Source organism: Vreelandella neptunia (assembly GCF_022489065.1).
GTDB lineage: Bacteria > Pseudomonadota > Gammaproteobacteria > Pseudomonadales > Halomonadaceae > Vreelandella > Vreelandella neptunia_A.
The window spans coordinates 1-54093 of the sequence record NZ_JAKVTW010000020.1; the positions used below are offsets into that span (position 1 = coordinate 1).

Here is a 54093-nt window from a genome sequence, read left to right on the forward strand (position 1 = left end):
CGAATACTCAGGAGCACTAGAAACCGCAGGTGCTGCACTTATTAGTTGAATCCAGGAGTCGTGATACTGATGGCCTTTGTAATAGAGTACAGTGCACACTTTATAAGTAAGGCGCACACTTTTTATTAGTTACTATTGAGCTGACTTACCGAACTGCGGAAGCTCAAAAGCCAAGTGTTTATCGTGGATGGGTTTTAATGCCTAAATATTTCCAAGCATTGCAGACGTGTGCATTGCACATTAAACTATTTGCAGCACCTATTAAAATAGATGCCAAATGGTGAACCTCATGGCATCAACCGTGCAGATCGAGACGATCAAATAGGACCCTGAGATCCAGCGTCTGATTCGCGACAATGAGTTCGTTGCTGAGTTGGAGCCTTGGTCTGCCATAGATATTCACCAAGCAGTCGATTTGCTAGTGGAAATCGACCTTGACTTATGAGACTCCACGCTGTGTGGCGCACTACAACCAGGTTAGCTCCCCTGGTCTTGCAGAAGCGCATACACAGAAGAGTGCCGAGTGTCGCGCTAGGCGCTGCTGGGGCTTTGAGGCGTAGTCTTCACCTGAATGCGCTTTAAGGCGCCATACATGTACGTGAGTTGCTGGTAGGCACCAGTGGCGATATATAGAGAGATATTAATGAGCACTTCCGAGAAACCGACGAATGAATCTCTCCGACAGCTGATGGAGCGGCATGGCTTGAACCAGAGTCATGTGGCCACCTTGACTGGGTATAGCGTGGAGACGGTGAAGGGCTGGTTCGCCTCGCCTGATTCTACCCGCTACCGCGCAGTGCGCAAACCGGTATTGGAATCGGTGCGCCGCGCTATCGAGCTTGGTGAGCATTACAAGCTTGAGGGAGTGAAGACTCCTAAGGCAAAAAGCTAAGTCTGCCAGACATGGAGTTGAAGGAGATACCCTCGGAGTCATCTATAACTACAAGCAACATGTCAATTCAGGTTGACCTGGAGTACACGGCCGATCGCAAGAGTGTGATGCGCCTGGTAGCAATAGTGAACCAAAATGGTCGACTTCAGGCAGACGAGCTATATGGCTATGCAAAGGAGCGTAGCGACCTCAACGAGTTATTGACCCTCTACCTCTCCTGCTCACAGAGGTGAACAAGGGCTGCTGTTGCTACCGAACAGAGTGAGGTCACGGCGATACCTCTGAGACTTATATCGACTTTCTTGACCGGCCTTTAGCTGTTAGGCAGGAGATTGAACGAGTCGACACCTCCGAGGGTGCGCCGGAGCGCTCGTTTTATGTCATCACTTCGATTACGCCCTGGCTGGGGATAAGCTGATAATCGGGAGTGGTCATCACGCAATATTTGAGAAGGACGTTTTCATGCCCCCAAAGTCGATTTCAATGCAGCGCTGGCCACGGGTCTTAAGCCATTGACTCTTGGCCGCATCGATAAAATGGGTTACAGCTACCTCGACAAGGATCTCTATCTGGCTCAAATTGACCATAAGATCAGGCCGGATGCCCCCCAGTCTGAACTCCAGCTTCGTATAATCCACCGCCTGCCGATCGCGCCCGAGAAAATGAGCTTAGATACAGTGTCCTTGTAGCCTAAGCTATCTTTGCTTTCGGTTATTGCCTGAAGCAGAGGGACGAGGATTTCCTTTCGGTCAGCGATCAATTGCTTTGCGGCTAGGGTGTATTCCGGTTTTAGTGGCGCCAGCGCATGGTCGGATGCCTCTGGCGTGAGAAAAATAATGACGGACAATATCCCCCATTCTCGCCTCAAGCGGTGTTCAGCATTCAAAGCAGACACAGCCACAACTGCCGCCGCGGTCGGCCCTTGTTGCGCTAACCTTTTATCGGTATGCCGTTAGGGAGTTTAGCGCTGTTTTTCATGTTATTGCGTCACAAGTTGCCTTGCTACCGGAGAGCGCTCGGTAGTTCTCTCCTGGTAAAGAGATGAGGCTGTGGGAATTACAGTCAGAGGCACGTCGCCCTGCCCGATAGAGACGAGCAGCGGTGGTAGGTTACGTATCCAGGTCAAAGCTGATTGACTATAGCTAAATCTATAAAATTTTTCCTTTTGGATTGTGCTCTTAGCTTCTATAGCAATTCACCGGGGAGAAGTTTCTTGGCTATCTAACTACATAAACAGGCTACTACAATCCGACTTTAATTCGTGCTGATTTACAGGTAGCACCTAAGATAGCGAGCTGGTTAGCCTGTATGCGGTCTGACAGGCTTGATTATCCTCTATTGGCACTACCGAGGCGCTTTTTATGATCGCATGCTTGATATAATCTGCCCACCACGTCCACACTCTAACAGGGAAATATCAAAACTGAACTATCTTATGAAGGCTGAACTAAAAAAACCAGTAGATTGGTACTGTGTGTATGCTACGTGAATAGCCCTGTTTTCCAGAGATTACTACGCACATTTCTTTAACACTGTTTCTGAATATTATAGCTCAGAAAAGATCAGTTAAAAAAGGCTGTATGTTCTGCTAACACTCCCAGGCCAATACCAATTAAAACGATCCCACCGATCAGCTCAGCCCAGTGGCTAACGTATTTGCCAAATTGGTGGCCCAATAAGGTGCCAATTGATGCCATGACAGTAGTGGCTAAACCAATAGCTAAGCTGGTAGCGATGATATTGGCATCAATAAAGGCAAGGCTTGCACCAACGGCCATGGCATCAATACTCGTAGCAATAGCCGTTAATATCAATAACCATAGTGTTTGCTTTTCTTGGGCTATTTTGTCTTCTTTGCATAGGCCCGAATACACCATATGTAAACCAATAACCAATAAAATTGAGAACGCAGCCCAGTGATCCCAAGCCTGCACAAAGCGCTGCGATGCTACCCCGGCCAACCAGCCCAGCAGGGGTGTTATGGTCTCGATAGTACCAAATATCAGCCCAATGCTGATGGCGTGCCGAAACGAGGGTTTTTGTAGCTCAGCGCCTTTGCTGATGGAAGCAGCGAAGGCATCTGCCGACATGGAAAAAGCCAAAATCAATATGGTGGCAAATGTCATGGCATGGTGTCTCTGGTTGAAAACCCGACGCTCTAAACCAAGTCACCCAATATGCCTGCTATGCTTGAGTAAATTCGTCGGGTATTAAAAGGCTCCCAACATTATCATTTCCGGCTAGATAAACAAGTCAAAACGTTAAAAATATAGTTCGTCTTGTATAAGACACTTAGCATAGGCTAATCATGTTTCATTAATCTTTATTTTTTCCTACTTGCATTAATAAGTGAATTTTATTTTCAATATTGTACATTAAGTATGTTAACCCAATAGATATAAAATTATTAAGGTTCCAACTCCTGCAGCTCCTAATGCGCCGAGCGTATCTATCAAATCATTTTCAACCATTTTCAATACACTGACAGAATAATAGCGTCCAAGTAACTGAGATATACCACTTGACGTTACACTTAATGCGGCGATAGTGATCTCGATGATTTCTATTCCCGATAACCATAGCAGAGTCGTTAGTAAAGCAATCAAAACAATGCTGACCCTAAAGGAAAGCCATTTAGCAGAATGAATAGAGATATTGGCACCGCCTACCAAGCCCCCTACTGTTGCCTTTTTTTTGGGTAGCAGCCGTCTCCAAAAACCTTGGTTGGAGTCCAATAGATGCGATAAAACCATGTGCATACACCAGAATAGTTGAGCAGAATGGAGAGCAGCTTGCCATGGAATACTTAACGATCACTTAAGTAGTTATTAATTGGCGAGGCTCCGGCACGGCTGGTTAATATCTTTTGCCTGCTGGTAAACGTCCGTTGCTACGTTAAGCAACCCCAGCACACTGTGAAATAAGTTATCGTGCGAGGCGGCTTGATCAGAGACTTGGCGTAAGCAGTCCGTATCAAGCCCTTGCTGCTGTGAAAATGCGCTGGATAGCCACCACACCATAGGCACATGCGTCTGTTCGTTGGGGGCAATGGCGTAGGGAATGCCGTGCAAATAAAGCCCTTTTTCTCCCAGTGATTCACCATGATCAGAGAGATAGATCATCGCAGTGGCGTAGTCTTCCTGACGCTTTAACTTCTCAATCACCTGATCCAACACAGTATCGGTATATAGAATGGCATTGTCGTAGCTGTTGGTAATGTCGTCTCTTGAGCACTTGGCTAAATCAGCGGTGGTGCAAGCGGGAACAAAACGTTCGTAGTCTTCAGGGTAGCGTTGGTAATAGCTGGGGCCATGGTTGCCTAGCTGATGCAGCACAACCACCTGATCAGCTGAGGTACCGCTAATTTGCTTGGTCAAGGCTTGAACCAGTGCTTCATCCAAGCATCGCCCATCTTGACACAAAGACGCATACTCCTCTGGCGAGAGCGCTTTTGTCGTCACTCCGTCGCAGACACCTTTACAGCCTGACTGGTTATCAAGCCAGGTGACCTCTAACCCGGCGTGGGCTAATACGTCCAGCAAAGATTCATGTTGCCGAGCATACGATTTAGCGTAATCGGCACGCCCTGGTAATGAAAACATGCAGGGTAATGAGACCGCTGTGCTTGTACCGCATGAGGAAACATCTGAAAAATTGATAACGTCAGGCTGCTGGGCAAGTTTGGGTGTGGTTTGGCGTTCATAACCATTTAACCCCCAATTCGCTGCCCGTACCGTTTCGCCCACCACGATGACGAGCAGTGTGGGTTTGTCACCTGCTTGTGAACTGATACTGGCGTCCTCACCCACCGGGAAACGCACCGTATTCGCGGAAGCGTGTTGGCTCGAAAGCGCCTGCGTCATCGAAACAATATAGTTACCTGGGGTCACCAAGTAGCGCAGCTCTTTATTGTTGCGCATGAGTGACGACACTTCTTGGTAAGATAAAAAAATTGCTAACAGCAATATAGCAGTGCTGGCAAGGCAATAAGCTAAGCGACGCAACACTGCCTTCTTCCAAGTTGACTGTGTGATTTTAACGCGCCAAATCATGATGGTTGGCAAACAGAAAAAGATCATTAAATGAATCAGTAATCCGGGTGTAAGAAGCTCCTGTGCCTCGTTAGTATCCGTTTGAAGCACGTTGTCTAACATTGAAGTATCAAAATAGGTGCCGTAATAGCTAGTAAAGTAACTGACGAAAGCGGCAATCAGAAAAAGTAAGGTTAATAATGGCTTTACCAGTGTTCGAAAAGCAATGCTAATAAAGGCTAAATAGTTAAGACAGGTCATCACCAAAAACATAGTGGCAAAGGTTAGCCACGCCTGGACGGCAAGAGGGTCATAGCCAGCAAAGGCTTTTTGCCAAAAAGGGACATTGTAAAAAACACTGAATATGACAACGGCCCATAAGACAAGCTGCTCCGTGCTTAATGTGGGGCGATAATGCCAAGCGGTGCCAACAACATTTGATGGCAATGATAGCAAAGGACGCATCGAAAAGATCTCTGAATGAAAAGATTAATGAACGCTGGGGTGTAATAAGAATCTTGAAACGACAAAGCTTACGGTCCAACAAATCATGACGGTCCAGAGGTCGTGGGAGAGAAAGTGCGCCCCGCGGAACTGTTGAGTGATCCCAAACGTAAGGCCAAGCCCTAAACCCAGAGAAAGCCCTGCCCATCGCCAATGAGGCCGTATGGCGGCAAAAAAGAAGTAGAGGGCTATCCACGTATAGCCTGCGCTGGCATGCCCGGCGGGAAAGCAGGCGGATGCTGGCATGGAGGAAGGCCGTATATTGAGCAAGCCAATAAAGTCTCGTTCCCCGCCATAGCGAACTAAATCCCAAGGGCATTCCATGTTCACAAGGTGTTTAAGCGTTGCGACAAGCAGCGTTGAAAGAAGCGTTGCGGAAAAAAGATATAAAAGCGGCGTGCGATACGCTTTAAGACGAGTTACCACGGTGCTTAGTATCAAAAGGAGGAGTGTGACTAAACCCATCGCTAAGCTTAGCCGTTTACCGCCTTTGTGAAGAATGTCTTGGGTAATCAAGGTATCTTTCCACGCCCAGGAATTATCCTGAAAGCGATATATAAAGTCAGTTATCGTAAAATCTATTTTTAAAATACTGAAGACCGATATGGCGATTAGAAATAAAATCCACGCGGATGCTACGGGTTTTAGGATATTTAGTAGAGCAGCACGCATAGCCACACACCCATCATCATAAAAATGGTCACCATAACTGCGGCAGCCCCCATGTCTTTAGCACGCCCGCTAAGGTCGTTATGTTCTAGTCCGATACGGTCAATGGTGCTTTCGATGGCGGAGTTAATGAGTTCCACTATCACTACAAGGGTGAGTGAAGAAAACAGCAATGCTTTTTCTACGGAAGTGACATTAACAAGAAATACAAACGGGTAGAGGATGAGACAGAGCATAACCTCTTGTCTAAAGGCAGATTCATTTATCCAGCAAGCTTTTAAACCCGATACTGCATTGATAGAAGCGCGGAAGATGCGTTTAACACCCGTGCCATTGGATTTTGACGTCGTTGAAATAGGCAAGACAGTACTCTCGATAACGTAACAGTAGGGTCACTATAAAGCGCAAAACTTAACGAAAAGTTATTCGTTTTAATTCAGCAGCTAGAATGCAAATGAGTAGCGCTGGGTGGTGTTCTTACCCACTGTGTTGGTTGGTTTGTTGCCGAGGCCGATTGAACGGGAGCCGTTGCGTTTTGTCCGTCAAGATTAGCGCGTATGGCGTCTATTACCGCGCTGTTCTCTGGGCGCCACAGAATAGTGTCATAGGCTTCTCGTGGTACGAAGGCGAGTGATTTTTTCTGGCGTACTAGGGAAATGGTGGCGATATCGAGTGCTGCCGCTAAGTGCATAGGCCCGGAGTCTGGTGTCACGAGTAACCGCGCTCGCCCTAGAACAGCGGCAAAGTGACGGATAGGAAGCGGCGGGCATAAGCTACCATACCGTGATGACATCAAACGCTGCTCAATAGGGGCTAGAAGCCTAAACTCCTCCGGTCCAAGGAAAACGACATAACGTATTTTGCAGGCTTCCATGGCATCGATTAGCATTAGCCAAAATGCCAACGGCCAACGTTTGTTTTGATGCCCGCCTACGAAGATCGCAATAAAGTCTGTATCTGATGAGTGGTCGCTATGCAGACTGAATAGCTGTTGGATCTTCGTCATGGCTTGATAGCGTTCCTGCTCCGTTAGCTGGAGCAGTGGCCGATTACGGCAAGCAACGCCGAGCGGGCGTGTCAAATTGACGATGGCATCATAGGCATGTGATGACTTACCTTCCGCCTCAATGTTGTACCAGCGCTGGTGACCTTTGCCTGAACCCATGCTGTACCGTGCTCCTATTAACCGGGTCACGATAAAGCCGCTCATTGATCCTCCGCTCACTTGTACCGCTAGGTCATAGCGCTGAGACCTTAGGCGTCGTAATAGCGTCACGCACTGCCAGGGACGAAGAATGGCGGCTCTCGACAGTGAATAAAAATGGTCAATAGGCCGCTGTTGCAACAATGGCAATGTTTTATCAGTGGCTAAATAGTCTATTCGCGCGGAAGGAAAACGTTCACGAAAAGCATCGATGACAGGGGTACTGATTAGCGCGTTGCCCAGACGAAAATTGGGACGAATAATGAGAATTTTTTCTATGCCCACAAGGTTATTAATGGTTTCTGGTGCAGGCGCTTTGACGATATACCGTATACCTCCGAGTAAAAATCGCTTCATTCTTTTTTCTACAAAACGGGCCATTATTTTTAAATAATAGTTTGTTCTAATCAGTGTTAGTAAGTGCATACTCTGGCGCTCTATTCAGTTAATAGAAAATGACCTGCCCGCGGTAGCGACAGGGCAGATTCAAAATGACCGCCAGTGAAGGCGCTGCTTTGGCTTTGCCCATGGCGAAAGAGGCAGCTTGAGCCTAAGTAACTTAAAGAAGAGTTAAGCTGCGTAAAAGGTTTGCAAAAAAGGGTGGCTGACTTACAGGTTGAATTCAGATGCGTATGCTTTGTGGGGGATACGTTGCCGTATTTAAGAAAAGCTTAAGTTTTAGTGGCGAAGATAGCGGTTTATAGATTGGGGGAGCAGCATGCGTGCACTGCTAATAGAAGATGATCCCTTGCTTGGGGATGGCATTAAAACGGCGCTGGAACGCGAGGGGTACACGGTCGATTGGTTTATGCTTGGCCGCGAGGCAATCAGCGCTATCGAAAGCGAGACATTCAGTGTGATTATTTTGGATCTTGGCCTGCCTGATATGGACGGCATGCAGGTACTGCATTTACTCCGTCAGCAATCCACTCTACCTATTTTGATTTTGACGGCCCGCGACGCAATGGAAGACCGTGTTGGCGGTTTAGATGCGGGGGCGGATGACTATGTGCTCAAGCCTTTTAACTTGAAGGAGTTACTTGCCCGTTTGCGTGTGGTCATGCGACGCGCTGAGGGGCGCGCTTCGCAAGTATTGACACTGGGAGCGCTGAGTATTGATGAGGCGCGTCATGCGGTGAGTTGGCGGGGCAAAGACGTAAAGTTGGGTCGACGTGAGTATGCTCTATTGTTAGAGCTAGCCAGGCACCCCGACAGAGTGCTGTCTCGTCCCCGTTTGGAAAATCTGCTTTATGGTTGGGGCGAAGAGGTCGAGTCCAATGCGGTGGAGGTTCACATTCATCATCTGCGTAAAAAGCTTGAAAAGCATCTGATCATTAACGTGCGTGGGATTGGCTACCGGTTGGATAGTCAAGCGCAATGATATCGATACGGCGTTATCTACTCCGCACGCTCGCCATTGTCCTAGTTCTCGCCGGGGGCGTTGCGTTTACCGCAGCCTACTTAATTACCGATCACGAGCTAGAAGAAGTTCTCGATACTCAGCTCAGTCTGCATAGCCGGATTGTGGCTGGCCAACTTGATCCAGATGCGACCATTGACGACTATGCTCGCCTAGCTTTGCGCATGGGTCTTCCAGAACATCCGGCTCAGCTATATCACGACGGTAACTCAGTCCCCGTGAGTAGTTCTGAATCAGGCCCCAAGCTTTACCACGAGGAAGAGCTTAAATTAGTACTGGGTTTTTGGAATGCAGATGGCTCACCCAGGCTGTTAGGGGGTAAATGGAACGATGCCGGGCCTTTTCCCGTGCCTTTAGAGGAGGGATTTCGCTGGGAAAGCTACGATGGTCATCGTTGGCGGGTGTTCAGCATGTTCGATATTGCCAGCGATACCTGGATCAGCATGGGGCTGCGAGGTTCGTTTCATGATGAAGTAGTGGAGCGCATCACCTGGAATAATTCATTGCCGATGCTTTTTTTGCTGCCACTCCTCCTTTGGCTGATGAGCCGTATTATCCGGCGGGGGATTGCGCCTATCCAAGCGCTTTCTAGTCAGGTGCAAGGCCGCTCTGCCCGCGACCTGAGTAAAATCGATAATCCGGTTCCTCAAGAACTTAATGGATTACGTCAATCGCTAAACGACTTTATCGCCCGGTTGAAAGCCACGTTAGAGCGCGAGCGGCGCTTCACTGCAGATGCGGCCCATGAATTACGCACTCCCTTGGCTGCGTTGAGAATCCACCTAGATAATGCGCAGGCAGGGGAAGAGCAATCCTTGCAAAAGGCTTATGTCGGGGTTGAGCGGCTTCAACGGGTGGTAGAACAACTGCTTATTTTGGCTCGGTTGGATCAAGTGGCCACAACCTCACCTACTACTATCGATCTCTATCCTATTATTGCTGAATTAATGGCAGAACTATGGCCACTCGCTGAAGAGCGAGATCAGCACTTGAGGCTAACAGGCTTAAACCAGCTGGAGGTTCGCGCCGACGAAGTCGAGGTGGGCATTCTTTTTCGTAACCTCTTGGATAACGCCTTACGCTATACCCTGGAAGGTGGTCATGTAGAGGTAGAGTTGTCACTAGAGGAAGGAGCACCTCAACTTATTGTGAGAGACACTGGCCCCGGACTGCCCGAGGCACTACTGGATAAAGTTACTGAACGCTTTAGGCGCGCGTCTGGCCAGTGCACTACTGGCAGCGGGTTGGGTTTATCGATTGTTTCTGAGTTGGCTCAGCGCCAAAATGCACGCCTTAAGCTTAGTAATCGCACGCCCAATGGTTTAGCGGTCAGTGTGACGTGGGAACTAAACTAACATCAACATCGTTGATTAGCTTGCTGTGCTTATCCTCGAATCTAACTGCGTTTCAACTGTTATCTGCACCACAGTATCGCAAGTTTGCTGAATGCGTAGACGGTTAATTTCAGGTGACGCTGGTGTGACCGAGGCCAGCATGACAATCGCTTTCAATACTGGAGCCAATCGACCCTTGAGAGATAGCCAGTAGTGAGGGCGATCATGCTTTCAGTTTGTTTGATCTTGGCGGTAGTTAATGGGTAAACCATGAATTCTCTCAATGCTTAGAAAAATGGCTCTATTACAGACCTGCATATCGGACTATACCCGTAGGAAAAGACAACCTAAGTCGACACAACACATAGAAATACCCGCGTTACTACAAATAGGGAAGTGCAGTCAAACGAAATCGTGCAGCACACCATAAAGGTTGCTGCCCGATCGCGTACTTGCAGTCTTGCATGGGTTTAACTCGGTTTCGTGTCGTGGTCATCGAGCGTTTCAGAGGCCGCGGAGAGCGATGCTTCGGCAAAGGCTGCCGCGCTCTCGCCGACTTCCTCGGGGCTTAATTTACCCCCTCCCTCACCAAGCAGAATGGCGTGCATGGCGGCCATCGTAAAGGCTTCCAGTCTCGTCATGTCCAAAGCAGACTTATCGAACCGCGATGTATTGAGATTATCGTCAGCCATTTTGCCCTCCAAAAGCTGAGCGGCCACTAATAGAGTGGCCGCTGATCGAATCAGATTCGTTCCCAGTCGCCACCAGCATTCTGGCAAGTCGTGACATTCTGATCATTGTCCTCGGGGCCACCAGTGACAGTGATGTGGTAATCAATGCAAGTACGGCCTTCACCATCGACATAAGTATCGCTCTTGACGATGTTCTGTTTCATGTTGGCAACGTCCTCGAACCCGACTTCGGATTCGCCCTGCAATGCGGTGAAAGCGCTTCGCATCCCCTTGTCAGCCAGACCTAGCGCGCCAGCGCCAACAGCACCGTAGGCGGCACCGCTCATACCTGCTTTTCCGCCATTAACCAAACCCTGAACGCCCTGCATGTGACTGGCCGAGTCTGCTCCTGCTGCGCTGACGCTATTGTTGTTGCGACTTCCTAGCACATCAGTGATCGCGCTGACGGCTGAGTTCTGCAACATGCCAGACCCTTGCGGGGCAGCACAACCAGCAGCCAACAGCAGCATTGATGTGGCAGCCAGACCCATGAGAGTACGCTTGATAGTCATTTTGATCCCCTTTTAATCCGTTGTTTTGATGGTTTCAGGCAAAGCTACTTATAGATAAATAATTTATACCATACGACGTTTTATATTTAAAACTCTGCGAAGCATTTCCAGACAAAGTATTCTCTGAACAATCCCGAACCATCGCAAAAACAGCGCCGTAAATCAGTAATAACGGCAATTAGTAATGGCGAGGCATCAGTATAAATTGTCATATATATTCATAGATAAAAACTGTCGTCTAGTATAATTAAGGTTGGTATTATGGATTCAGATGCTCTTATTGCGAACGCGCACGACGAGCTTTCCCTACTCTCACGACTTGTCGTAGATAGGGCGGCCCTGCGCGAAACCAACGAAACACTGACGCTGATCATTGATGAGGAGGGGGCGCGGTTACTGACGATGGACCGGGTGCGCCAAGAAATTGAGTGTGCTGTAAAGAAAGTGTGTGGGCTGGAGGTTGCCTATGAGCGGGCCGCGTAATTCCCGCCAGGCGAGACAGCTTGTTAGGCGTCTTGAACGCGACTGTGACCTGGATTGGCCAGGTGGCGCTGACAACGCGGCTCTTTTTCATGACCGCTCAGCCAGTCGGTGGGAACTCCACACACTCGAAGGCCCTTCGTTACCTGTCATCTCTGGCCCTACCCCTCTAACCCACCTGCTTCGAGATGGGTTCGTCCTGATCCGCTGGCCGGATGGCAGCATCGAGCTTTTCCACGTTGAAACGGCAGAATCACAATTGAGCCACCGACTGCAAGAAGCGGAGGTGGCAGCAGCCGGGAGATGAAACCCATGATAAGCAAGACCACCTTCCGAGTCAGTCACCGCGCCCTGCTGGGACACTGGTTGCTCGTACCCTTGGGGGCAGCATTGCACTTTGCTCCTCATGCCCCCTTTACCCTCGCTGGGGCAAACGCTCCAGAGACTCTGACGAACATCCTTTCCTGGGCAGGGATGGGGTTGGCCGCCTGGGGGCTGCTGAACGTCGCCTATCAGCGCCTTGCTCACGAGTACGTCATAGGCCCCGATCGCGTGATAGAGCGGCACGGCATTATTGCCAGGCGTGTTACACCCCTATTTATTCATCACATTCGTTCGACCGAAGTGAACCAGACGATCTTGGGTCGATTGCTAGGATATGGGACGGTGGAAATGTCGGCGGCAGGCACTGGCACAAGCGAAGCTCGATTTGAGCGCGTGGCCAACCCGTTGAAGGTCATGGCTTCAATCAACAGTCACTTTCAAAGCCTTGCGGCTGGCACTGGGCAGGAGTAGTTAGATCATGGACTCACAAATTTCCGCACTTGCTGATGTGCTTATCCCGGGCCAGAGCATTGTGTCGACCGATTGCCATCAGTCGCAGAAGCTGCTGCCCCACCGCCAGTTACTCACGCAAGTATTTTTGAAAGCGATTGATGACCTAAAGAGCAACAACCTCAAGCACCAGTTCTCTGCGGCTGAGTTTCTGGCTGGCCCTGTCGCTGAGGAGTATGTCGGCCATCTCGGGCTTCCTGAGTGGACACCCAAGCTGGCACTACTGATCCATGCTCAATGCGAGCTTCGTACTTGCCTTGAGATACCCGAGCAGTTGGAGGCTACCCTTAGCCAGTATGCACCGCCCGAAGCAGGCGAGCGCCGCCCCTCTTTGTGATTTGCTGGGCCTAAATAGACCCTTCATCCAGGATGTGATGCAGCGGGTTGGCTCGCCAGCCCGCTTCTTCTGTCAATATTCCCCGCCTTAACCTGCTACGGCTCTCCTTTCTCAACGTCGCTGCTGGTTAGTCTTGCCCCTCCTTGACTCGCTAGCCATTCATCCAGCGCCAGCAGCTTGTCCTTGGGCAATCTCACCTCGACTGCCACGAACACCCGATCTACTTCCGCCTGTATTCGCTTTGCTGCCTGAGAAACAGCAGCTCTGGACACGCCATGCTTATTGGCTGCTTTAGCGTATGTATCGCACACCTTCATAATCACATCTGAAGCTGCATCACATGCACGCCCCTTCATTCTAAGCCTTGCCAGCGCCGCGTATAGCTGTTGAGTGCTGATGTAATCTGTGGACATGGTATCCCCTGAAAAGTGTGCATTGAACACATTTTTACTTGCCGTAAACAGTAATGCTGCATTAAAGTGTTTACATCATAACGAAGGCAGCCGGTCGGCGTCACCTACGCAGGAAGCCAGGCACCTCGGAAGCTCGCTTGTAATAGATCACTAAATAGGGAACGGGACCATGATTCACGGAGCCATTGATAGCTATGACAGCACAGAATATCTTGGAGATATGGGGGAGTTCTTCGCCCCGGCCTCGACAGATATGGTCGATGGGCTGGTGGGGCGCTACAACGCAATGCGTAGGCGTGTGGAAGAAGTGGCGGCACTGTTTGATGGTGATCGTAAAGGTGTCGTCAACTACTTCATCCAGGGCAATCGCAAGCACGACAACACACGTTACTCATCACTGTCCACAGAGAATATTTTTATTGAAGAAGGCGCGATCGCAGCGCTGAACGCTGAATATTGGGACCGGGCCTTGAAGATGACCGATGTTCTCGACTTCATGCCTCAGACTCGCCGTAGCGAGTGGTGGGAGCAGATTAACGAGATGAAAACCCCTGACTTCACTGAGGAAACCGTAAGGGCAACCCTGACCGAGCTGCTAATGATGCGCGGCACCTTCCTAGCTGAGCGTGTCGACGGTATATTCCGTGCCCTAAGCCGTGAGCATGTTACCAATCGGCCTGAAGGTTTCTACAAACGGATGATCCTCAATTATGTCGTCACTTCCTATGAGACGGTGAATCATGATCAGGCAGGCCATATCAATGACCTTCGCTCAGTCATTGCTAAATTTATGGGCCGGGATGAACCAAACTGGCAGGCCACTAGCCGATTGATTGATATTGCACGGCGCACCCCAGGCAAGCGGTTTATGGTTGATGGTGGCGCTCTGTACCTGAAGGTCTTTAAAAAAGGCACGGCGCATTTTGAGGTACACCCCGAAATCGCTTTTCGCCTAAACCAAGTGCTGGCGCATTTACACCCGACAGCAATTCCTTCCCAGTTCCGCACCCCGCCTAAGCGCAAGCCTAAAGACTTTGTGCTAATGGATCGCCCACTTCAATTTGCGGTCATCAATTTACTCGGTTCCATGCGCAGCGTCCCTACCCGCTGCCCTAGCCACCTTCGACATCTCGAAACACGGTCGCCGAAGACAGAAAACCCTTGGGCGATTGAGTTCGATTATGGAGTGAAGGATAAGGTAGCGTTGGCTGAGGCTGAGCAGGTGCTCAAGGCCATCGGTGGGGTTAAGGTATTCAGTGATAACGGCGCAGTGTCGTGGTTCGAGTTCGACTACCACACCAAGCCGATTTTGGATGAGATTGTTGCCAGTGGTTGCATCCCTGACCATAAGAGCCACCAGTATTACCCTACCCCGGAGCGCTTGGCGTATGAGGTCGTAGAATTGGCCGAGATCAACGACCAGGATACGGTGCTGGAGCCAAGTGCTGGCCAGGGCCATATTGCTGATATGCTTCCCAAAGATCGGACTACCTGTGTCGAGCTGGCACCGCTGCATTGCAAGGTGCTAGCGGCGAAGGGGTTTCGCTGCCATCAAGCCGACTTTCTGGAGTGGGCAAATACGGCCAGAAGCTACACCAAAATAGTCATGAACCCTCCGTACAGCAAAGGTCGAGCCCTGCATCATCTTGAAGCCGCAGCGAGTTGTCTAGCTCCTGGCGGGCGCCTTGTGGCTATCCTCCCCGGCAGCATGCTCGACAAGGATCTACTGCCGGGCTGGGAGGTGGAATGGACTGCTAGCTATCAGGGTGAGTTCGCTGGGACTGGCGTAAACGTGACTATCCTGGTGGCTGATAAGCCCGCCCAGTAAGAAGTAAGCTAGCGCGGTCGATGCGATCGCGCCAGCTTTAGCATTTGGGTTAGCATTCCGAAAACACATCCTAACGGAAAGGTAATGGATCAAGGGTGCTACGAGGCTTACCTCCTGTCTCATGAAATACACAAAACGCTGGGCAACTATCAGCCCTCTCCTTATCGTCCTTGGTCGCCTGAGGATATGGCGTGGCTCGCTGGTGTTGATGATGCCTCTGGAGAGTATTTGAAAGCCGATAATGAGCAAAGCAGCGCCTCCCCCTCTCCTCAATCTCAAGAAACCCAGCTCTCCCTGTTCTAAGCCTCCCTCGATAGTCGTTTTCTTCTCCCTCTAAGCCTTGGCATGCGCCAGCAAAGCGACTCGCGCAAAAAAATCTCTACTTCCCCCGGTTAAGTGTCAGTGGCTGCCCTATCTACCTGCGAGGCCCAATAAGGGCACCTATGAGAGAGCACCGCTGGGAGGCGGAATTGAGATGATGGCGATGCGAGGCAGCACGCTTATTGGCGTGGCCATATTAGTTTGGGTCGCATGGATTGTCCTGGCGACCGATTCAGAAGCTCGAATTGAGCGAACCTGTCAGCCCGTTCTTTGGTTTGGCAATGTGGCAACTTCACTGACGCAGCTAACCTTTCCTAAGCAACAGGAATCGGTGCATGAGGCGTTTGAATCAGCTGACTATGCTTGTCGCTTTACCGTGTGGCGCTTGCTGCACGAAGACGCCTGGATCGAAAGCCACCAAGGTAACGAATCTAGTGATCAGTCGGGGGAGAGCGACCAATGATTTCCCCTACCCGCCTGCTACACCCCATCCGTAGAATTCTCGGTGTCACCGTGGCCACCTTGGGGCTCGCTGCTGGCGCTCATGCCGGAAATGATCAGCCTCTGGCGCTGGTTGAGTTTGCCAGCTTCGATTGCCCGCACTGCCAGGCCATGGACAAACACCACTCTTCTATTCAGGCAGCCGTCGAAGCGGCGGGCCTGGAGTACCGCTATGCTCCCCTGCCTTCCCATACCGGCCTTGAACGAGCATGGCGCGAACGCGCTTATTACGCATCTCGTTCTATTCCAGGGGTCGCCAATGACGTTCGCAAAGCCTTTCTCACGGCTGGCGAAACCGGGGTTCCCCTCAAGGACTATGACGATGTGCTGGCGCACCTCCAATTGCATGTTCCCCAAGTTCGGTGGAACGAGTTTGCGGACGACCATATCAGCGATCCCAGCTCTGTCGAGGCGATTGAGCGAGCAGCGAGGCTTGCTGGTCGGGCAGGTCTTCGTGAGTACCCTGCCTTTGTCGCTGTGTCTCGTTCTGAAGTGAAGCTATTGAGCCTGTCGGGAGACGTTGCCGAGAGGGCCGAGGCGGTAATCAAGTACCTGGAGAACCTTTGATGACACTGCGAAACCCTGTGCTTGCTGTCGCGCTGACAGCTGTTCTCGCTGGCTGTGCAGCACATCCTCCGGCTCTGGAGCACGCACGCACGTCAACGCTACCTGAATCGTATAACACGATGACCAGTCGGCATGTGGTGATCCCTGCCTATACGCTTCAAGGGGTCAACGCGACCCGTACCACCAACTGGTACTACGGGGCTGGCCAGGGGCTTGATCGCTACGCTTACGGCGGCACCGTTTACGACGAGGCCTATTGGCAGCAGCGCCATGCCTCAATGCTGGATGACTACAAGGACGCCATGGAGTCTGTGCCTCTGGCGCGCTTCCATTTCGAGTTCGACTCAACAACGCTGACGCCTACCTCTCAGCGTGAAATGGCTTCCTTCCTGGAAGGAGAAGACCTGGCTGGCCGTGTGCTCATTGTTGGGTACACCGACCATATCGGCCCTGAGTCCTACAACATTTCACTCTCACAGCGCCGCGCTGATGCGATCGCGGGACAGCTCCATTTGGCTTGGCCAAAGGCCCGGTTCCTGACGGAAGGGCATGGCATCTATCCCAAGTTGGTTGACGGCACGACTGATGAAGCGCGGGCGGCAAACCGTCGCGCCGAGATTTTTTACCTGGAGGCAGACCAATGAACGTCTTTATCGCCCACGCCCAGATTCTACGAAAAGAGACGCCAAAGGAGCGCGGTCGTTCTGGTCTGATGGTGCTCAAGGTTGGTAAGAACAAGCGAAGCACAGAAGCCCTAATCCAATCTGTAAATCAGATCATTGTCCGAATTCCGAATCATCTATCTGATCGCGCAGCCAAGCTGGATGTTGATTCTTACATTGAAATTTTCGGCCATGTTGGCGGCATTGTGCGCCGTGCACACCACACGGGTGAGCAGCACCTGAGTGCCGAGTTGGTGGCCAACAACATCCAGCCGGCTGCCCCGATGATCGAGGGCAACATCGAAAAACATCTTTTCAATCGTTTCATTGCTATTGGCTTGCTGAGGGGGGTGAAAACTCCCGAGAAGGAGGGACCACCCTCCACAGCGTACCTGCAGATCGGCCCTGACCGACCGGACCTGGGGCGCTCCTTTCAGCATACCGGCGTGGTGTCCATGGCTGCTTTTGGGCGCGTTGTCGATCGACTTGTCGAGTACGAGGCCGGCACCGCCCTTCATGTTGAGGGACGAGTTACCGGCCTATTGCGAAAGATCCCCAAACCAGGAGCAGAAGGCGGCTTCGAGGAAAGTCTGGAGGTCGGGCTGGTGATGGATCGTGTCAGCCCCACTGCCATGGTCGCTGAGCGGATGATGACGCCGTTTGATGTGGCCAAGCCTGAAGCGCAGAACACCCCAGAAGAAACCAACGACGAAGCTGGCGCTGGGGAATCCGCGGCAGTGGCTGAAGAACAGCGCTAGGAGGTGGTCAATGATTGCCCTACCTGATTGTGTCCCTGAAATCGCTGATTACTACCAAGTACCCATCGAGATTGTCGCGGCAGTGCGTCTTCAAGAGAGCGGCAGCCGAGGGCAATTAGTGGGTCGCATAGGTCCGAACAAGAATGGCACTTACGACCTAGGCGCTATGCAAGTCAATACATGGTGGCTCGACCAGGAAACCAACCGGAATTACCTCCAGCAATGGGGAATTACCGAGCGTGAGTTGTTGGAAAATGAGTGTACGAATTTCGCTGTAGGGACGTGGATTCTCTACGACAACATCACGCGCTACGGCGAGTGGGAGGCGGCATTGGCCGCTTACAACGCTGGGTCGCCGAATAGTCCGGCAGGCCAGCAATACGCAAACGAAGTCCTCGCGACATTAGGAGATCAGTACCAATGACTACTTCCGTAGATACCCAGGCCACAACCAAGCAGGGCAAGCTCGCTCATCTAGTCGAATGCCTCCGCATGAACAAGAAGCGAGCAGCAGAGCGCTCACTGTTGGTTGCTACTACCGCTTTCCTGGCGATGCCAGCATGGGCACAGGAAGACTTTGAAGACTTCGCTGACAAGGTTGAAGAGCTGGCGCATGGGCCCTTCGGTATCGGCATTTCCATTCTGGCGCTGATCATCGGTTGCCTGGTGGGCCTTGGACGTCAATCTGCTGCCCCTGCGTTCCTGGGTCTAGGGATCGCCGGTGCCTTTGCGGTCGGCCCCTTCATGATCAAGGAAATCTTCAGCTGGTTCTCAGGCACCTGAGTTAGGAGTCGCGGGTCATGTCTAACGAGTCCTATCGGATACCGCAGGATGTTGATGCCCCTATCCCCATCTTCGCCTGGGAGATGACCGAGGTGGTTGTCGCCATCATGGTGATCGGCGTGGGCATCATCATGCGGTTTTTTATCCCAGGCCTATTTGCGGGGATCTTTCTCATGATGATGGCTAAGAAGATGCGTGCCGGCCAGAAGCGGGGACAAGTGCAGCATGTCTTGTGGCGGATGGGGCTCAAGTTAGACCCGCTGCTTGGCAAATACGCACCTAGGCCAATGCGATTGGAGTACATTCGCTGATGAAATACCTCAATGCATTGCGAAATCAGTGGGTCGCTGCCAGGGGCTGGATGTTCTGCACCCTGCTCCTGACTGGGTTGCTGATCTATGTCTTGCAGAGCTATGTCCAGCTCAGCGCCAATATGCCAACCCGGCTGGTTCCCTACAACCTGCACGTCGTGGATGGGCCGGTCGAGGTGGGCGCCAGCGCTGGTTATACCGATGCGAGCTACCTCACTGAGATAGCCATGGCGGATGCCCAGCTGCACAGCTCTTGGACCCCAAGGAACGTGAGAAGCCAATACGCTCGGTTCCAGAACCGGATGACGCCGGCCCTCTATGCCAAGGTCGGCAATGATCTACAAGCACGGATTCCAGACCTGGAGAAATCTGAGCGTACCCAGGCCTTGTTCATTGAAGGGACCCAAGTCCTAGACGGCACAGTGCGAGTTTATGGGCGCTTGCGGGCTTGGCATGGCACCGAACAGATCGAAGACGAACCGATTGCTTACCGTGTCCGCTATTCCTTCAGCGGTGGCGTTCCGTATGTCGCTGGTTTCTCTTTGGAGGACGAATGAAAAAGCCTAAGATGCAGGGGCTGGTCATGGTGGCGGCGCTTGCCGTCGCCACCTTTGTCAGCGCCAGCGATGATGTCCAGAAGGTGGTTGTATCCACCGATGCTTATAACCGGCTGGTATTCCCAGAGCCGTACTCTACGATTGTTATCCCCCCCGAGGCCGAGTTGCGTGACAACCCTGTGCCGACTGATGGCAAACGTGGTCTCCTCATCCGTCCTGCAGACGAAGCCGACCCGTTCTCTATCTTCATCCAGCTGCGAAGCGGCGAGGCCTTCACGGTGAAGCTAGAGCCGGAAAGCGGCATCGATGCCCAGGTGTTCCGGTATCGAAACGCCCCTGACCTATCCGCAGAGCCCGAAAGGGAAAGCCGGCCCAAGGATCGTTGGATTGCTGACACTATCCTGTCCGCTTTCCAGGGGGCTCGCCCTAGCGGGTTTGAGCCGGCTGGCGCCCCGCCTAGTGCCCGACTTGAAATGCCTAATGGCGGCACGCTCAAGCTCACAGCGGAAACCCAGTACCGTGGTTCCGGCCATGTCGTGAATATTTACCGGCTGTCTTCTGATACCTCCCTTGAAGTCGAGCCTCGTGACTTCTACCGCGATGGCGTCGTTGCTGTTTCCTTGGAAGGGGACACGGTAAGTGAGCGCGATCAGCCCCGAATGATCGTCGTGGAGGTTGACCGTGGCTGAAGATCAGAACAACCAGCAGCCGAATGAATCGGGCCAGGACAAGCCTTCTAGGGTGGCCAAGGCCCGAGCTAAGTCCAAGGTAGTCTCTCAGAGCCTGTTGGAGCGAGCGCAGGGAAGAAAGTGGCTTCTATATGGTGGTGGGGCCTGCCTAGTCATCTGGCTTGTGGCAAGTAACGCTATTAGCGCACGAGACAACAGTAGCAATAAAGCGCCCCCTCCCCCGGAATTTATGGACACCACGCCGGATACACGGCATGGGGAGGAAGTCACTATTTCCCGACTTCAACAACAGTTAAGGGAGGCTCATGAAGAATTGGCAGACCAGCGCGAGAGTCAAGAGCAGAGGGATGCACGACTTCAGGCGCAGCTCGAAGAAATGCAGGCTGGCATGGAATCCGAACGCGAGCAAACGCGGGAAACCATGGAGTCGCTGCGCACACGACTAGCCGATATTTCTAGCGGAGATGATGGCACCAGTGAGGTTCGCATTGGCACATCTTCAAACAGAAGCACCGACGCCAACCGTGCCCCGTCTGACTATCTTCGCCCCCCCCGAGGCGACGACGCTGGCGCGGTACCTCCGCCCCCGGTAGCGCGTCGAGATGGTGACTCTGGCCGTGCCGGTTTACCCCCGAGGCAACAATCGTCGACACAGGGCGGCGTCATTCCTTCACAGTTTCCACAGCTCCAGAAGGAAGAAGGACCGGCTGACCCGATCGTACTCAATGGCTCAAGTGGTGAGTCCAGCGCTCGCATCTTACGTAATGAAGCGGCTCAGCAGGATGACGAAGAAGAGGATCTGGGGCCACCTAAAGCTGGGTTCCTCCCTATGGGGTCGTTCTCTGAGGTGGCAATGTTGACTGGCGCTGACTTTGGCGCTGCCGAGCGTACCCGCAACAACCCTCAGCCGGTGCTATTCCGCATTCAAAACGATGCATTCCTACCTGGCAGTGCGCGGTATCGCCTCGCTGACTGCTTTGGTATGGGCGGTGGCTACGGTGATTTGTCGAGCGAGCGAGCGCATATCAACGTCTCTCGTATTTCCTGTGTCGATACACGGACTGGAATGATGCTTGAGTCTCCAATCAATGGCTACATCGTGGACTCGGATGGCCGTCTGGGGCTTCGCGGCAAAGTTGAGCGACGTGCTGGCGCCCTGCTGGGTAAGGCCATGCTTGCTGGCTTCGCAGAAGGCGCCAGCAGCATTGCTGCAACAGCAGCTCAAGGTGCTGAATCGGCTGTCACAGGCAGCGGCGTTGTCACCACCATCGACCCGAACAGTGTCGCCGAGGTTGGCATGTACGGCGGTGCTGGCCGCGCGATGGAGATACTGGCAGAGCGTTACATCGAAGAGGCTGAATCCATGTTCCCGGTGATCGAGGTTCCATCAGGGCGCCGCGGCACTGTTGTAATCCAGGAAGGCCAGAAGCTCGAGTGGGAAGCCTACGAGCTGTCCGACAAGATGCCGAGCGAGGGCTAATACGATGAGCTTGAAGTTGATGATCCCCTTGACCGCCCTGCTGTTCCTCGGTGGCTGTGCCACTGTCCAGCATGATTGTGAGCTGGGAAGCGAGTGTGTCGGTACCGGCGATGTTTATGAAGCTGCGGTGGCAAATAGTGGTTCCTCTGAAACAGTGATGGAGGGCCGTAAGGATGGCTCAGAAGCTGAAGAAGAAAAGATCGAGCAATGGCGACCCTATAGCGGGGGAGGCCTAACCGATATGCCTGTCTACCAGCCAGGTAAACCGGTGCGTATCTGGGTGGCGCCATGGCGCGGTGATGACGGCATTCTACGATCGGGCGAGTACCTGTATGTGACTCTGCCCGATGAGTGGAGTTATGGCCAGCTGCGTGACGATGGCATTGGGGCAGGCATGATCGGACCTTCTCCGGGTGTTCAACACATCGCGCCGAGAGGGCAAGACGCCAGCGTGAATCCTTATCGCATTCAGCCGCTAATGCAGATCGTCCCGGAGAATTGATATGAAGATAACCGCGATGACTCGTATGCGGCACCAAGTGCGCCGCATGATCCAGCAGGGCGCTCCCGATTATGGCGATCGCGCCCTCCCCCTCCAGGCAGCCGAGGCGCTGACTGAGCGGGATGATCCCGCGAGCCTGCTCCCCTACATCGACTATGAAGATAACTACTGTGTCCGGGATGATGGTAAACATCCTCAGCTTGGCTTCGGCGTCCAGTTTGCGCCATTGATGGTGGCTGGCAAGGACATCGAGGAGCAAATCGAGTCGCTGATTACGCGAGCGCCAGCGGACACGGTTATCCAGTTCGTCGCCCATAGTTCGCCGGCCATTGAGGACCGGATAAATACCTGGCAGGCACGGCGGTTACGTTACTGCAAAGACCCTATGCTCCAAGAGCTGGTAGAGCGCCGTAGCAAGCACATGCTTGACGCCGCGGCCGGGAACAAAAGCCTCCTACCGAATGAGCGTCTATATCCCCGGGAGGTGCATTACTTCGCCTTTTTCACCATGACCTTTGGCGGTGATCCAGAGCATGCTGAAGAGATTCGTTCATGGCGGCACATGTGCGACGAATTCCGGCAGTCGGTGATGGGGACATTCAGCTCTATGGGCCTGTCCCCTGCCCTGATGAACGAATTGGGTACGCGACGTGTGCTGCGCCGCATAGCCAACCCACAAATGGTGCCAGGGGAGCTTCAACGCCTGGAGGAGGAAGGTGGTCACTTCATTGATTCCATTTTCGATAAGCGCACACGCATTCGAGTGAAGTCCTCGGGTGCAGTCCAGTTTAGCGACAATGAAAGGGAGGTGGATGTTGTCCCTTTGACCATCGACACCTACCCGGACTACCTGCGTCTCTACATGACAGGTGACATGCTTGGGGAGTTGAAGTCGGCGACCGATCGGATCGCGCCGGCCTACTGGATGTATACCACCATCTACAAGCCGAACACCGAAAAGGCTCGTGATGACATCACCATGCGAATGGGCATGATCTCAAAGCAATGCATGAGTGATTCCGAGTGGTACAAGGGGATGATGCCTCACCTCTTCACGCGGCGTAGAGATACCCAGCAGCTGCTCAACGATACTCGCTCAAACTACTGCCCGGTACGCATGTGGTCGGGGATCAATATCATCACCGAACCCGAGCGCGCAGCCTCCGACGCTGACTATCTTTCCTCGTTGTGGCGGAAAGCAGGCTTCAGAGCCTCGCGTGAACGCTATATCTCGCTGCCTATCTGGTTGTCGTCTTTGCCATGGGGCTACAACCCACGCATGGACAAGCCTACATCAGGCCTTCAGCGGGCACAGATGGTGTCCAGCCTAAACGGCGCTTGCGCCTCAATCTGCCAGGGCGATTGGGGCGGTAACGGGCCAGTAGTACGCAAAGACCCACAGGGGAACCCTTACCTCTACGCAAACGGACTGTTGCTGGTTTCTCGCCGCGGTCAAATGTCGTGTATCGACATTTTCGATTCGGCCACCTCATACAATTTTTCGGTGATCGCGACCTCGGGTGCGGGTAAGTCATTCCTTGCCAACGAATTCGTTACCGACATGCGCTGTCGTGATGGCGTGGTCCGTATCATTGACGTGGGCGGCTCTTATAAGGAGCTGTGTGAACTGCTGGGCGGTCAGGAACTGAGGTTTGATCCTAACCATCCGGTCTCACTTAACCCATTCTGGGGTATCAAAGGCAAGCAGCGTTACGACGATGATGAAGGTGGCAGCGAGATCGCAGAAATGATCCCGGTGCTGAAGGATGCCATATCTCAGATGGCGTTCCCCCTAGGTGAGCCCGACAACTACGAATACCAGTTGATCGAAAAAGGCATCCTTGAGGCGCACGATAAACATGGCGAGGTCATGGAAACCAAGCATGTCTATCAGTGGCTTGAGTCCCGGGCAGACAGTGATCCGGTGGCCAAGAGTATTGCGTTGCAGTTGGAGCCGTATGCCGTAGGTCGGCATGCCGCATGGTTCAACGGTGAGCCCCAGCTGGATCTTTCCAATGAGTTCACCATACTCGAGCTGGAAGAGCTAAACGTCGATCGTGAGCTTCGGAATGTGGTCATGACACTCCTGATGGCTCGGACGACGCGGGACATGTATCTGCGCCCACGCAACATCCCGAAAATGATGCTGATCGATGAGGCATGGGATCTACTCGCGGACCCGAAAAGCGGGAAGTTTATCGAAACCGCCTTCCGGCGCATCCGTAAGTATTACGGCAGTGCCGGTTTCATTACACAGGGCTTCAAGGATACCGACCTGTCGCCGGCCGCTCAGGCTGCCTTCGACAATGCACCTTGGACGTTTGTGCTCAAGCAGTCGGGTCCCTCGCTCGACTACGCACAGAAAAACGGAAAGCTGGGCGGCGAAGACGAATTCCTATTCGATATGCTGCGCGGTGTGAAGCCCGGTGCCGGCTATTCGGAGGTCTTCGTCAAGCACGAGAGCGGGGGTGGCCTTTTCCGCTTTGTGGTCGATCCTTACTCCTACTTCCTATATTCGACCAATCCCAAGGACCAGGCACGCCTGATGAAGCTCACTTCAGCGGGCTACAACACGCAGGAGGCCATCCGCATGCTGGCCGAGGGGCAAGGGTAGGCTTGGCTTATGCTGGCGCTCCTGTCTGCCTTGTCGGCCTGTTTCGCTGGGGCGCTTGGTTATACTGTGATGGTGGTATTGCCGGTGGTGGTCTTCGTTGGCTTACCCCTGGAGTTCATACGTCCCCCTGGTGAGCTTATGACAGTCACTTGGCTGGCCAAGGCCACCTACCTCGCAGGTGGGTGGCTAACTGCCCTCGCCTGGCTAGGGCTTAGGCTGGCGCCAGCCAGTTACCGTATCGGCCGGCTATTCCCAAGGGCTCGTGAGATTGCAGATCGTGTCTGGGTTTACGAGACGCCTGCCCTTCAGGCCTATGCTATGCCGAGCCCTACGGGTGGCGTTGTAATCGTTTCCCGGGGCGCCCTCAATCTGCCTCCTGATGAGCTTGAGTGGCTGCTGGCGCACGAGAGGTCACACCTTCGCCGCGGCGATGCGTCTGCGAGCCTATACTGGTGGACGCAGCACAGCATTTTGCGGGTGGCGCTTTGGCTGGCGCGGTTGATCTATACAATTCTTCGTCCCATTCCCCTGATTGGCCTGTTGAGCGGCTTGTACTTTTCTGTGGCGAGCTTGGGGATTCGCTTGGCATTAGGGCTTTTCTCGACACATCCGCCGACATATCGGCGTATCAAGCGCCTGGAGCGTATGACATGAGTTTGATGGGGTATCGCTCGACACTGCTAAGATCCGTTATTGCTCTAACTATCTTCTACAGTCTCGCCGCGGCTACTGCTTTTTACTTCATGGGGCCGGAAACGCTGCAGGAGTGGCTAGCTGGCGCTGGCTTTTGGGTAGAGGGTGACGAAGAGATAAACCCCGCGAACGCGGCATCAGCGGCCACTGAGGTCGTCCTGGCAAGGTTGCGTGTTGTCTGGCCATGGTTAGCCGGGGGAATGGCTGCTGGCTCTGTGATCGTTCTGCTCATAGTGGGAATGGGATTAATAACACGTCGACAGCGCGCTAAATCTCGCGGTGAGTTCCGGGGCATGGATCTCTCAATTACGTACATGCCTTATCCTGATCCGATTAACTTCAAGCCAGTGAAAGCGCAGCTGTCGGGTAACGTTCCGGCACATCACATGCCGCTAATTAACCAGTTGCTCGGTTACCTCCAGGCTCACCCTGATGCTTTTTGCGGTGACGGCCACAGTACGACACTGCTTGAGCACCATCTAGGCGTGATCGATGAGGCCTTCGAGTACGAAGGTGCCGATCCCCTCCTCCCTCTTGCCGCGGCAGCACATGATATTGGCAAGACTGTTTCGCATGCGAAACAGGACGGGCAGTGGGTCCGCCTGTCCTACCACGATAAACAGAGCGGGCGTCTGTTGGCAAAGTTCCCCGCGTGGTGGGAGCTGCCTGAGGATGAGCGAGCCATACTGTTGCTGGCAGTAAAATACGAGCATTCTCCCAACCTGATGCCAGTGGCTTTCCCTGGCCTCAGTAGCAAGGGGGTGCGCCGCGCAGTCACTCTCCTCCAGCAGCTGCGAGAGATAGACGGCCTCGCTACACGAGGCGAGAAACGCAAGGTGCTTGAGAATCTGAATGTCCAGGAGCTGGCGATCGAAACGTTCTTGCGAGTGGTTCCCCAAGTACCCTATCAGGTGAAAGGTTTAGCGAAGCGTGTCAAAGCGGCAGGCTTCCGCGTTGGTGAGCGGCTTTACCTCTCCGAACATCATGTTCGGGAGACAGCCCTTTCCAAGCTGGATGATGACGTTGCCGCGGCCTTTGGCGGTGACTTTCGAGCCCGAGGTAAATCAGGGGAGTTTACACAGGCACTTTTGGCAGCATTGGCCGATCGCGGCTGGCTCATCACTGAAATGGAGGGAGTGCCAGAGGGGAGCGAAGCGGCGAAGACCTGGACGTTGCCATCTGACCAAGCGTTGTGGCGGGTACGTTCCGGCATAATCGAGTTCAGGGGAATGATCGCGGTGGAGCTGCCAGTAGAACACCAAGGCCTATACCCGCGAGAAACCGCTTATGAGGTAACCGTCCTCGGCCCCCAGGGCAAGCACAGTAGCAACGCTGGCGTTGCGCCAACAAAAGACAGTGGTAAGCGGGAAGAGCGCATGACTAAGCCTAAAGGTATTCCAGCGTCAGACGTATGTGATGTCAGCCTGTTTGCTTCAGTGCCTACGGGTACGGGTGATGCAACGAAAACCAGTGGGAATGCTGCACAGAAGAGTTTAGGGGCAGCGAGCAAAACCTCTACATTCAGCCATGAATCACTCACGAATACCGACGTGGCTTCCTCCTGGCTGCTAGATGATTCCCAGGCGGCAGGTGGGAATACTGCACAGGAAGAGACGCGACAGCCCACCCCTTGCGGTGGGGATGCTGCACAGAAAGGCAATGGCACCCAGAACCAGCAGGCCTCCGCAATGGTTGAAACAGGCGAAGGAAAAGATATAGCCGGTGCCAAGCCGATGGATGATCTCCATGCGGCAGGTGGGGATACTGCACAGGAAGAGACGCGCCAGCCCATCCCTTGCGGTGGGGATGCTGCACAGAAAGGCAATGACACCCAGAACCAGCAGGCCTCCGCAATGGTTGAAACAGGCGAAGAAAAAGATATAGCCGGTGCCAAGCTGATGGATGATCTCCATGCGGCAGGTGGGAATACTGCACAGGAAGAGATGCGCCAGCCCACCCCTTGCGGTGGGGATGCTGCACAGAAAGGCAATGGCACCCAGAACCAGCAGGCTTCCGCAATGGCTGAAACAGGCGGAGAAAAAGTTATAGATGGTGCCTGGCTGCTGGACGATTCTCATACGGCAGGTGAGAACACTACACAGGAAGGCACGGGCCAGCCAATACCTTGCGGTGGGGATGCTGCACAGAAAGGCAATGATGCCCAGAATCAGCAGGCCTCAGCCAAAGCTGAAACAGGCGACGAAAAGGCTATAGTTGGCGCTTGGCTGCTAGAGGATGTCCCCGGTGTCGGTGGGGATATTGCACATTATGAGCAGGATGGGATGAGTAATTCCATTCATACTAAGACTCCAGCAGGATTTAAAAGAGAATCAGAGGGAGCTTGGTTACTAAATGAGATTGTTGAGGCGGCCGGTGGGAACGTTGCACAGATAGCGACCAATGACCAAATTTCGCCCACAACAAGCGGGGGGGATGTTGAACTGATCGCTGAGCAAGCCGAACCCACGAATGACTTTTCAGAGATTAGTCAGCTGACGCTAGGGGCTGACGCAGATAACCATAGTGATGTTTCGGCTGAGCTGGGTGACTGGAGCCCAGAGGCCGATAACGCACCGAATGATACCCATATTCAACTTGGCCTGGGGGAGGCAATGCTGGCCACAGCTGAGCATGAGTCCCCAGTGACACAGCCGAGCCATCAGCCAGTCCCTACTGTCATGGTTGATAAAACGACGCAAGGTGCTACAGAACAGCAGAAATCGGCTGTGTCTGGGCAGAAAGATGTACGGACATCCTCACCTATCCAGCGACGCCTGAAGAAGCGAGGTGGGACCTCGGCTGGTCGCCAAAAGGCTTTAAACAACGAAGCGCCAGCGGATAAAAGCGAACAGACAGGCCAAGTGAAAGCGAGCAGAGGGTCATCCAAGCCTGCCGGTGCCAAGGCGGAAGTAAAAGGAGTGCCTAAGCTGTTCAGTTGACCAAACATCACCTTGCGGAGATGGACTTCGAAGCGCTGAAGTTATATGATGCATTTATGTAGCAACATCGCTGCATTTTTGCAGGGAAAATAGGCTATGAGCGTTGAAGCAATCATCGAGCCGTCCGATTACGTTGCTCCCGACACTTTCAATCAATTCCTCGCTGACTTGAAAGCTCGGGCACGGCAAACCAAGAGCCCAATCATCAGCCCGAGGATGTTCTGCCTTGCCCTGGGCATGGATGTACAGACGCTGGCCTCGCGGGCGCATGTCCACCGCGTTACTGTAAACCGCGCCCAGGGGGCTGAGAAGCTGCAGACTTACTTACGGGATGCGGTGCGAGTCATGGGAGCAGCGGCTGACATAAATGGTAATTTTCAGGATGCCGCGTTCTGGTTTCGTAATGAACCGATCAGCGCATTCAATTTCAGGACACCAGAGCAGTTGGTCAGCGAGGGACGAGCTGAGGATCTATTGAACTATGTTCAATCACTTCACGCAGGCGCGGCTGGATGATCCTTACCAGCCTGGCAGATCAACCAGCCTATCGTGTCCATGTCCCCCGCTGGGCCATCGCCCCCCACAAGTGGCGCAGGCGCCGCCCAGCATGGCGGTCGCCTCAATCGTATCGGGGTTCCCGCACTCTACCTTGCTCTGGAAGAGCTGACCGCGCTTGAGGAGTGCCGGCAGCTCTCGACCCTGATGCCACCCGGTCTTATTGTGAGCTACACGGTAGCGTTGGCCACAGTAGTGGACTTCAGCCATGGGTACACGGCTGACTGGGACTCTCTCTGGCAGGAAATGGGTTGTGACTGGCGTAGAATTTTGTTTAATGATCGCGTTGAACCGCCCAGCTGGTTGCTCGCTGACCTAGCCTTGGAGGCTGGTGCTAGCGGCATACTGTTCCCGTCGTTGGCCAATCCACGGGGTGTAAACCTCGTAGTCTACACCGACGCCTTCATTTCACGTCACACCGCCCCTACCTCTCTTCGAGACCTGTCATACGGGAATGAGAAGAGAAGGATGCAAAATCATGATGATGTGCTGATTGTCCGAGGCGATGCTGATCTACGTTGCTACTGGCTAGCGATGGAGGGGCAGCCCTTTGCAGATGTCGAGCCAGCGGAGTTCGGGATCGAGCGGCAGAAAGCGCAGGTAAGGTTCCGTACTTGGGACTGATCCTACTCTGCCACAGTAAGGCTATCAATTGATGGCAAACGGAGAACCTGCCCGTTAAGCATGGGTTATACGGGCTTGTAGTTCGCCCAGACTGTTGATTTCACGCTTCCCCAGGCTGTCTGCTGAGGGAGGCATTTTCAAAACCGCTTAATCCATCCGGTCAGTCATGCTTTTTGAAAGCTCGAATAATGAGAAAAGCTATGAACAGCGCTAAGTGGAATAAGTTGCTAGCTCGGTGGTGCCTTCTTAAAAATCAGTATCAATTGGGTTCAGGGGACTGCAGCCAGTCCAAGTTCTTACTGGCCTATCCTTAAATGCTCCAAGTTTAATACTATTATGCTTACACATATCGGCTGATTTTCTGCCATCTTTGATCATAAAGTCGATATAAAGCATCACTATTAGGCTAGAAGTGTCCGGAGAACACAGAGCAGTCCAGTTTTCTTTACACATGAAGCTTGCCCCTCCAGGTGTTATTTTCAGAAGACGATCGCACTGCGTGTCTGAAGTCGGTTGCACTGTGGTCTGGGGCTTCGGACTGGCTGGCCTCCAAAGCGGCGTAAAGGGCCGTCTTGCTGACCTTGATGCGTGCGGCGGCCTCGCGGATGCTCAGCCCATTGGCGAGGTGCTCCCTTGCCCGCTTCAGCTTGTCGTCGGTGACAACGGGCTTGCATTCTCCTTTGCGCCCACGGGCGGCGGCAGCGGCCAGCCCCGCCTTGGTGCGATCACGGATCAGATCACGCTCGAACTGCCCCAAGGCGCCGAACACGTGGAAGATCAGCCGCCCACCCGGCGTGGTGGTATCGATGCTTTCGGTCAGCGACCGGAATCCGACGCCACGCGCGTCCAGAGTGCTGACCACTTCGATCAGATGCGGCAGTGAGCGTCCCAGTCGATCCAGTCGCCACACAACCAGCACATCCCCGTCGTGCAGGAACCCCAGCGCGGCTGTTAGGCCGGGTCGTTCTTCCTTGGCCCCGGAGACGGTGTCATCAAAGATTCGCTCGCACTCCGCCTTGCGAAGCGCATCGGTCTACAAGGCGGTGTTCTGCTCCGCCGTCGGGACCCGCGCATAGCCAATCAGCGCCATTGACTGCCCCTTTTGTCCGCTAATCCGTCCGTTTATCTTATTGTCCCAAAATACATCAAACAAGCTGTTGTCGGACAATGTCCGGATTGGCCGCCTAATGATCGTTTCTCGGACAGGCTGCATTGTGCGCCGCCATGCTGAACCAATTCGAGGATCGTTTGACACGGCTCGTTCACAAGTCCGCTGCACACCGGGCGAACCGCCCAATGTATGGGTACAACCACCTTCTGACAACGACAGGCAATCAATGGGCTCAACACACGCGTTCGACGCGCTGATGAATATGGCGGGTTCATCGTTCCGTCACCATCGCTCGCTGCCCTGACTGCCGGCAGCCGCGGTGCCTCCAGCAGTGCTTCTCTATCCAGCGTTAAAGGGAGTGGTGGCCGATTACGGGTGAATAAAATTACTCTTGAGACGCTTTCAGTGTAACTTCCTTACAGATAAGTTATGAGCTATATCACAGTCTGTTCGCACAAGCGCGACAAGCGACGGGCGACGAAGGCTCTTTGGCGAAAGAGCACGCGGATACTCTTCTTAAGGCTTCGACATGGACAACGTGTAAGTGCACGCCGGACAAGAACGCGGGGATAGCGCCCCTCAGGACGAATTGGCCTCCATCGAGTCCAGTGAACGGCTTATGAGAGCCCTGGGGCGCGGTCTCTTAATCAGCCTGGTCACGATCTTGATCGCCGTGGCCGGGGTCTTCGGGGTGGTGATCCTGTCGTCGCAGTCGCTCGATCGCTATGCCGAAGCGAAGTCGCGGGAGCAGGTGCAGCGACTGCTCGATCTCGAGCTCGAGGAACTGGCCAACCGCAGCCGAGATTATAGCTGGTGGAACGAGGCCGTCGAGCTGGTAATCTACCAGCGAGACACCGACTGGGCCATGGAAAACGTCAGCGGTTATCTGCAGAACCAGTACGGTACCGACTGGGTAGTGAGTCTGGATCGCGAGGCGACACTGATCCACGGCGTACACAAGGGTACGGAACTGGAGGCGCTGCCCGAGGGCCTGCTGACCGCCGAGTTCAAGCAGCTCATGGCCGAGGCCATCGACACCGATTTCGCCGACCCCGAGCCCGCATCTGACATCCTGGATATCCAGGGAGCGCCTGCCCTGGTCGCCGTGTCGCCGTATGTGGCCTACGACCCGACCCCGTATGCCACCGATCAGGCGCATGGCTATCTGATCCTGGTCAACTACATCGACGAGGCCATTCTGGGCGCTTGGCGTCGTGATTTTCAGATCGAGGCCCTGCGTCTGCTGCCTGCAGCGGCAGCTCCCCCTCGGGAGACAGGCCAACTGGCGTCCCTCCCCCTGGCAACACCGAGCGGCGAGCCGCTGGGCACCCTTCAATGGCGTCCGGAGCATCCTGGCCAGAGCCTCCTCACACAGCTCCTACCCTGGGTGATTGGAGGCGTGCTACTGATCCTCGCGGGCAGCCTCTTCTTCTATCGACGGCTGCGAGCCTATGGCAGGCTGGCCCATGGTCACCTCATGGAATTGAGCACCAGTCGGGAACTGCTTTTTCGTCAGGCGAACTACGATTTTCTCACCGGATTGGCGAACCGGTCGCTGTTTATAGAGCACCTGAACCACGAGTTGGCGCGCTGCATCCGCCATAAGCTGAAGGCCGGAGTCCTCTACGTTGACCTGGACGGTTTCAAGGCCGTCAACGACACCCTGGGCCATACCGCCGGCGATGAGCTGCTGTGCTGGGTGGCCAAATCCATGGCGAAGCTCGTGCGCACCGAGGACGATGTGGCACGCTTCGGTGGTGATGAATTCTGTCTGTTGCTGACCGACGTCGCCTCTGAGGAAGATGTGTCACGGGTCGTCGACAAGATTCATGCCCTGCTGGCGGGCCCCGTTGAGGTGGGCGGCAAGCACATGCTGGTCGGGGCGAGTATCGGGATCGCGATGATTCCCGACGACACTCAGGATCTCTCCGATGTGTTCCGCTATGCCGATATCGCCATGTACCAAGCCAAGTCGAGGGGCACAAACCTGTTCTGCTTCTATGATGCAACGATGGAGGAGCGCTCGCAGTAACATGCAAGGCTGAAGGGTCTGTTGGCTCATTGCCTGACCCATGAAGAGCTGTACCTGCGCTATCAGCCTATCTATTCTCTGGTGAGCCGTGAGATCACCGGCATGGAAGCACTGCTCCGGTGGCGCCACAAGGAACTGGGGGAGGTGTTGCCGGCCGAATTCATTCCCGTGGCGGAAGAAACGGGCCGGAATATCACGGTCTCGATCAATATCTCGGCCAAGCAGCTGCGCGACCTGACGTTTCCGTTCAAACTGAAACAGCTGCTGGAAAAACACGGCGTGGAGTCTTCCAGCATCAAGCTCGAGATCACCGAGAGCCTGTTGATCTTGGAAAGTGACAACTAGCACCGTGTACTGCTCGACCTGGCGAAGCGAGGATACCGCCTGGTGCTGGATGACTTCGGCACGGGGTATTACGGCCTTGGCGACCTGGGCCGCTATCCCCTGGAAACGGTCAAGATCGACAAGTCGTTCGTGTCCGGCCCGAAAGCCTCCTCGCTGAACGCCTCGCTGGTCAAGACCATCGTCTTCATGGCCAACCACTGTGGCATGAAGACCATCGCCGAGGGGATCGACACCCCCGAGCAGGAAGCGTTCGTGCGCGATACCGGCTGCACCCACGGCCAGGGCTTCCTCTTCAGCCGTCCGACCTCGGTGGCCGACATCATTGCCCTGATGGCCCCGCCCTCGCCTTCCCCAACGGCGTCCTGGAACGAGAGCGTCTCGGTCTCGGGGCATGCCCCATCAGGCGCCAGGGAGTCATCCCTGTGTCCGGCCATGCACTATCGTGGTGCATGGTCGAGCATTGTAGTTGCCCGTTGCCCGTTGCCCCGCCCAAGGCCCACTGGCGTGTCGGGCTGGCTGGCCTTCAAAACGGCGTAGAGGGCCGTCTTGCTGACCTTGATGCGTGCGGCGGCCTCATGCCCCAATTCAAGTGTCACCAAGGCTCCGATGATGGACGTTCGGAACTGGGCCTGTGCTCAGGTCGGACAGGATGGTCACGCCTTGCTCGGCAATTGGTGATGTATCTGATGCCATGCCTCGACCCGCCCATGGTGCTTAGGAGGACTGAGCATAGTCGAGGTTGGTGAAGGCGATTGCTGAAACAATTCTTTCAGAAGACCACTGCACACCGGGCGGTCCGCTCGATGCGCTGGTGCAGCCGTCTTCTGAAAATGACACCAGGACTTCCTGGAGGGGCAATTTTGCGTAAATAAATTACGTTAAATTTTCTACGTAAAGAAAACGTACCTATTATTCGGATTTATAGAGCCATGGTCACTACTACGCGTCCGCGAATGCGACCGGCGAGCAGATCATCGGCCGCCTCGATGGCGTCGTCGAGGGCGATGGAGCTGGTGATAGCATCGAGCTGCTCGGGAACCAGCAGCTCCCCCAGACGCCGCCAGGACTCGACGCTATCCGCGTAGGGGCGCATCACGCTGTCGATCCCCGCCAGGGTCACGCCGCGCAGGATAAAGGGCGCGACGCTGGCGGACAGGTCCATGCCCTGGGCCAGACCGCAGGCGGCCACCGTGCCACCGTAGCGGGTTGAGGCCAGGACGTTGGCCAGGGTGTGGCTGCCCACGGCGTCGATAGCTCCCGCCCAGCGCTCCTTGCCCAGCGGGCGTCCCGGCTCGGAGAGGGTAGCCCGGTCGATCACCTCCGCGGCGCCGAGCCCTTGGAGGTAGTCGGTCTCCTCTGGGCGGCCGGTGTAGGCCACCACCCGGTAGCCCAGCCGCGTGAGCAGCGCGATGGCGTAGCTGCCGACCCCTCCGTTGGCGCCGGTGACCAGCACATCACCCTGCTCCGGGGTGACGCCTTGCCTCTCTAACGCCATCACTGAGAGCATGGCGGTGTAGCCGGCGGTGCCGATGCCCTGGCTTGGCGTGGCGTGAAGGCCGCCGGCAGGGGAATCAGCCAGCGGCTCTCTAGACGGGCCTTCTCGGCCAGTCCGCCCCAGTGGCCCTCGCCCACTCCCCATCCGTTGAGCAGCACTGCATCGCCCGGCGCATAGGCCTCGCTCGCGGAGGCCTCCACCGTACTGGCTAGGTCGATGCCCGGCACCATGGGGAAGGCACGCACCACTGGCCCCTTGCCGGTGATGGCCAGGGCGTCCTTGTAGTTGAGGGTGCTGCAGTCGACCCGGACGGTGACGTCGCCCTCGGGCAGCTGCGACTCGTCAAGGGTCTCGAGCGTCGCCTGCTGCCGGTTGTCTTGCTTGTCGAACAGGATGGCTTTGAACATGTTGCACCTCGTGTCGTGGTGGGGTCTTTTATTGTAGTGGCATAGTGAATTTGGCCACCTAATTAGAGGTGCTAATATGCACCAAGACATCACTAGGTGGCAGCATGACAACATGACCAAAACGTAACTTTAGCCCTGAATTCCGTCTCGAAGCAGCACAGCTGGTCGTCGATCAACACTACACTGTTCGTGAAGCGGCTGAAGCCATAAATGTGGGGCATTCGAGCATGGATAAATGGGTTCGTCAGTTACGCCAAGAGCGTGATGGCCAAAGCCCTAAAGCAACGCCCATGACGCCCGATCAGCTCAGGATTCGCGAGCTTGAAAAGCGCATCCGTGACATTGAGATGGAAAAAGACATCTTAAAAAAGGCTACCGCTCTCTTGATGTCGGACTCCCTGAACACTTCTCGCTGATCGAGAAGCTCAAGACGAGCTACCCGGTAAAAAAACTGTGTGACGTGTTTGGCGTGCATCGCAGCAGCTTTAAATACTGGAGACAACGTTCAAAAAGACCTGTGTGTGCCACGAAGACTAAGGAAATAGCCAAGGTCAGAGAGCTATTTCGCGAGAGCGAAGGCTCTGCAGGGGCGCGCAGCATTGCAGAGATGGCGACAAGGCAGAATGTACCGTTAAGTCGCTATCGCGCTGGCCGCCTGATGGAAAAGCTTGGCCTGATTAGTTGCCAAATACCCGGTCATAGCTACAAGAAAACGGGCGAAGAACATGCTGAGGTACCGAACCACTTAGCGCGTCAGTTTAACGTTGAGGCGCCCAACCGCGTTTGGTGTGGCGATGTCACCTATATCTGGACTGGCAATCGCTGGGCTTATCTAGCCGTTGTTATGGACTTATTTGCTAGGAAAACGATTGGCTGGACGATGCCAAGAACACGCTCATGGGGTTAGTGGGTCTTGAAATCCGGCGTGGCAGCCTGAAACACGGCTGTACGGTAATAAAGCCAGCGGTAGTGGCTAAAAAGTGGTCGCGCAGAGAATACTCGGGCCATGTTGACTGCTTCACTTGCCCAGAGATGAATTGTTTAGTGCTTTACTAGAATTACACTTCTAATAAACCTATTCTTCAATCGTAGAAAATATGGTTGAAGCTCAAGCGCCGATCAGCGACTGCCTGAGAACCGCTTTGCCAGCCACCATCCTCCTATCATCGACAGTAGCATTGCCATGAGTGGCGTGGTCAGCCCAGCGAAAGAGGCGAATGCTGGTCCGGGGCAATAACCGGACAATCCCCAGCCAATTCCGAACAGGACCGCCCCACCCATCAGTCTTCCATCCAGATCACGCCGAGTGGGTAGTTGGAAGGCCTGAGCAAACAAGGGCTGTGAGCGGCGCAGCACGAGTCGATAACCGATGAACGTCGTGGTGACGGCACCGCCTAGTACAAACATCAAGGTCGGGTCCCAATCTCCAAACACATCAAGGAAATTCAGCACCCGGGTCGGGTCGGTCATGCCGCCGATCGCCAACCCTAACCCGAACAGCAACCCGGCGAGATAACCCATCAACGTTTTCATATGCCACCTCCGATGAGATGACGCATGACGAAGACGGTCAGCATGGCGCTTCCAAGAAAGGTTAAGGTGGCCGCCAACGATCGTGGTGAGAGTCGCGCCAGGCCGCTGACGCCGTGACCACTAGTACAGCCGCTGCCGACTTTTGTCCCGACGCCGACCAATAGACCTGCCAGCAGCATCAGCCCGATATCTCCCGCCGGCTGACCGATGACCTCATCCGGTGCACCGGAGACATTACCTAGCCCACCTCCCAGTAAAATAAGGATGAGTGGGCCGCTGAACAGACCCAGCAGGAAGGCCAGGCGCCAAGCCGAATCTCCTGCGGGTTGCTCCAGCAATAGTCCGGAGAGGATTCCGCTGACGCCGGAAATACGACCCAGCGTTGCCATCAGCCATACAGCTGCCAGGCCGATCAGCACACCGCCGATCAAACCGGAAAGACTTGCCCCTATGTCCACGTTGTGTCTCCTCTATGTCAGGTATTTGAAATATGTCGGACAAGCCGTGTCGAAGCATCGTCATTGTCGGGATCGCTCAGCTCTGCAGAAGAATGAACGTGCAAGGCATGTCAAGCATCGAACGTGTTCAGGAAGACATTACCGCTGAAATTGCGTAGGAATGCTGTCTTCAGCAGGCGGTTCATCTCTGGCCCCTTGACCTCGCAGAGGTGCAGTTGTAACCCCGCATCACTCAAACGCGGGTTGATCGACTCCAAACTATCCAGTGCCGAGGCATCGATCAAGTTGACGGCCTGGCAGCCACTGAGCGATGGGGAAATAGCGGCGCAAACTGGCCATGCCGGTCAGCGCTATTAGTTGTCATTGGCCTGGTTTTCGAGGCTCTCGCGAAGCGGCTCTAGGTCATAGCCGGCCGACTTGGCAGCACCGACGAGTTCCGAAATCGGACGATGCGAGACCTGTGAATAGGCCCAGAGATGAGCGACCCGTGTGCCGGTCCGGCAGAAACCGATCACGGGAGTCGGCGATAACTCCAGGGCATCGGCAAAGGCGGCAATGTCCTGCTGGGAATACTTGCCGGGCTTGACGGGAACTTCATGCCAGACCATACCCAGTGATTCTGCCTTAGCCTTGAGAGCATCGGGATCCGGCTGGTCATCACTTTCCCCACGCGGGCGATTGGAGATAATGGTGCGGAACCCTTGCTCGGCGAGTTGTTCAAGTTCGTCGAGGCGAGGTTGTGCTGTCACAAAAAGGCGATCATCTAGCGGTTTGATATCCATAGGTTACCTCCTTGGTCGCTTTAGGAGCGCGCCTCATCCCAGGCGGCTCCCGGTAGAGCATCGAGGGGAATCTTCAGGTAACGACGACCATTATCCTCTGGCTCTGGCAGGTCGCCGCCCCGGATATTGACTTGCAAAGCGTGCAAGATCAGTTTCGGCATGGGCAGCTTTGCGTCACGTTCGTTACGCAAAGCGATGAAGCTTTCCGCTGTCGGGCTGTCTTGGAGATGAATATTGGTTTCGCGCTGGGCACTCACTGTGCTTTCCCACTCTGGCTCACGATCGCCGGGCATGTAGTCGTGACCGGTAAAGAGCCGAGTGTCGTCCGGCAGTGTCAGGATGGCCTGAATGGAATCCCACAGCTTGTGAGCATTGCCACCGGGGAAATCGGCACGGGCCGTACCACCATCCGGCTGAAACAGCGTGTCGTGCACGAACGCCGCATCGCCGATGACGTAGGTGATCGACGCCTTGGTATGGCCGGGCGAAAACATAATCCGGCCTTCTATCTCGCCCACGTGGAAAGTATCGCCCTCTACAAAAAGGTGGTCCCACTGGCGGCCGTCATCCGGACAGTCGGGCCAGTTGTATATATCCTTCCATAGCGCTTGCACTTGTGTAACGTAAGCTCCTATGGCCTTTGGTGCCCCTGTCTTTTCCTTTAGATACTGTGCTGCCGAAAAATGGTCCGCGTGCGGATGGGTATCCAGAATCCATTCGACCTTCAGCCCTTGGCTGGCAACGTAGTCCAGCAATTCATTCGCATGGTGCGTTGCGATAGCGCCGGACTTTTCATCGAAATCTAGGACTGGGTCGATGATTGCGCAGCGCCGAGTCACAGGATCGCTAACAACGTACTGCACGCTAGAGGTCCGCATGTCGTAGAAGCCGACAACATCTGGCTTGCCTGGCGAGTGTCGAAACGTTTGCATGGCATCCTCGGTTGTTGGTAAAAACGTTACTAGGTTAGAACAAAAAAACATAATGTCTAGCATCAGCAACCAAACCGCACAAATCATTTATCGCGGCAGCCTTCAAGGAGAAACACCTACTCTGTTTCGCTGGATTGACCCATTTCAGGGCTTCGTGGACTATAATGATGCGATAGAAATCCTGATGAGGATGAAGTTTGCCGACCTGTGCTAGATCATGCAGGGCCAAGCTGACGATACTTGCAATGGCAAAAATCCCCATTGGTAAGGAGGCTTGTTATAGCTGATCATGGCCGTGTACGGCGGGCTTTGGGTGCGTGCGTAGCTACAAGGGAATGCTCGACAAATACTTTGCCATCCATGGCTTCACGGATCGCAGCCAACACGGCTGACACAATCAACCGCCAGTCTGGGTATGCGGCTCGACCAAACATGGCTGATTTCCTAAGCATTCCTACGCAGGTTTCCGTCGGCCCAACGAACTGGACCGGGAGGAGATATCGAGCATGCATTGAAGTAAACGTCGCAAAACTTAGATTGGCTGGGGTCTTCCTAGGAGAAACAGTGCTGACTTCTGCCAACTGTGACCATTAGATATCTAGGGTGATTTTTGTCCATTTACCCTTCTGCAGCGTGGAATTCGGGCTCAACGAGCTCGAGGAGTATGCGCTATAGGTGCTGTACAGGGACTGAAGTACTGACTTTGTAACAATCAGCCCACGAGGAAAGGGTAAGAAGATAGCTCGTGCAAATCGACAAAAAGCGAATCCAAGTCAGGATGAAATTCAAGGCGTGGCGTTATCGGCAGGAAAAGCTAAGCGAGGTGTGCTTAACGTAACCATTACTGTAAATGAGATAGAAAGGGAGAGAAACAATGATGGATGGAATGATGAACGGTGATGCAATGATGTGGGGGATGGGGCTGATAGGGCTTCTTGTCCTAATACTGCTTGTGCTCGGGATTGGGGCTCTCGTTAAGTATCTATTAAAAAAATAAGCGAGACCTTAAAAGCGGTGAGGATACTGAGGGCTCTCAGTGAGTACAACCATTTGCTTCCCAAGTTCACACAAGGGCAGATAGCCGGCATATACGAGTGCCATGTTATTCCAACTGAGGCGCGGGACATCCGCAGCCACTCATTGCCTGTTGCTAAAGAACAAGTACTATACGAGTGCGGCAACCCCAAGCACGAGGAGCAGGATTACAAGCAGACAGAGCAGGTCCATCCCACCACATCATCAATCCGCCGCAAGCCACCATTTCGCTCATCGTCTGCCAGCAGTGGTCATTGTGGTGTTTGCTGTCTCCGTAGGATTTTCGGGATTTGCGACGGGCGCGTTCCTATTGGGATAGGTAAAGCGATGGTTTATCCTACCCTGTTCGTCGTCATCGGTGATGTCGTGCATCCAGCGTGGTGATCCTCGGTTGGCATCTATCGCCTCTGGCGTGATCTTGGCTATTTCTTAGGCGCTATTATCGCAGGGGTGGTAGCGGATACACTGGGACTGGCTGCGGCGTTGTGAGTGGTGGTGGCTTTGACGTTCGCCTCGGGCCTATTCTCGACGCTGCGCATGAAGGAGGTACTCCAGATCACCGCACGGTCTCAGCGCAGCTGGATCCCTAACCAAGCTGGGAAGTGATTTACCGACCATCTCCTTGCCCATAGGCCCGGTCACGCCCGCGCCAAAAAGGAGAAAGACATGACGAGCATCACTCCTTCTTCTTGCCCGATGGGTCTTGGGCGCAATAGTCGTAGCAGTAGACATTGCCGGAAAGTTCAACACCTAGGACGGGAACGAGCGCGTTGTAGTGCCCCAGAGATGGAGGGCAACAAAGGGCACAAGCTGGCTTAGCGGGGGTGCTATAGGCTTACAACACAATGATATGAGTTTTATCCCTATCGAATGTGGAGGAAGTGCCATGGGTTTTTATAGTCGCCACATACTGCCGCATCTGATCAACCTGACGATGGGAGCGGGGATGCTTAAGAAATATCGTCAACGTACCGTGGCCAAAGCTCGGGGGAGTGTCTTAGAACTTGGATTTGGATCTGGAGTTAACCTACCTTATTACAACCCTGAGCTTATAGAGAAGTACTATGCAGTGGAGCCGGATGGTGGCCTTTTAAAGCTTGCGCAAAAGCGTATTAACAAAGCCCCTTTCAAGGTGGAAGTGCTGCAAATGGGCGCAGAGCAGATAATACTACCTGACGACAGCATAGACACGGTCCTGAGTACTTGGACACTCTGCACGATTCCAGACATAGAAGCGGCTCTAGCCCAGGCGCGAAGGGTGCTCAAGCCCGGGGGACAATTGATTTTTGTCGAGCATGGACTCGCGCCAGAAACCCGTGTTGCCAGCTGGCAGCAACGGCTGACTCCGTATTGGAAGCGTTGCGCCGGTGGCTGCCATCTGGATCGGCAGACAGAGGTGTTGCTTCTCAATGCCGGCTTTGTACTCCAGGATCTGGCTACAGGCTATCTCGGTCGTCCCAAGACCATGACGTTCATGTATGAAGGCGCGGCCAAGCCTCCCGCTGTCGGGTGAGTGAACTGGGTTCGCTGGCGGTAGATGGCGAACTCCGGGGCGCGAGATGTGAAAAAATCAATTACATGCTACACAGCTGCTGGTGTAGCCCAGCATGCATGGCGGAGCCAGCGGCCCAGTAACGTGATCGCCAGCATGTTATGTTTCTCCACCCCTGTCTCGGTACGGTCACCCTCGGCTCTATCTCGGAGTGACATTCTGGTTTTTATCTTGAGCCCAGGTAATGAGGTCTCGGGTTCAACAGTGGTTTACGAGGCTCAACAGGCCCAGTACCCGGCAAACTATCGGCATTATGGTGCTTTTCTTAATTGGCATTGCCCTAATCGCCAGTGTGGTCTTTCGCTAGGCCACTGCTTTTGCATCTGCCGTTCTGCATGTTAAGGACGGTAGGTCTATGCTATCGCTGGATCGGCGATGTGCGCGGCCTCGGCCTGCTGTGGGGGGGGTGAAACTGGTCATGGGCCCCGTAGTGCGAACGCCTTTCCCCGCCGCCTCTAATCTCTTCGCCAAGGTAACGGTGGTGGCCAAGGAGAAGGGTCTGTTGATCTACCTTCGGCGCACTCTGAACGGCCTGCTCGATGAACTGCTGACGCAGACCAGTCTCACCTGACGCTGGTCAAGAACGACGCAACGAGCCGGACATTGGCATCGGCAGGCGGATCCGCGCTAGTCGAGTCGCCCGCGTGATAGCTATCGTTCACGGAAAATTCGCTGTGCACCCTATTTACGAACCTGAGTGTCACCCTGCCCCCTATCTCCTCTTGAGACCTGCAATCCAGCAGGAATGAGAGGAGTAGGAACATGAGCGTAAAGTTTCAACAATGGGTCGCCACGGTGCGACGAAGGATGCAGGATGGCCAGCCTCTGCTGGGGCCGGACAGCCTGCAGGCACTGACAGACGATGTACGAAAACTCGGTCTTGGCGCTATGGGTGCCGGAGTTCTGGGTTTCTTCGCTCCTAGCGAGAAAATCACTCTTGGTGCATCAGTTGCCATGTTTTTCGTAGGTGCTATCATTTGGGTAACAGGTATTGCGTTTCTTGTAAGAATTGAGCGCAACAGTGCAGAAAAGGATTGAATTTATGAGCCCTTTTGGATGGTTAGTTACAGCTTTTGCAGTCTTTATGGCGGCCGTGTGTTTATTCACGTTCGTTCAAATTGAACGCAGCAAGCATCGTCACCATCAGGACGGCAGCAGCAGTTAGCTGAATCCTGGCGATTGTCATTCTCGCCAGGACAAGAGACATTGATCTCTCATTCAACAAGCTCTTCCTTTGCGAAGAGCTTTTTTATTTCCGTTATACGAAAAATGTCGGTGGTATTAACTAATCACACCCTTGGCAAGGTGAAAGGCCGCGGGCACCACTGCTAGGGAAATCCATGCGATAGGGTTGGTTACCAACCGATGCGCAGCATAACGGAATGGATGTGCTTCAATCAGGTCGCGCCTTTTCTCAGAAAACGTAGCCTTTAGCTTGGGCTTCGCTAGCTGCCCTCCCTGCTCTTCCAGCTTGAGCTGCTGATCAACTAGCCAGTCACTCGCATTCATCTCGCAGATAATCAATCGCCAGGCATGCTCTGCATCGTCAGTCGTCAGGTTTTCAGCAAGCATGTATTTCGAACGAGCGGTTATCTGCGATTCGGTTTCACTAGGGATGAATTCAATACCGAACTGCTCATAGAATCGATCACGCCTAACCTTGTTATTTCCATTGTGTGCGCCTAGCTTTTCATCTTGCCACGACAGCTCGATCTTCATTACCTCTACCAGCGGCCACTGCCTGGACCAGGTGACGATCTCTGCCATCAGGTAGGTGCCGACGCGAAACCCGCGTAGGCCGGTAAGAAGCATTTGAATATCTGTGGGACCTCTGCATTCACCGTGAGTGAGTCTGACCCGCTCCCTATCTGTTGAACTTGAAGGCGAATATGCAGCTGACCATTTGAGTTCATTTCCCTCAGGAGGCCGCTGGGTGTCGATTCGTTTAACTCGAAGCGCCCTGCCCAACGATGTGTTCTATGTGCTCGATCATCAAAGTCGCGTCTGGGGTCTCGCTGTTGGGTGTCTCTCGGTGGCGAACCTGGATAACACGCAAGTTCTCTCTGGGCGCTCCCTCTGTAGTGCTGTCTTGGGCTGTTGCTGGACCGACCATAGGTATCTCCTGAATTGATTGTTTCGCATGCGAAACAGGTAGGGGGCTACCAATACCATACTTTTCAACGTCAGCAAGGCCCCTATCTCTTCTTGAGACCTGCTTAGCAGGAATGTGAGAGAGAGAAGAGAGAGAATTCCAATGGAAACATTTGGCGAGCGTTTGGAAACTATCATCTACAGCCGTCGCGGCGGTAACTTCGGTGAATACTTAGGCGTTGAAGGTCTGAGCCGGAGGGTGCGAATAAGCGAGCAGGTGTTCAAAGTCCGCTCTTGTGTTGATGTGGATGCTGACTGGATGTGGGAGGTTACGCACGAAGCAAGCGGCCTGTCTGAGCGATCTAGTGAGCGCTGGGGGCTATGCTTTGCTGCTGATCGGCTGGCTCGCGTTGTTAGGCGTGAGGGCGCCTGGAAGTTGCCGATTGGGCCTGAGGTAACATCCATCTCAATGGCTGCTTTTTTGGCGTCACGCCCACAGGGGGCTTCTGCTCATGTTTGATGAAATTGACATGATCCATAGCTATTCCCGTGCGGATGCCATCGAAGATGGCAATTTGGTAGATGTCAGCGAACGTGCTGAGCAAGCCGCCGGCAACATGATGGGTTTCAAGGTGCCTGTTGCCATGACTGCTGCAGCCTGGGAGGCATTGGTGGCGTGGCATGACGGTACAAACTCACTAGACGCGCTTTTGGAAGAAGAAAAGCGGCTAGATGATGTATTGCTTGTGGCCCTTGAGGCTGCTGCGAAGGAGCGCAACGAGAGATGTATCAACTTCATTGTTGACGTGATGGAGAAAGAGGCATCTGATTCAGTCGTTGTGCCCAAGCATGTCGTTATGATTATCGGCCCAGGGGATACCCCTGAGCCGGTTATAACGATCATGCTACCCGAGGAGGACTGACGCGATCGCGCAGTAACCAATCCTCATTCTGAGCCCCCAGTCAGCATTGTGCTGCCTGGGGGGGGGTTCTATGCTTAGCGCCTGGGGCATGCTTTGTTGGCTTTGGAGCAAACAACTCGGCAGCCTTAGTTAGCTACTAAAGGATAAAAATGACGACACAGGGACCTTTGCCGCCCGTCCCAGAAAGCATTTCAGCGTATTTTTTTATGCGCATGTGTACAGATGCATTTTGCGAGGATGGAAGCGAGTGGTATGACTTCCAATCATTGGACAACTTGCCGCCGTATAGCTGCAAATACGAGCTGGACATAGACAATCCAATTTCGTTTCGCCGACCTCCTGGCACAGACGGTTTCCATGTCATCAAGCTGCCATTGCGTTCGGCCCTCGAGACCTTGGAAGAGGAAGATTAGTATTCATTGAACCCGGCAAGATGGAACAAGGTGGTGCGAGACCTCTCGGAGGGCTGGTGTTACCACCCTTGGATGTCAGCATTGCCTGGCGGCCGCCCAGCGTTGCAGGATGGACGCCATCGCATTATAACCATGATGAAGCTGCTAGGGATGGCTTCGGCCCCTTTCATTGTCGAGCCAGAGCACGTTGCAGCTGTAAAATCATGGCCAGATTTTCAGCTCTAACAAGCCTGCCTGGCCATTCGATAGCTAATGGGTCAAGCGGCCCAGCCGCTATGTTTCGCATGCGTAACATTTTCTGTCAGTTTCACCCCTATCCCCTCCTGAGACCTGCAATACCGCAGGAATGAGAGAGGAGTAAGATTATGGGTACTTTATGCATACCAAAGCCGTCCGACCGTAAAGCCTACCTGGACAAGGAACACACCAACCAGGATGGATCTAACGAAGTGCTGAAGTCGAGTTTCGTGGGCTCTACCTACTACGCTGCGATTAGGGTCCAGCGGACGGGAGAGACCCCGGATCATGCGTCTATTGAGTACACGATAGCGGCGGTCGTGAAAACTAGCTGTTCGCAGGGAGAGTTTTGCTACAAGTCGATGGATGAAACCATGGGGCCAGCCTTGTCACAGTGCCCTGCATCGATTCTCAAACTGCTATCTCCGCTTGAGGAGCTGGAGCAGTTGGGGGTAGTAGAGGGAGTCGGACTGAAGTATGCCAGCGAATGGCGTGAGAGATGCCTAAAGCATGCTGAATCGAAAAAGCAGCGTGTGCGTCTGCAAAATGGCGATCGGATAAAACTACCGTACACAGTACGGTTCGTTGGAGGCCTGGAGTGCGACACATTCACCAAGGTGGACTTGCCGCGCAAACGCAATGTTTTCAGGCCAGATGGCTCGTCCAGCTTGGTAAGGCTTCAGGCCCGCCACCTGGATGATGCTGTAGTGCTCGCGTAGTATTTCAAGCCCTCTCTGCTGTTCTCAGCATGGGGCTTTTTCACGCTGGCGCCAGCCGCGCTATACCACCTGACACACAAGCCCCTATCACTTCCTGAGGCTTTGGCCGTGTTCGTGTTCACCTCATGAAGCCCCTTTGCTTCACCCCCCCCCCCCCCCCCCCCGATACTGAAACTCACCTTAGCCAAATGGAAGCCGTTATGACTGACTTAACGCATGAAGACCGCTTGTTTCTTCGAGAGCTACAGAAAAATATCGCTGCTAGTTTGGCCGGCTATTTTGATCAAGCGTTCGGCACTAATGTGCTGCCCGCAACCGGCGCCTCGATCACCATTGAGGGTGAGGTGAAGATGAACATGTACGATCACGCGCCAGGGCTCGCATTCTTTGAGAAGGAAACCTCACGTTCTGTGGCTGTACCTCCATACACTGAGTATTACAAACTGCGTGAGCTGGCTGAGGCTGGTTTTGCTGAGTTTTATCAGGCATCGAGTGAAGCCGAAGACGTATATGAAGGATTGTTCAGGCCTTTGAACATGCGTATCTGCAATAGTGATGGGGTTGTTATAGACCTTTACGAACGAGGGGGCTGGCTCGTGGACACAATACCTCCTAGCCAATGGGCCGAAACGGCAGTTCAGATTGAGGAGCTGAATCGAGAGGGTAGCTTTCAGTCAGGATGGGACAATTTTTCGACAGCCCAAAGGCTGCATCGGCAGGCCTCTCGGCTACAGCAGTTGCTTACCCTTTCTCGTCACAGGACGAAAAGAGCTGCCTGACACAGCCATAGCGACAGTACTATGAACCCTCTTTGTTTCGCGTGCGAAACACTTAGCTGGTCAGTTACTCCCCTACCTCATCTTGAGTCCTGCATTTACGCAGGAATGAGAGAGGAGTAAGGATCATGACGACACAGACAGACAAGACCACCTGCTGGATACCGAAGTGCCACCTTCCTGCACTGCGCGAAATGGTAGAACGGCTCGATCGCAAGGCAAAGAAACTTGGCATGGCGCCCTTCGAGATCAACGTGCTGGAAGAGGCTGTAAAGCCCTGGGCTCGTGAGAAGTTGGATCTTGAAGATCGACTGTCGCACTTTAAGCTGGAGCAGATCGTTGCCGTGAAAGTCGCAGTCAGTGGCGAACCTCCGAAGCTGGACGGGTATCGCTTGCTGGCGCGAATCGACATGGCAGCGAACCAGGCAGCACGGGGCACTCCCTTGGAGTGGGCATATAGCCGATTGCCCGAGCCATACAGATCGGGCGACGCCACGGGCGACTGCAGCCACTGCAACAAACGGCGTGAGCGGCGTTATCTCTTTCTGATGGAAGAGATGGCAATTGGCGTTGTCCTAGAGGTCGGAAAGACATGCCTCAAGGACTATCTTGGCCACCAAGGCGCTGAGTCGATGATGGCCCGTGCTCAACTATTGGTCTCTGTTATCAATATGATGGAAGAGATCGATGAGGTGGGCATATGCGGCGGTCGCCCTCCAGAGGCTGTTGTCGAGCTGCGATGGCTGGTTGCCGCGGCAGTAAGGCAGATTCGGGAGCGAGGCTTCGTGTCTCGTGCTCGAGCAGAAGAAACTGGCGACCTGGCCACAGCAGAAATTGTGGGTGAGATGGCTCGTTCAGTCCCGATGGTCAGCAAGCGAATGAAGGCGTGTGTCTCTGAGGACGTGGCGTAGGCTGATGCGGTAATAGCTTGGGCACGGCAAGTGATCCCTCTGCAGACTGAGCATAACGATTTCGAGACGATGATTGTTCATCATGCTCGTTTCGACTTGGTTAAGCTTAAACGCGGAGTCGGCGTTATGACGGCGGCTGTCACTGCCTACGATCGACATGAGGAGTCAGCTGTTAACACCGAGTCAATGATGGCTCTCGGCTATGCTGGAGATCCTGGCGATCAGTTGGAGATGGAAGTTGTGCGTAAGCGGTCCTTTTCATCAGATACGCGATGGGAGCTGATGTGGAAGCACATATTCTGCGACCTCGAAGGTCGGTACATTGTCTGGAAAACAGGTAAGGCCCTTGAGGGGAGTAAGGTTGTACTGAAGGGGCGAGTCAAGGAACACGGCGAGTACCGCGGGATTTCCCAGACTGTCGTGACACGCTGCTCAATTAGACCTACATGATTCACTAGCCCCTGAACCTTTCGGTCAGGGGCTTTTTTTATGGTTCTTCGCCGATCAGCGAGAAAGAGAAGGAGGACGTCAATCACAGAGATTGCCTTAAGCCGCTCTGATGCGAAGAGGTAAAAGATGAACCACACCGCAGTAATAGGTATTCGGCTAAGAGGTCTCAGAAAGAATTTCTATGATGGGACATTTGGGAACTTCCTCTCCGCTGCATTGGGCCGACATTTCTTTTAAGGCGCGTTGCATGCGATGCAGGTCATTTATCTTGCGCTGGATATCGTCGGTATGCCTGAGTGCAAGCTCCTGTACCTGAGCGCAGGTGTAATGCCCGCCATCAACCAGTCGTAGAAGGTCCTGCACCTCTTCGAGCGTAAATCCCAGTTCGCGCGCTCGGCGGATAAACGTCAGCCGTGTGAGGTGGCGCTCTTCATAGCTACGAAAGCCGTTCTCGCTTCGGGGCGGATTCGGCATAAGCCCAATGCGCTCGTAGTACCGAACCGTCTCGATGTTGCAACCGGCTCGTCTGGCTAGCTCCCCTCGGCGTAATGGCATGGCCTACTTTCCTCTTGATCCTGTAGTAGCTACAGGGGCTACAGTAGCTATGAATACCCAAATTGCAAGAGAATCACTATGCAAGACAGTAAAGACCAGACGCTTGATCGAAGCGAGCAAACCACGACGAGCCGATCAGGGCGCAAAGGCCTACTGGCAAGCGGTAGTGTCATTGGCGCGATACTCGCCTCCGCCTGCTGCATTCTGCCGGTGGTATTTCTCTCACTGGGCATCGGCGGGGCCTGGATGAGCAATCTCACGGCGCTTGCGCCCTACCAGCCGCTCTTTCTCGCCTTCACCCTGGCAATGCTCGGTATCGGTTTTTATAAGGTTTATCGCAAGCCCAAGAGCGCCTGCCGGGCCAACGCTTGTGATGTGGATGGCTATTGCGGCACGCCGCTTGCCGAGCGAGTGATCAAGATAGCGTTGTGGGGTGCGACGGCACTCGTCGTTTTGGTGCTTGCCTGGCCGTATATCGCCCCGCTGTTCCTTGGCTAATACACCTTCAAATTTTCCTGGAGTCTTTCTTATATGAAATTTAGCACCTTGATCGGTACGCTTTTTTTGTCCGCGGCAAGTGCCGGGACGGCCTTCGCCGCTCAACAGACCGTCACCCTGGCTGTTGACAATATGACCTGTTCGACCTGTCCCTACACCGTCAAGAAAGCGCTCAATCAAGTGCTCGGTGTGGAGAACGCCACGGTTTCCTACGAGGAAAAAAGCGCCACCGTGACCTTCGAAGATGCCGAGGCGAGCGTGGCGGACTTGACCGCCGCTACGACCAATGCGGGCTATCCGTCGCGCCTGGCCTCCGAGAAAACTAAACAAGCCCAGTAACCACCTAGCCCACGTTCATCGAGGGCTGCGGGAGTTGTGCGAAAGGATTACCGAGGAATTTTTATGCAAACCACGATTACAGTTACCGGCATGACCTGCACGAGTTGCGCCGACTCGACTCAGGCGGCGCTCAATGCACTGCCCGGGGTCGAGGCTGAGGTCTCTTATGACCAGGGCCGCGCGGTAATAATGCGCCCGGGCGAGGTGGGTACCGAGCGTCTGCTTGAGACGATCCGTGCCAAGGGCTACGGCGCCGATCTGACGCAGGCCACAGAGCGAGCCAGCAGTGACCGAGGCAGCGAACAGGGTCTACATATTGCCGTGATCGGCAGTGGCGGGTCTGCCATGGCAGCGGCGTTGAAAAGTGTCGAGCGGGGTGCCCGTGTCACCCTGATCGAACAAGGTACCATAGGGGGTACCTGCGTCAACATCGGCTGCGTGCCCTCTAAGATCATGATCCGTGCCGCGCATATTGCCCATCATCGCCGCGAAAGCCCGTTCGATGACGGCATCACGGCAACGGCACCAACCATTGATCGTGGCCGTTTACTGGCCCAGCAGCAGAGCCGTGTGGAAGAGTTACGTCACGGTAAATACGAAAGCATCCTAGAAGGCAACCCGGCCATTACGGTTATCCGCGGCAGGGCCCGCTTCCGTGATGCCCAGACCCTGATTGTTGACAAGAACGATGGCAGCGAGCGCGAGGTCGCTTTCGATCGTGTCTTCATCGGGACCGGCGCGCGCCCCGCCATTCCACCGGTATCGGGGCTGGCTGACACGCCCTATTGGACCTCGACCGACGCCCTGGCCAGCGACACCCTTCCCGAGCGTTTGGCGGTGATCGGGGCATCGGTGGTCGCGGTGGAGTTGGCCCAGGCCTTCGCGCGGCTGGGCAGCAAAGTGACGATCCTGGCGCGTAGCCGCCTGTTCTCCCGCGAGGACCCGGCCATTGGCGAGGCCCTGGAAGCCGCTTTCCAGGCCGAGGGCATTGATGTATTACGAGGCGTCCAGATCAGCCAGGTGGTGCATACCGACGATGAGTTCGTGCTCACGACGGACACGGGGGGCATCAAGGCCGACAAGCTGCTGGTCGCGACGGGCCGCACGCCTAATATCGAAACGCTGAACCTTGACGCCATCGGCGTAGAGACTGCCCGCGGAGCGATTCTGGTCGATGATTCTCTGCGTACCACCGTACCCACTATCTATGCCGCTGGGGATTGCACCGACCAGCCGCAGTTCGTCTATGTCGCCGCTGCGGGCGGCAGCCGCGCCGCCACCAATATGACGGGGGGCGAGGCGCGCCTGGACTTGAGTGCCATGCCGGCGGTGGTCTTCACCGACCCGCAGATCGCAACCGTCGGTTTGTCCGAAGCCGAGGCCGAGGCTCAAGGATTCGCTACCGACAGCCGGACCCTGACCCTGGATAACGTGCCCCGTGCGCTGGTCAACTTTGAGACCGGCGGCTTCATCAAGATCGTCGCCGAACGCGACAGCGGGCGCCTGCTCGGGGTCCAGGCCGTGGCCGGCGAAGCCGGCGAGCTCATTCAGACGGCGGTCATGGCCCTGCGTGCCGGGATGACGGTACAAGACATCGCTGATGAGCTTTTTCCTTACTTGACTATGGTCGAGGGGCTCAAGCTCTGTGCCCAGACCTTTACCAAGGACGTCAAACAACTGTCCTGCTGCGCGGGGTGACAAGCCTTGATGTGACGTTGGCGACCCTTGTTCGAGAAATGGCCGATCATGTCGCCGCCCACTGGCACGAACCCGATCAAGGGATCTAGGAAATGCGTGGGGAACCGCGTCATCACGTCTACAAATACCATAGCCTGGGTGGCACTCGACCGCACACTGCGCCTGCTGGGTCCTCAGCCCGCCTGGGAACTGGCATGAGATGGCATATTCCAGGCCATCGTGACTCAGGGGATCAAGCTCAGTGGCGGCTACCTCACGCAGGCCTTCGGTCATGACGATCTCGATGCCGCGCTTTTGTTGATCCCATTGATGGGCATTCCTATCGACAAGGCCGTACTTGAACTGACGGCCGCAGCAGTGGAAGAGCACCTATGTCATGGCGATGTCGTACACCGCTACCTGGCTTCGGATGGGCTTTCCGGCAGCGAAGATGCGTTTCTGATCTGTAGTTTCTGGCTGGTCGATATACTTCTAATGCTTGGTCGAGCCGAGGAGGCTCGCGCCCTGTTCGAGCGGTTACTGGCCAACGCCAACGATGCGGGGCTCTATGCCGAGGAGAGCGATCCGACGACGGGCCTGTTCCTTGGCAACTTCCCGCAGGCTTTTACCCATCTTGCGCTGATCAACCGTGCCCTGCATATACAGCTCTACGAATAAGGTAGCGTGACGGCACCCATGCGGATTGCGTCCGGCGTACTGCTTCAAGCCTGTCCTCGGTCGCAACCAATGCGCCTTGGCGGCGCTGCCTCGGTCAAGTAGGCCGGGGTTCGTGACACAGTTCTGGAACTGCACCCGACCTCCTGGCCAGGCAAGTGAGGCGAGCCAGACAAAGTCTGCCCCTGCCCACAAGGCTACCGAGTCGACCTTGGGCAGGCTGACTTCTTCAGTTACCAGACATAAACAACAACCACCTTGCCCCTGTAATAACTACAGGTCTACGTTGAAGTCAGCAAGGTCAGGATTTTCAGATTCGCCACCGAGTGAGGAGGGCCTATCCCTGCCAGCTCGCTCCCATGAATACCTGCCGGATGGCCGTTGATTTATCGGAGCAAGAGGCTCTCCAATGTCAATGAAAGGAGGCAACGACGATGTCTGAAGTGGAAATAGGCCGCCCCGAAGGCCGCACGTCCTACAGTGACTACGCCGAACGCTACTATGCTCAAGCGGGGGCGGGAAGAAACAGCCTCTCCGCAAGCGAGTACGTGGCCGTCGTCGAGGGCTTTCGGCGTGAAGTCGTTTGCATGGGGCAGTGCAACTTGTACCTCGCCGCGACGAAAGACTCGCAAATCAAGGAGGCGATCAAGACCTACCTTGAGGATGTATGCAACCCCAACATCCATGAGATGAAGAAGATTCTGGAAGTTGGCGGTTACGTCCTGCCGGCGCCGCTTGAAGAAATCATGAGCCCGGACAAGGTCTCCGACCAGGATACCGGTGTCGCCAATGGTCGGATGATAGTCATTGCCCAGTGGTTCGCGGCGCGCGCGTTCATGACGCTCTGGCACAACTACGCCAGCATGAGCCAGCGCACGGATATCCGGGACGCCTTCATTCGAAACTATCACCGGGCCTTCCGCTGGCAAGTCACGTTCCATGAAATCGCGGTAGAGAAGAAGCTAATGGCCCCCTTGCCCACCGTGGAGCCGAAGGGCATGCCGCTTATCTCCGGATAAGTGGCACGGTTTAGAGATGAACAACGCATTTCCAGGGAATCGCTGTCCGGCCTTGATAGAACGAAGCCTAGGCAGTGATGACTTCACCGCAGCGACTAACTGTCTACAAGGTCGTCGCTAAGCGAAGGAGGAATACTCATGGCAGCATCCTACGATCTCGTCGCCATCGGTACCGGCACCGCCGCTAAAATAGTGGTCATGCGTGCCCAAGCCGCCAACTGGCGTGTTGCGATCATCGACTCCCGCCCCTTTGGTGGCACTTGTGCCCTACGCGGCTGCGACCCCAAGAAGATGATGATTCAAGGCGCCAAGGCGCTGGACCATGCGCACCGCATGCAAGGCAAGGGCGTGGAGGGGGAGGTCCGCATCGACTGGGCGGAGCTGATGCGCTTCAAGCGAGGTTTTACCGATCCTGTGCCTGAAAAACATCAGGCCATGTTCAGCGACAAGGGCATCGATACCTACCATGGCCAGGCGCGTTTTACCGGTCCGAAAAGCCTTGAGGTCAATGGCCAGACGCTTGAAGCACGACATATTCTGATCGCCACGGGAGCCGAGCCGGTAGCGCTGGACATTCCAGGCGAAGAACACCTCGTCGACAACGAGCGGTTTCTTGAGTTGGATGCGTTGCCACCACGGATTGCCCTGGTCGGCGGGGGCTATATTGCCGCAGAGTTTTCTCACCTGGCTGCCCGGGCTGGAGCTCAAGTCACCGTCCTGCAGCACGGCGAGCGGATGCTCAAGCCCTTCGATCCGGACCTGGTCGATTGGCTCATGGAATCCTTCCGTGATCAGGGCATTGATGTGCGAACCCAGACCAACGTGGACGCCATCGAAAAGACGGCCTCCGGCTATCGTGTTCGCACCTCCTCGAATGGCGAGACCGGCACGGTTGAAGCAGACCTAGTCGTGCACGCGGCCGGAAGAAAGCCAGCCCTCAAGGCCCTCAACCTGGAAGCGGCCGGTATCGAGACCGAGAAGGGGCGGTTATCGCTAAATGAGCATCTGCAAAGTACCTCGAACCCCGCCGTTTATGCCGCAGGCGATGCCGCCCAGGTGGGGCCGCCCCTGACCCCCGTGTCGAGTCACGATGCCAAGGTGGTGGCCGCCAACCTGATCGATGGCAAACGTAGCACACCGAATTATAAAGGGGTGCCGAGTGTCGCTTTCACCATTCCGCCTATCGCCTCCGCCGGTCTCGACGAAGCACAGGCCCGTGAGCAAGGGCTGAAATTCCGCGTCTCGAGACAACACACACCCAACTGGTTTACCGCCCGTCAGGCCGCCGAGCCGGTCTATGGCTTCAAGATATTGATCGAAGAAGAGACAGATAAGGTACTGGGCGCTCATCTCGTCGGCCCCAACGTGGATGAAGTCATCAAC

Annotated in this window: 63 protein-coding genes and 2 pseudogenes (1 of these 65 only partly in view); 45 read left to right on the forward strand and 20 right to left on the reverse strand. The window is 54.5% G+C overall.

The annotated features are described in order from the left end of the window. Positions 1-643: 643 nt before the first annotated feature. Entirely contained in the window at positions 644-892 is a 249-nt protein-coding gene (locus MLE19_RS19465) for a hypothetical protein (protein WP_240719778.1), read from the forward strand. Between the two features lie 1562 nt (positions 893-2454). Here MLE19_RS19465 and MLE19_RS19470 read toward each other — a convergent pair. The 6 genes from MLE19_RS19470 to MLE19_RS19495 form a co-directional block, all read right to left on the reverse strand. Further along, positions 2455-3018, reverse strand: a complete 564-nt coding sequence (locus tag MLE19_RS19470) for a manganese efflux pump MntP family protein (protein WP_240719779.1) — start codon at positions 3016-3018, stop codon at positions 2455-2457. A gap of 258 nt (positions 3019-3276) precedes the next feature. Then, positions 3277-3645: a hypothetical protein gene (locus MLE19_RS19475; protein WP_240719780.1), complete on the reverse strand. Its 369-nt coding sequence runs from the start codon at positions 3643-3645 to the stop codon at positions 3277-3279. Positions 3646-3720: 75 nt separating this feature from the next. Further along, entirely contained in the window at positions 3721-5388 is a 1668-nt protein-coding gene (locus MLE19_RS19480) for a phosphoethanolamine transferase (RefSeq protein WP_240719781.1), read from the reverse strand. Positions 5389-5412: 24 nt separating this feature from the next. Next, complete coding sequence (locus MLE19_RS19485; protein ID WP_240719782.1) at positions 5413-6099, reverse strand: phosphatase PAP2 family protein; 687 nt, start codon at positions 6097-6099, stop codon at positions 5413-5415. Continuing rightward, a complete protein-coding gene (locus tag MLE19_RS19490) occupies positions 6081-6458 on the reverse strand; it encodes a diacylglycerol kinase (protein WP_240719783.1) in 378 nt (125 codons plus the stop codon). The genes MLE19_RS19485 and MLE19_RS19490 overlap by 19 nt, the downstream gene beginning before the upstream one ends. 74 nt (positions 6459-6532) lie before the next feature. Continuing rightward, a complete protein-coding gene (locus MLE19_RS19495) occupies positions 6533-7657 on the reverse strand; it encodes a glycosyltransferase family 9 protein (RefSeq protein WP_240719784.1) in 1125 nt (374 codons plus the stop codon). A 361-nt stretch (positions 7658-8018) separates the two neighbouring features. On the opposite strand from MLE19_RS19495, the gene MLE19_RS19500 reads away from it, so the two are divergent. Next, positions 8019-8681: a response regulator gene (locus MLE19_RS19500; RefSeq protein ID WP_240719785.1), complete on the forward strand. Its 663-nt coding sequence runs from the start codon at positions 8019-8021 to the stop codon at positions 8679-8681. Then, the gene (locus MLE19_RS19505; protein ID WP_240719786.1) at positions 8678-10075 is read left to right on the forward strand and encodes an ATP-binding protein; all 1398 of its coding nucleotides are present in this window, start codon (positions 8678-8680) and stop codon (positions 10073-10075) included. Before MLE19_RS19500 ends, MLE19_RS19505 begins: the two co-directional genes overlap by 4 nt. A gap of 449 nt (positions 10076-10524) precedes the next feature. On the opposite strand, the gene MLE19_RS19510 is transcribed toward MLE19_RS19505, so the two are convergent. Then, on the reverse strand, positions 10525-10746 hold the full coding sequence (locus MLE19_RS19510; protein WP_240719787.1) for a hypothetical protein: 222 nt from the start codon (positions 10744-10746) through the stop codon (positions 10525-10527). Positions 10747-10796: 50 nt separating this feature from the next. Beyond that, entirely contained in the window at positions 10797-11297 is a 501-nt protein-coding gene (locus tag MLE19_RS19515; RefSeq protein WP_052703860.1) for a hypothetical protein, read from the reverse strand. A gap of 261 nt (positions 11298-11558) precedes the next feature. Between MLE19_RS19515 and MLE19_RS19520 the strand changes: the two genes are divergently transcribed. Genes MLE19_RS19520 through MLE19_RS19535 form a run of 4 tightly spaced genes read left to right on the forward strand, consistent with a single transcriptional unit; the run spans position 11559 to position 12948 of the window. Next, a complete protein-coding gene (locus MLE19_RS19520) occupies positions 11559-11780 on the forward strand; it encodes a hypothetical protein (RefSeq protein ID WP_240719788.1) in 222 nt (73 codons plus the stop codon). After that, a complete protein-coding gene (locus tag MLE19_RS19525; protein ID WP_240719789.1) occupies positions 11764-12084 on the forward strand; it encodes a hypothetical protein in 321 nt (106 codons plus the stop codon). The genes MLE19_RS19520 and MLE19_RS19525 overlap by 17 nt, the downstream gene beginning before the upstream one ends. Positions 12085-12089: 5 nt before the next feature. Continuing rightward, on the forward strand, positions 12090-12572 hold the full coding sequence (locus tag MLE19_RS19530; RefSeq protein WP_240719790.1) for a PH domain-containing protein: 483 nt from the start codon (positions 12090-12092) through the stop codon (positions 12570-12572). Between the two features lie 7 nt (positions 12573-12579). Beyond that, complete coding sequence (locus MLE19_RS19535; RefSeq protein WP_240719791.1) at positions 12580-12948, forward strand: hypothetical protein; 369 nt, start codon at positions 12580-12582, stop codon at positions 12946-12948. A gap of 95 nt (positions 12949-13043) precedes the next feature. Here the strand turns inward: MLE19_RS19535 and MLE19_RS19540 are convergent, their stop codons facing one another. Continuing rightward, the gene (locus MLE19_RS19540) at positions 13044-13361 is read right to left on the reverse strand and encodes a hypothetical protein (RefSeq protein ID WP_240719793.1); all 318 of its coding nucleotides are present in this window, start codon (positions 13359-13361) and stop codon (positions 13044-13046) included. 169 nt (positions 13362-13530) lie between these two features. On the opposite strand from MLE19_RS19540, the gene MLE19_RS19545 reads away from it, so the two are divergent. The 18 genes from MLE19_RS19545 to MLE19_RS19630 all read left to right on the forward strand — a co-directional run bounded on the left by MLE19_RS19545 (position 13531) and on the right by MLE19_RS19630 (position 29745). Further along, positions 13531-15189, forward strand: a complete 1659-nt coding sequence (locus MLE19_RS19545) for a DUF4942 domain-containing protein (protein ID WP_240719795.1) — start codon at positions 13531-13533, stop codon at positions 15187-15189. A gap of 84 nt (positions 15190-15273) precedes the next feature. Beyond that, on the forward strand, positions 15274-15492 hold the full coding sequence (locus MLE19_RS19550; RefSeq protein ID WP_127062877.1) for a hypothetical protein: 219 nt from the start codon (positions 15274-15276) through the stop codon (positions 15490-15492). A gap of 172 nt (positions 15493-15664) precedes the next feature. Further along, on the forward strand, positions 15665-15973 hold the full coding sequence (locus tag MLE19_RS19555; protein ID WP_035557818.1) for a hypothetical protein: 309 nt from the start codon (positions 15665-15667) through the stop codon (positions 15971-15973). Continuing rightward, a complete protein-coding gene (locus MLE19_RS19560; RefSeq protein ID WP_240719797.1) occupies positions 15970-16578 on the forward strand; it encodes a thioredoxin domain-containing protein in 609 nt (202 codons plus the stop codon). Before MLE19_RS19555 ends, MLE19_RS19560 begins: the two co-directional genes overlap by 4 nt. After that, positions 16578-17222, forward strand: a complete 645-nt coding sequence (locus tag MLE19_RS19565; protein ID WP_240719799.1) for an OmpA family protein — start codon at positions 16578-16580, stop codon at positions 17220-17222. The genes MLE19_RS19560 and MLE19_RS19565 overlap by 1 nt, the downstream gene beginning before the upstream one ends. Then, positions 17219-17998 (forward strand): hypothetical protein, encoded by a 780-nt coding sequence (locus MLE19_RS19570; protein WP_035557823.1) that lies wholly within the window; start codon positions 17219-17221, stop codon positions 17996-17998. The genes MLE19_RS19565 and MLE19_RS19570 overlap by 4 nt, the downstream gene beginning before the upstream one ends. A gap of 10 nt (positions 17999-18008) precedes the next feature. Next, positions 18009-18422 (forward strand): lytic transglycosylase domain-containing protein, encoded by a 414-nt coding sequence (locus tag MLE19_RS19575; protein ID WP_045812323.1) that lies wholly within the window; start codon positions 18009-18011, stop codon positions 18420-18422. After that, complete coding sequence (locus MLE19_RS19580; RefSeq protein ID WP_035557825.1) at positions 18419-18781, forward strand: TrbC/VirB2 family protein; 363 nt, start codon at positions 18419-18421, stop codon at positions 18779-18781. The genes MLE19_RS19575 and MLE19_RS19580 overlap by 4 nt, the downstream gene beginning before the upstream one ends. Positions 18782-18798: 17 nt before the next feature. After that, positions 18799-19092, forward strand: a complete 294-nt coding sequence (traL, locus tag MLE19_RS19585) for a type IV conjugative transfer system protein TraL (protein ID WP_008958346.1) — start codon at positions 18799-18801, stop codon at positions 19090-19092. After that, positions 19092-19649: a TraE/TraK family type IV conjugative transfer system protein gene (locus MLE19_RS19590; protein ID WP_035557829.1), complete on the forward strand. Its 558-nt coding sequence runs from the start codon at positions 19092-19094 to the stop codon at positions 19647-19649. The genes traL and MLE19_RS19590 overlap by 1 nt, the downstream gene beginning before the upstream one ends. Then, positions 19646-20338 (forward strand): TraK domain-containing protein, encoded by a 693-nt coding sequence (locus MLE19_RS19595; RefSeq protein WP_240719801.1) that lies wholly within the window; start codon positions 19646-19648, stop codon positions 20336-20338. Before MLE19_RS19590 ends, MLE19_RS19595 begins: the two co-directional genes overlap by 4 nt. After that, on the forward strand, positions 20331-21818 hold the full coding sequence (locus tag MLE19_RS23200) for a TrbI/VirB10 family protein (RefSeq protein WP_240719803.1): 1488 nt from the start codon (positions 20331-20333) through the stop codon (positions 21816-21818). Before MLE19_RS19595 ends, MLE19_RS23200 begins: the two co-directional genes overlap by 8 nt. 4 nt (positions 21819-21822) lie before the next feature. Further along, a complete protein-coding gene (locus MLE19_RS19605; protein WP_240719805.1) occupies positions 21823-22320 on the forward strand; it encodes a TraV family lipoprotein in 498 nt (165 codons plus the stop codon). A gap of 1 nt (position 22321) precedes the next feature. Beyond that, entirely contained in the window at positions 22322-24934 is a 2613-nt protein-coding gene (locus MLE19_RS19610) for a TraC family protein (RefSeq protein WP_240719807.1), read from the forward strand. A 9-nt stretch (positions 24935-24943) separates the two neighbouring features. Continuing rightward, positions 24944-25588: a M48 family metalloprotease gene (locus tag MLE19_RS19615; RefSeq protein ID WP_240719809.1), complete on the forward strand. Its 645-nt coding sequence runs from the start codon at positions 24944-24946 to the stop codon at positions 25586-25588. After that, positions 25585-28566 carry a hypothetical protein gene (locus tag MLE19_RS19620; protein ID WP_240719811.1) on the forward strand — a complete coding sequence of 994 codons (2982 nt, stop codon included), beginning with the start codon at positions 25585-25587 and terminating at the stop codon, positions 28564-28566. Before MLE19_RS19615 ends, MLE19_RS19620 begins: the two co-directional genes overlap by 4 nt. A gap of 96 nt (positions 28567-28662) precedes the next feature. Next, positions 28663-29082 carry a hypothetical protein gene (locus MLE19_RS19625; protein WP_035557849.1) on the forward strand — a complete coding sequence of 140 codons (420 nt, stop codon included), beginning with the start codon at positions 28663-28665 and terminating at the stop codon, positions 29080-29082. Positions 29083-29121: 39 nt separating this feature from the next. Continuing rightward, entirely contained in the window at positions 29122-29745 is a 624-nt protein-coding gene (locus tag MLE19_RS19630) for an RES family NAD+ phosphorylase (protein WP_240719884.1), read from the forward strand. Positions 29746-30190: 445 nt separating this feature from the next. On the opposite strand, the pseudogene MLE19_RS19635 reads toward MLE19_RS19630, so the two are convergent. Continuing rightward, positions 30191-30763 (reverse strand): annotated as a pseudogene (locus tag MLE19_RS19635) (recombinase family protein); the annotation flags it as partial. A 712-nt stretch (positions 30764-31475) separates the two neighbouring features. Between MLE19_RS19635 and MLE19_RS19640 the strand changes: the two are divergent. Genes MLE19_RS19640 through MLE19_RS19650 form a run of 3 tightly spaced genes read left to right on the forward strand, consistent with a single transcriptional unit; the run spans position 31476 to position 33770 of the window. Beyond that, positions 31476-32888 carry a sensor domain-containing diguanylate cyclase gene (locus MLE19_RS19640; RefSeq protein ID WP_240719813.1) on the forward strand — a complete coding sequence of 471 codons (1413 nt, stop codon included), beginning with the start codon at positions 31476-31478 and terminating at the stop codon, positions 32886-32888. A 21-nt stretch (positions 32889-32909) separates the two neighbouring features. Then, on the forward strand, positions 32910-33233 hold the full coding sequence (locus MLE19_RS19645; protein WP_101145389.1) for an EAL domain-containing protein: 324 nt from the start codon (positions 32910-32912) through the stop codon (positions 33231-33233). Positions 33234-33251: 18 nt separating this feature from the next. Beyond that, entirely contained in the window at positions 33252-33770 is a 519-nt protein-coding gene (locus tag MLE19_RS19650; protein WP_276322511.1) for an EAL domain-containing protein, read from the forward strand. A gap of 382 nt (positions 33771-34152) precedes the next feature. Here the strand turns inward: MLE19_RS19650 and MLE19_RS23155 are convergent, their stop codons facing one another. Further along, entirely contained in the window at positions 34153-34740 is a 588-nt protein-coding gene (locus tag MLE19_RS23155) for a zinc-binding dehydrogenase (protein ID WP_306420925.1), read from the reverse strand. Next, positions 34728-35135 carry an alcohol dehydrogenase catalytic domain-containing protein gene (locus MLE19_RS23160; protein WP_306420926.1) on the reverse strand — a complete coding sequence of 136 codons (408 nt, stop codon included), beginning with the start codon at positions 35133-35135 and terminating at the stop codon, positions 34728-34730. Before MLE19_RS23160 ends, MLE19_RS23155 begins: the two co-directional genes overlap by 13 nt. A gap of 161 nt (positions 35136-35296) precedes the next feature. On the opposite strand from MLE19_RS23160, the pseudogene MLE19_RS19660 reads away from it, so the two are divergent. Further along, positions 35297-36018: pseudogene (locus tag MLE19_RS19660) on the forward strand (IS3 family transposase); the annotation flags it as partial. Between the two features lie 236 nt (positions 36019-36254). On the opposite strand, the gene MLE19_RS19665 reads toward MLE19_RS19660, so the two are convergent. The 6 genes from MLE19_RS19665 to MLE19_RS19690 form a co-directional block, all read right to left on the reverse strand. Beyond that, entirely contained in the window at positions 36255-36668 is a 414-nt protein-coding gene (locus tag MLE19_RS19665) for a DUF6691 family protein (protein WP_240719815.1), read from the reverse strand. Further along, complete coding sequence (locus MLE19_RS19670) at positions 36665-37126, reverse strand: YeeE/YedE family protein (RefSeq protein WP_240719817.1); 462 nt, start codon at positions 37124-37126, stop codon at positions 36665-36667. Before MLE19_RS19670 ends, MLE19_RS19665 begins: the two co-directional genes overlap by 4 nt. A gap of 110 nt (positions 37127-37236) precedes the next feature. Further along, positions 37237-37410, reverse strand: a complete 174-nt coding sequence (locus MLE19_RS19675) for a hypothetical protein (RefSeq protein ID WP_306420927.1) — start codon at positions 37408-37410, stop codon at positions 37237-37239. Between the two features lie 69 nt (positions 37411-37479). Next, positions 37480-37908 carry a TIGR01244 family sulfur transferase gene (locus MLE19_RS19680; RefSeq protein WP_240719819.1) on the reverse strand — a complete coding sequence of 143 codons (429 nt, stop codon included), beginning with the start codon at positions 37906-37908 and terminating at the stop codon, positions 37480-37482. Positions 37909-37928: 20 nt separating this feature from the next. After that, positions 37929-38840, reverse strand: coding sequence for an MBL fold metallo-hydrolase (locus tag MLE19_RS19685; protein ID WP_240719821.1), 912 nt, complete (start codon positions 38838-38840; stop codon positions 37929-37931). A gap of 287 nt (positions 38841-39127) precedes the next feature. Next, positions 39128-39274: a hypothetical protein gene (locus tag MLE19_RS19690; RefSeq protein ID WP_240719823.1), complete on the reverse strand. Its 147-nt coding sequence runs from the start codon at positions 39272-39274 to the stop codon at positions 39128-39130. Positions 39275-39714: 440 nt separating this feature from the next. Here MLE19_RS19690 and MLE19_RS23065 point away from each other — a divergent pair, with 440 nt between their 5' ends. From MLE19_RS23065 to MLE19_RS19705, 4 genes are all read left to right on the forward strand, one after another. Further along, positions 39715-39837 (forward strand): hypothetical protein, encoded by a 123-nt coding sequence (locus tag MLE19_RS23065; protein WP_276322509.1) that lies wholly within the window; start codon positions 39715-39717, stop codon positions 39835-39837. A gap of 924 nt (positions 39838-40761) precedes the next feature. Beyond that, positions 40762-41388: a class I SAM-dependent methyltransferase gene (locus MLE19_RS19695; protein WP_240719825.1), complete on the forward strand. Its 627-nt coding sequence runs from the start codon at positions 40762-40764 to the stop codon at positions 41386-41388. 394 nt (positions 41389-41782) lie between these two features. Beyond that, the gene (locus tag MLE19_RS19700) at positions 41783-41998 is read left to right on the forward strand and encodes a hypothetical protein (RefSeq protein ID WP_240719826.1); all 216 of its coding nucleotides are present in this window, start codon (positions 41783-41785) and stop codon (positions 41996-41998) included. Between the two features lie 191 nt (positions 41999-42189). Beyond that, on the forward strand, positions 42190-42465 hold the full coding sequence (locus MLE19_RS19705; RefSeq protein ID WP_035557873.1) for a hypothetical protein: 276 nt from the start codon (positions 42190-42192) through the stop codon (positions 42463-42465). Positions 42466-42708: 243 nt separating this feature from the next. Here MLE19_RS19705 and MLE19_RS19710 read toward each other — a convergent pair whose 3' ends face one another. Then, the gene (locus MLE19_RS19710; RefSeq protein ID WP_240719828.1) at positions 42709-43239 is read right to left on the reverse strand and encodes a hypothetical protein; all 531 of its coding nucleotides are present in this window, start codon (positions 43237-43239) and stop codon (positions 42709-42711) included. Positions 43240-43681: 442 nt separating this feature from the next. On the opposite strand from MLE19_RS19710, the gene MLE19_RS19715 reads away from it, so the two are divergent. The 6 genes from MLE19_RS19715 to MLE19_RS19740 all read left to right on the forward strand — a co-directional run bounded on the left by MLE19_RS19715 (position 43682) and on the right by MLE19_RS19740 (position 47947). Beyond that, entirely contained in the window at positions 43682-44038 is a 357-nt protein-coding gene (locus MLE19_RS19715; RefSeq protein WP_240719829.1) for a hypothetical protein, read from the forward strand. Continuing rightward, the gene (locus MLE19_RS19720; protein WP_240719830.1) at positions 44031-44441 is read left to right on the forward strand and encodes a DUF6573 family protein; all 411 of its coding nucleotides are present in this window, start codon (positions 44031-44033) and stop codon (positions 44439-44441) included. Before MLE19_RS19715 ends, MLE19_RS19720 begins: the two co-directional genes overlap by 8 nt. Before the next feature lie 862 nt (positions 44442-45303). After that, a complete protein-coding gene (locus MLE19_RS19725; RefSeq protein ID WP_240719831.1) occupies positions 45304-45810 on the forward strand; it encodes a DUF6927 domain-containing protein in 507 nt (168 codons plus the stop codon). Between the two features lie 200 nt (positions 45811-46010). Beyond that, the gene (locus MLE19_RS19730) at positions 46011-46589 is read left to right on the forward strand and encodes a hypothetical protein (protein WP_240719833.1); all 579 of its coding nucleotides are present in this window, start codon (positions 46011-46013) and stop codon (positions 46587-46589) included. 125 nt (positions 46590-46714) lie between these two features. Continuing rightward, a complete protein-coding gene (locus MLE19_RS19735; protein ID WP_240719835.1) occupies positions 46715-47497 on the forward strand; it encodes a hypothetical protein in 783 nt (260 codons plus the stop codon). A 126-nt stretch (positions 47498-47623) separates the two neighbouring features. Then, positions 47624-47947 (forward strand): hypothetical protein, encoded by a 324-nt coding sequence (locus MLE19_RS19740; protein ID WP_240719837.1) that lies wholly within the window; start codon positions 47624-47626, stop codon positions 47945-47947. 156 nt (positions 47948-48103) lie between these two features. Here MLE19_RS19740 and MLE19_RS19745 read toward each other — a convergent pair whose 3' ends face one another. After that, on the reverse strand, positions 48104-48502 hold the full coding sequence (locus MLE19_RS19745) for a MerR family transcriptional regulator (protein ID WP_035557890.1): 399 nt from the start codon (positions 48500-48502) through the stop codon (positions 48104-48106). A gap of 78 nt (positions 48503-48580) precedes the next feature. Here MLE19_RS19745 and MLE19_RS19750 point away from each other — a divergent pair, with 78 nt between their 5' ends. The 6 genes from MLE19_RS19750 to MLE19_RS19775 form a co-directional block, all read left to right on the forward strand. Continuing rightward, a complete protein-coding gene (locus tag MLE19_RS19750; RefSeq protein WP_035557893.1) occupies positions 48581-49000 on the forward strand; it encodes a mercuric transporter MerT family protein in 420 nt (139 codons plus the stop codon). A 33-nt stretch (positions 49001-49033) separates the two neighbouring features. Beyond that, positions 49034-49339, forward strand: a complete 306-nt coding sequence (gene merP / locus MLE19_RS19755; RefSeq protein ID WP_035557896.1) for a mercury resistance system periplasmic binding protein MerP — start codon at positions 49034-49036, stop codon at positions 49337-49339. A 63-nt stretch (positions 49340-49402) separates the two neighbouring features. Beyond that, complete coding sequence (gene merA, locus MLE19_RS19760) at positions 49403-51037, forward strand: mercury(II) reductase (protein ID WP_240719839.1); 1635 nt, start codon at positions 49403-49405, stop codon at positions 51035-51037. A gap of 219 nt (positions 51038-51256) precedes the next feature. Continuing rightward, complete coding sequence (locus MLE19_RS23165; RefSeq protein WP_240719841.1) at positions 51257-51694, forward strand: glycoside hydrolase family 15 protein; 438 nt, start codon at positions 51257-51259, stop codon at positions 51692-51694. A gap of 431 nt (positions 51695-52125) precedes the next feature. Continuing rightward, entirely contained in the window at positions 52126-52710 is a 585-nt protein-coding gene (locus tag MLE19_RS19770) for a DUF3231 family protein (RefSeq protein ID WP_240719843.1), read from the forward strand. A 138-nt stretch (positions 52711-52848) separates the two neighbouring features. After that, on the forward strand, positions 52849-54093 hold the 5' portion of the coding sequence (locus tag MLE19_RS19775; RefSeq protein WP_240719845.1) for a dihydrolipoyl dehydrogenase family protein. It continues 102 nt past the right edge of the window; 1245 of the gene's 1347 nt are visible here — the first part of the coding sequence; its start codon is at positions 52849-52851; its stop codon lies beyond the right edge, outside the window.

What these genes read in the sequence shown, in the direction of transcription:
- MLE19_RS19560 (WP_240719797.1), top strand. Translation starts at nt 15,970, where the DNA reads ATGATTTCCCCTACCCGCCTGCTACACCCCATCCGTAGAATTCTCGGT.
- MLE19_RS19520 (WP_240719788.1), top strand. Translation starts at nt 11,559, where the DNA reads ATGGATTCAGATGCTCTTATTGCGAACGCGCACGACGAGCTTTCCCTA.
- MLE19_RS19525 (WP_240719789.1), top strand. Translation starts at nt 11,764, where the DNA reads ATGAGCGGGCCGCGTAATTCCCGCCAGGCGAGACAGCTTGTTAGGCGT.
- MLE19_RS19610 (WP_240719807.1), top strand. Translation starts at nt 22,322, where the DNA reads ATGAAGATAACCGCGATGACTCGTATGCGGCACCAAGTGCGCCGCATG.
- MLE19_RS19620 (WP_240719811.1), top strand. Translation starts at nt 25,585, where the DNA reads ATGAGTTTGATGGGGTATCGCTCGACACTGCTAAGATCCGTTATTGCT.
- MLE19_RS19740 (WP_240719837.1), top strand. Translation starts at nt 47,624, where the DNA reads ATGACGGCGGCTGTCACTGCCTACGATCGACATGAGGAGTCAGCTGTT.
- MLE19_RS19540 (WP_240719793.1), bottom strand. Translation starts at nt 13,361, where the DNA reads ATGTCCACAGATTACATCAGCACTCAACAGCTATACGCGGCGCTGGCA.
- MLE19_RS19570 (WP_035557823.1), top strand. Translation starts at nt 17,219, where the DNA reads ATGAACGTCTTTATCGCCCACGCCCAGATTCTACGAAAAGAGACGCCA.
- MLE19_RS19475 (WP_240719780.1), bottom strand. Translation starts at nt 3,645, where the DNA reads ATGGTTTTATCGCATCTATTGGACTCCAACCAAGGTTTTTGGAGACGG.
- MLE19_RS19750 (WP_035557893.1), top strand. Translation starts at nt 48,581, where the DNA reads ATGCAAGACAGTAAAGACCAGACGCTTGATCGAAGCGAGCAAACCACG.
- MLE19_RS19695 (WP_240719825.1), top strand. Translation starts at nt 40,762, where the DNA reads ATGGGTTTTTATAGTCGCCACATACTGCCGCATCTGATCAACCTGACG.
- MLE19_RS19480 (WP_240719781.1), bottom strand. Translation starts at nt 5,388, where the DNA reads ATGCGTCCTTTGCTATCATTGCCATCAAATGTTGTTGGCACCGCTTGG.
- MLE19_RS19605 (WP_240719805.1), top strand. Translation starts at nt 21,823, where the DNA reads ATGAGCTTGAAGTTGATGATCCCCTTGACCGCCCTGCTGTTCCTCGGT.
- MLE19_RS19580 (WP_035557825.1), top strand. Translation starts at nt 18,419, where the DNA reads ATGACTACTTCCGTAGATACCCAGGCCACAACCAAGCAGGGCAAGCTC.
- MLE19_RS23160 (WP_306420926.1), bottom strand. Translation starts at nt 35,135, where the DNA reads ATGTTCAAAGCCATCCTGTTCGACAAGCAAGACAACCGGCAGCAGGCG.
- MLE19_RS19770 (WP_240719843.1), top strand. Translation starts at nt 52,126, where the DNA reads ATGTCTGAAGTGGAAATAGGCCGCCCCGAAGGCCGCACGTCCTACAGT.
- MLE19_RS19550 (WP_127062877.1), top strand. Translation starts at nt 15,274, where the DNA reads ATGGATCAAGGGTGCTACGAGGCTTACCTCCTGTCTCATGAAATACAC.
- MLE19_RS19505 (WP_240719786.1), top strand. Translation starts at nt 8,678, where the DNA reads ATGATATCGATACGGCGTTATCTACTCCGCACGCTCGCCATTGTCCTA.
- MLE19_RS19510 (WP_240719787.1), bottom strand. Translation starts at nt 10,746, where the DNA reads ATGGCTGACGATAATCTCAATACATCGCGGTTCGATAAGTCTGCTTTG.
- MLE19_RS19465 (WP_240719778.1), top strand. Translation starts at nt 644, where the DNA reads ATGAGCACTTCCGAGAAACCGACGAATGAATCTCTCCGACAGCTGATG.
- MLE19_RS19745 (WP_035557890.1), bottom strand. Translation starts at nt 48,502, where the DNA reads ATGCCATTACGCCGAGGGGAGCTAGCCAGACGAGCCGGTTGCAACATC.
- MLE19_RS19590 (WP_035557829.1), top strand. Translation starts at nt 19,092, where the DNA reads ATGAAATACCTCAATGCATTGCGAAATCAGTGGGTCGCTGCCAGGGGC.
- MLE19_RS19700 (WP_240719826.1), top strand. Translation starts at nt 41,783, where the DNA reads ATGCTATCGCTGGATCGGCGATGTGCGCGGCCTCGGCCTGCTGTGGGG.
- MLE19_RS19625 (WP_035557849.1), top strand. Translation starts at nt 28,663, where the DNA reads ATGAGCGTTGAAGCAATCATCGAGCCGTCCGATTACGTTGCTCCCGAC.
- MLE19_RS19530 (WP_240719790.1), top strand. Translation starts at nt 12,090, where the DNA reads ATGATAAGCAAGACCACCTTCCGAGTCAGTCACCGCGCCCTGCTGGGA.
- traL (WP_008958346.1), top strand. Translation starts at nt 18,799, where the DNA reads ATGTCTAACGAGTCCTATCGGATACCGCAGGATGTTGATGCCCCTATC.
- MLE19_RS19495 (WP_240719784.1), bottom strand. Translation starts at nt 7,657, where the DNA reads ATGAAGCGATTTTTACTCGGAGGTATACGGTATATCGTCAAAGCGCCT.
- MLE19_RS19690 (WP_240719823.1), bottom strand. Translation starts at nt 39,274, where the DNA reads ATGTTTGGTCGAGCCGCATACCCAGACTGGCGGTTGATTGTGTCAGCC.
- MLE19_RS19640 (WP_240719813.1), top strand. Translation starts at nt 31,476, where the DNA reads ATGAGAGCCCTGGGGCGCGGTCTCTTAATCAGCCTGGTCACGATCTTG.
- MLE19_RS19535 (WP_240719791.1), top strand. Translation starts at nt 12,580, where the DNA reads ATGGACTCACAAATTTCCGCACTTGCTGATGTGCTTATCCCGGGCCAG.
- merA (WP_240719839.1), top strand. Translation starts at nt 49,403, where the DNA reads ATGCAAACCACGATTACAGTTACCGGCATGACCTGCACGAGTTGCGCC.
- MLE19_RS19555 (WP_035557818.1), top strand. Translation starts at nt 15,665, where the DNA reads ATGATGGCGATGCGAGGCAGCACGCTTATTGGCGTGGCCATATTAGTT.
- MLE19_RS19665 (WP_240719815.1), bottom strand. Translation starts at nt 36,668, where the DNA reads ATGAAAACGTTGATGGGTTATCTCGCCGGGTTGCTGTTCGGGTTAGGG.
- MLE19_RS19565 (WP_240719799.1), top strand. Translation starts at nt 16,578, where the DNA reads ATGACACTGCGAAACCCTGTGCTTGCTGTCGCGCTGACAGCTGTTCTC.
- MLE19_RS19680 (WP_240719819.1), bottom strand. Translation starts at nt 37,908, where the DNA reads ATGGATATCAAACCGCTAGATGATCGCCTTTTTGTGACAGCACAACCT.
- MLE19_RS19720 (WP_240719830.1), top strand. Translation starts at nt 44,031, where the DNA reads ATGTTTGATGAAATTGACATGATCCATAGCTATTCCCGTGCGGATGCC.
- MLE19_RS19575 (WP_045812323.1), top strand. Translation starts at nt 18,009, where the DNA reads ATGATTGCCCTACCTGATTGTGTCCCTGAAATCGCTGATTACTACCAA.
- MLE19_RS19730 (WP_240719833.1), top strand. Translation starts at nt 46,011, where the DNA reads ATGACTGACTTAACGCATGAAGACCGCTTGTTTCTTCGAGAGCTACAG.
- MLE19_RS19715 (WP_240719829.1), top strand. Translation starts at nt 43,682, where the DNA reads ATGGAAACATTTGGCGAGCGTTTGGAAACTATCATCTACAGCCGTCGC.
- MLE19_RS19710 (WP_240719828.1), bottom strand. Translation starts at nt 43,239, where the DNA reads ATGCTTCTTACCGGCCTACGCGGGTTTCGCGTCGGCACCTACCTGATG.
- MLE19_RS19705 (WP_035557873.1), top strand. Translation starts at nt 42,190, where the DNA reads ATGAGCGTAAAGTTTCAACAATGGGTCGCCACGGTGCGACGAAGGATG.
- MLE19_RS19545 (WP_240719795.1), top strand. Translation starts at nt 13,531, where the DNA reads ATGATTCACGGAGCCATTGATAGCTATGACAGCACAGAATATCTTGGA.
- merP (WP_035557896.1), top strand. Translation starts at nt 49,034, where the DNA reads ATGAAATTTAGCACCTTGATCGGTACGCTTTTTTTGTCCGCGGCAAGT.
- MLE19_RS19630 (WP_240719884.1), top strand. Translation starts at nt 29,122, where the DNA reads ATGTCCCCCGCTGGGCCATCGCCCCCCACAAGTGGCGCAGGCGCCGCC.
- MLE19_RS19595 (WP_240719801.1), top strand. Translation starts at nt 19,646, where the DNA reads ATGAAAAAGCCTAAGATGCAGGGGCTGGTCATGGTGGCGGCGCTTGCC.
- MLE19_RS19470 (WP_240719779.1), bottom strand. Translation starts at nt 3,018, where the DNA reads ATGACATTTGCCACCATATTGATTTTGGCTTTTTCCATGTCGGCAGAT.
- MLE19_RS19515 (WP_052703860.1), bottom strand. Translation starts at nt 11,297, where the DNA reads ATGACTATCAAGCGTACTCTCATGGGTCTGGCTGCCACATCAATGCTG.
- MLE19_RS19685 (WP_240719821.1), bottom strand. Translation starts at nt 38,840, where the DNA reads ATGCAAACGTTTCGACACTCGCCAGGCAAGCCAGATGTTGTCGGCTTC.
- MLE19_RS19615 (WP_240719809.1), top strand. Translation starts at nt 24,944, where the DNA reads ATGCTGGCGCTCCTGTCTGCCTTGTCGGCCTGTTTCGCTGGGGCGCTT.
- MLE19_RS23065 (WP_276322509.1), top strand. Translation starts at nt 39,715, where the DNA reads ATGATGGATGGAATGATGAACGGTGATGCAATGATGTGGGGGATGGGG.
- MLE19_RS19500 (WP_240719785.1), top strand. Translation starts at nt 8,019, where the DNA reads ATGCGTGCACTGCTAATAGAAGATGATCCCTTGCTTGGGGATGGCATT.
- MLE19_RS19485 (WP_240719782.1), bottom strand. Translation starts at nt 6,099, where the DNA reads ATGCGTGCTGCTCTACTAAATATCCTAAAACCCGTAGCATCCGCGTGG.
- MLE19_RS19735 (WP_240719835.1), top strand. Translation starts at nt 46,715, where the DNA reads ATGACGACACAGACAGACAAGACCACCTGCTGGATACCGAAGTGCCAC.
- MLE19_RS23155 (WP_306420925.1), bottom strand. Translation starts at nt 34,740, where the DNA reads ATGCTCTCAGTGATGGCGTTAGAGAGGCAAGGCGTCACCCCGGAGCAG.